47 protein-coding genes and 1 tRNA gene are annotated in these 57,671 nt (G+C 43.2%); 26 read left to right on the top strand and 22 right to left on the bottom strand.

All coding sequences use genetic code 11. From position 1 onward, the window contains the following. Window positions 1–262: 262 nt before the first annotated feature. Genes E5331_RS10690 through E5331_RS10680 form a run of 3 tightly spaced genes read right to left on the bottom strand, consistent with a single transcriptional unit; the run spans window position 263 to window position 3,686 of the window. Complete coding sequence (locus E5331_RS10690) at window positions 263–1,699, bottom strand: MATE family efflux transporter (RefSeq protein WP_275441170.1); 1,437 nt, start codon at window positions 1,697–1,699, stop codon at window positions 263–265. Further along, complete coding sequence (locus tag E5331_RS10685) at window positions 1,696–2,865, bottom strand: MalY/PatB family protein (protein WP_135984911.1); 1,170 nt, start codon at window positions 2,863–2,865, stop codon at window positions 1,696–1,698. Before E5331_RS10685 ends, E5331_RS10690 begins: the two co-directional genes overlap by 4 nt. Then, window positions 2,838–3,686, bottom strand: coding sequence for a DUF3737 family protein (locus tag E5331_RS10680; protein WP_135984913.1), 849 nt, complete (start codon window positions 3,684–3,686; stop codon window positions 2,838–2,840). Before E5331_RS10680 ends, E5331_RS10685 begins: the two co-directional genes overlap by 28 nt. Before the next feature lie 571 nt (window positions 3,687–4,257). Here E5331_RS10680 and E5331_RS10675 point away from each other — a divergent pair. From E5331_RS10675 to E5331_RS10630, 10 genes are all read left to right on the top strand, one after another. Next, window positions 4,258–5,106, top strand: coding sequence for an Rpn family recombination-promoting nuclease/putative transposase (locus E5331_RS10675; RefSeq protein ID WP_123481402.1), 849 nt, complete (start codon window positions 4,258–4,260; stop codon window positions 5,104–5,106). 1,190 nt (window positions 5,107–6,296) lie between these two features. After that, window positions 6,297–8,816 carry a phosphoadenosine phosphosulfate reductase domain-containing protein gene (locus E5331_RS10670; protein ID WP_123481401.1) on the top strand — a complete coding sequence of 840 codons (2,520 nt, stop codon included), beginning with the start codon at window positions 6,297–6,299 and terminating at the stop codon, window positions 8,814–8,816. Then, a complete protein-coding gene (locus E5331_RS10665; RefSeq protein ID WP_123481400.1) occupies window positions 8,816–9,271 on the top strand; it encodes a hypothetical protein in 456 nt (151 codons plus the stop codon). The genes E5331_RS10670 and E5331_RS10665 overlap by 1 nt, the downstream gene beginning before the upstream one ends. A gap of 1 nt (window position 9,272) precedes the next feature. Continuing rightward, window positions 9,273–12,755: a hypothetical protein gene (locus E5331_RS10660; RefSeq protein ID WP_123481399.1), complete on the top strand. Its 3,483-nt coding sequence runs from the start codon at window positions 9,273–9,275 to the stop codon at window positions 12,753–12,755. 10 nt (window positions 12,756–12,765) lie between these two features. After that, window positions 12,766–15,174, top strand: coding sequence for a BREX-4 system phosphatase PglZ (pglZ, locus tag E5331_RS10655; protein WP_168355208.1), 2,409 nt, complete (start codon window positions 12,766–12,768; stop codon window positions 15,172–15,174). Then, window positions 15,171–16,607 (top strand): BREX system Lon protease-like protein BrxL, encoded by a 1,437-nt coding sequence (brxL, locus tag E5331_RS10650; RefSeq protein ID WP_123481397.1) that lies wholly within the window; start codon window positions 15,171–15,173, stop codon window positions 16,605–16,607. Before pglZ ends, brxL begins: the two co-directional genes overlap by 4 nt. A 29-nt stretch (window positions 16,608–16,636) precedes the next feature. Further along, window positions 16,637–16,924 (top strand): hypothetical protein, encoded by a 288-nt coding sequence (locus E5331_RS10645; RefSeq protein WP_123481396.1) that lies wholly within the window; start codon window positions 16,637–16,639, stop codon window positions 16,922–16,924. Between the two features lie 8 nt (window positions 16,925–16,932). Then, window positions 16,933–19,158, top strand: a complete 2,226-nt coding sequence (locus tag E5331_RS10640) for an AAA family ATPase (RefSeq protein ID WP_123481395.1) — start codon at window positions 16,933–16,935, stop codon at window positions 19,156–19,158. A 6-nt stretch (window positions 19,159–19,164) separates the two neighbouring features. After that, window positions 19,165–19,704 carry a glycoside hydrolase family 15 gene (locus tag E5331_RS10635; protein WP_123481394.1) on the top strand — a complete coding sequence of 180 codons (540 nt, stop codon included), beginning with the start codon at window positions 19,165–19,167 and terminating at the stop codon, window positions 19,702–19,704. 461 nt (window positions 19,705–20,165) lie between these two features. Next, complete coding sequence (locus E5331_RS10630) at window positions 20,166–20,570, top strand: BamJ family beta-barrel-assembly machinery protein (RefSeq protein ID WP_123481393.1); 405 nt, start codon at window positions 20,166–20,168, stop codon at window positions 20,568–20,570. 128 nt (window positions 20,571–20,698) lie between these two features. Here E5331_RS10630 and E5331_RS10625 read toward each other — a convergent pair whose 3' ends face one another. The 5 genes from E5331_RS10625 to E5331_RS10605 all read right to left on the bottom strand — a co-directional run bounded on the left by E5331_RS10625 (window position 20,699) and on the right by E5331_RS10605 (window position 25,106). Then, window positions 20,699–21,223, bottom strand: a complete 525-nt coding sequence (locus E5331_RS10625) for a methylated-DNA--[protein]-cysteine S-methyltransferase (protein WP_420813773.1) — start codon at window positions 21,221–21,223, stop codon at window positions 20,699–20,701. Window positions 21,224–21,362: 139 nt separating this feature from the next. Next, window positions 21,363–22,643: an outer membrane beta-barrel protein gene (locus E5331_RS10620; protein WP_123481392.1), complete on the bottom strand. Its 1,281-nt coding sequence runs from the start codon at window positions 22,641–22,643 to the stop codon at window positions 21,363–21,365. After that, window positions 22,640–23,227 carry an RNA polymerase sigma factor gene (locus tag E5331_RS10615; protein WP_275441169.1) on the bottom strand — a complete coding sequence of 196 codons (588 nt, stop codon included), beginning with the start codon at window positions 23,225–23,227 and terminating at the stop codon, window positions 22,640–22,642. The genes E5331_RS10620 and E5331_RS10615 overlap by 4 nt, the downstream gene beginning before the upstream one ends. A 97-nt stretch (window positions 23,228–23,324) precedes the next feature. Then, window positions 23,325–24,056, bottom strand: a complete 732-nt coding sequence (locus E5331_RS10610) for a NigD1/NigD2 family lipoprotein (RefSeq protein WP_123481391.1) — start codon at window positions 24,054–24,056, stop codon at window positions 23,325–23,327. A gap of 297 nt (window positions 24,057–24,353) precedes the next feature. Beyond that, window positions 24,354–25,106, bottom strand: coding sequence for a 4Fe-4S binding protein (locus E5331_RS10605; protein WP_123481390.1), 753 nt, complete (start codon window positions 25,104–25,106; stop codon window positions 24,354–24,356). A gap of 359 nt (window positions 25,107–25,465) precedes the next feature. On the opposite strand from E5331_RS10605, the gene E5331_RS10600 reads away from it, so the two are divergent. Further along, entirely contained in the window at window positions 25,466–25,939 is a 474-nt protein-coding gene (locus tag E5331_RS10600) for an HTH domain-containing protein (RefSeq protein WP_123481389.1), read from the top strand. Between the two features lie 86 nt (window positions 25,940–26,025). After that, entirely contained in the window at window positions 26,026–27,504 is a 1,479-nt protein-coding gene (locus tag E5331_RS10595; RefSeq protein WP_123481388.1) for a cobyric acid synthase, read from the top strand. On the opposite strand, the gene E5331_RS20380 is transcribed toward E5331_RS10595, so the two are convergent. The 3 genes from E5331_RS20380 to E5331_RS10585 are packed head-to-tail and all read right to left on the bottom strand — an operon-like array spanning window position 27,491 to window position 30,111. Further along, a complete protein-coding gene (locus E5331_RS20380; RefSeq protein WP_168355207.1) occupies window positions 27,491–27,640 on the bottom strand; it encodes a hypothetical protein in 150 nt (49 codons plus the stop codon). The two genes, E5331_RS10595 and E5331_RS20380, sit on opposite strands and share 14 nt — an antisense overlap. Continuing rightward, window positions 27,609–29,681 (bottom strand): alpha-glucuronidase, encoded by a 2,073-nt coding sequence (locus E5331_RS10590; protein ID WP_123481387.1) that lies wholly within the window; start codon window positions 29,679–29,681, stop codon window positions 27,609–27,611. Before E5331_RS10590 ends, E5331_RS20380 begins: the two co-directional genes overlap by 32 nt. Window positions 29,682–29,721: 40 nt before the next feature. After that, on the bottom strand, window positions 29,722–30,111 hold the full coding sequence (locus E5331_RS10585) for a rhodanese-like domain-containing protein (protein ID WP_123481386.1): 390 nt from the start codon (window positions 30,109–30,111) through the stop codon (window positions 29,722–29,724). A gap of 169 nt (window positions 30,112–30,280) precedes the next feature. Between E5331_RS10585 and E5331_RS10580 the strand changes: the two genes are divergently transcribed. Further along, on the top strand, window positions 30,281–31,195 hold the full coding sequence (locus tag E5331_RS10580; RefSeq protein ID WP_123481385.1) for a cation diffusion facilitator family transporter: 915 nt from the start codon (window positions 30,281–30,283) through the stop codon (window positions 31,193–31,195). Here E5331_RS10580 and E5331_RS10575 read toward each other — a convergent pair. Next, the gene (locus tag E5331_RS10575; protein WP_123481384.1) at window positions 31,161–31,568 is read right to left on the bottom strand and encodes an HD domain-containing protein; all 408 of its coding nucleotides are present in this window, start codon (window positions 31,566–31,568) and stop codon (window positions 31,161–31,163) included. The two genes, E5331_RS10580 and E5331_RS10575, sit on opposite strands and share 35 nt — an antisense overlap. Window positions 31,569–31,958: 390 nt before the next feature. Between E5331_RS10575 and E5331_RS10570 the strand changes: the two genes are divergently transcribed. After that, entirely contained in the window at window positions 31,959–33,719 is a 1,761-nt protein-coding gene (locus tag E5331_RS10570) for a DEAD/DEAH box helicase (RefSeq protein ID WP_123481383.1), read from the top strand. A 105-nt stretch (window positions 33,720–33,824) separates the two neighbouring features. Here the strand turns inward: E5331_RS10570 and E5331_RS10565 are convergent, their stop codons facing one another. Both E5331_RS10565 and E5331_RS10560 read right to left on the bottom strand, forming a co-directional pair. Then, window positions 33,825–34,136 (bottom strand): helix-turn-helix domain-containing protein, encoded by a 312-nt coding sequence (locus tag E5331_RS10565; RefSeq protein ID WP_123481382.1) that lies wholly within the window; start codon window positions 34,134–34,136, stop codon window positions 33,825–33,827. Window positions 34,137–34,139: 3 nt separating this feature from the next. Next, window positions 34,140–34,481, bottom strand: a complete 342-nt coding sequence (locus E5331_RS10560) for a type II toxin-antitoxin system RelE/ParE family toxin (protein WP_123481381.1) — start codon at window positions 34,479–34,481, stop codon at window positions 34,140–34,142. 443 nt (window positions 34,482–34,924) lie between these two features. On the opposite strand from E5331_RS10560, the gene E5331_RS10555 reads away from it, so the two are divergent. Continuing rightward, window positions 34,925–36,517 (top strand): ABC-F family ATP-binding cassette domain-containing protein, encoded by a 1,593-nt coding sequence (locus tag E5331_RS10555; protein ID WP_123481380.1) that lies wholly within the window; start codon window positions 34,925–34,927, stop codon window positions 36,515–36,517. 174 nt (window positions 36,518–36,691) lie between these two features. Here the strand turns inward: E5331_RS10555 and E5331_RS10550 are convergent, their stop codons facing one another. The 3 genes from E5331_RS10550 to E5331_RS10540 are packed head-to-tail and all read right to left on the bottom strand — an operon-like array spanning window position 36,692 to window position 38,212. Next, complete coding sequence (locus E5331_RS10550; protein ID WP_123481379.1) at window positions 36,692–37,186, bottom strand: nuclear transport factor 2 family protein; 495 nt, start codon at window positions 37,184–37,186, stop codon at window positions 36,692–36,694. A gap of 7 nt (window positions 37,187–37,193) precedes the next feature. Beyond that, window positions 37,194–37,808 (bottom strand): flavodoxin family protein, encoded by a 615-nt coding sequence (locus E5331_RS10545; RefSeq protein WP_123481378.1) that lies wholly within the window; start codon window positions 37,806–37,808, stop codon window positions 37,194–37,196. 20 nt (window positions 37,809–37,828) lie between these two features. Next, window positions 37,829–38,212: a nuclear transport factor 2 family protein gene (locus E5331_RS10540; RefSeq protein ID WP_123481377.1), complete on the bottom strand. Its 384-nt coding sequence runs from the start codon at window positions 38,210–38,212 to the stop codon at window positions 37,829–37,831. Between the two features lie 200 nt (window positions 38,213–38,412). Between E5331_RS10540 and E5331_RS10535 the strand changes: the two genes are divergently transcribed. Further along, the gene (locus E5331_RS10535; protein ID WP_275441168.1) at window positions 38,413–38,769 is read left to right on the top strand and encodes a winged helix-turn-helix transcriptional regulator; all 357 of its coding nucleotides are present in this window, start codon (window positions 38,413–38,415) and stop codon (window positions 38,767–38,769) included. Between the two features lie 4 nt (window positions 38,770–38,773). Here E5331_RS10535 and E5331_RS10530 read toward each other — a convergent pair whose 3' ends face one another. The 5 genes from E5331_RS10530 to E5331_RS10510 form a co-directional block, all read right to left on the bottom strand. Then, entirely contained in the window at window positions 38,774–40,480 is a 1,707-nt protein-coding gene (locus tag E5331_RS10530) for a GH35 family beta-galactosidase (RefSeq protein WP_123481376.1), read from the bottom strand. A gap of 162 nt (window positions 40,481–40,642) precedes the next feature. After that, a complete protein-coding gene (locus E5331_RS10525; protein WP_123481375.1) occupies window positions 40,643–41,008 on the bottom strand; it encodes a DUF488 domain-containing protein in 366 nt (121 codons plus the stop codon). A gap of 67 nt (window positions 41,009–41,075) precedes the next feature. After that, a complete protein-coding gene (hcp, locus tag E5331_RS10520) occupies window positions 41,076–42,722 on the bottom strand; it encodes a hydroxylamine reductase (protein WP_135984916.1) in 1,647 nt (548 codons plus the stop codon). 130 nt (window positions 42,723–42,852) lie between these two features. Then, window positions 42,853–43,203 carry an MmcQ/YjbR family DNA-binding protein gene (locus E5331_RS10515; protein WP_123481373.1) on the bottom strand — a complete coding sequence of 117 codons (351 nt, stop codon included), beginning with the start codon at window positions 43,201–43,203 and terminating at the stop codon, window positions 42,853–42,855. Window positions 43,204–43,225: 22 nt separating this feature from the next. After that, window positions 43,226–44,161, bottom strand: a complete 936-nt coding sequence (locus tag E5331_RS10510) for a hypothetical protein (RefSeq protein ID WP_123481372.1) — start codon at window positions 44,159–44,161, stop codon at window positions 43,226–43,228. Window positions 44,162–44,439: 278 nt separating this feature from the next. On the opposite strand from E5331_RS10510, the gene E5331_RS10505 reads away from it, so the two are divergent. The 10 genes from E5331_RS10505 to E5331_RS10460 all read left to right on the top strand — a co-directional run bounded on the left by E5331_RS10505 (window position 44,440) and on the right by E5331_RS10460 (window position 57,619). Beyond that, window positions 44,440–45,162 (top strand): DUF5131 family protein, encoded by a 723-nt coding sequence (locus E5331_RS10505; RefSeq protein ID WP_123481371.1) that lies wholly within the window; start codon window positions 44,440–44,442, stop codon window positions 45,160–45,162. 82 nt (window positions 45,163–45,244) lie between these two features. Next, window positions 45,245–45,331 (top strand) — tRNA-Ser (locus E5331_RS10500). 358 nt (window positions 45,332–45,689) lie between these two features. Beyond that, window positions 45,690–46,925, top strand: a complete 1,236-nt coding sequence (locus E5331_RS10495; RefSeq protein ID WP_123481370.1) for a site-specific integrase — start codon at window positions 45,690–45,692, stop codon at window positions 46,923–46,925. A 286-nt stretch (window positions 46,926–47,211) separates the two neighbouring features. Next, window positions 47,212–47,568: a helix-turn-helix domain-containing protein gene (locus tag E5331_RS10490; protein WP_168355206.1), complete on the top strand. Its 357-nt coding sequence runs from the start codon at window positions 47,212–47,214 to the stop codon at window positions 47,566–47,568. Next, window positions 47,556–47,879: a helix-turn-helix domain-containing protein gene (locus E5331_RS10485; RefSeq protein WP_135984920.1), complete on the top strand. Its 324-nt coding sequence runs from the start codon at window positions 47,556–47,558 to the stop codon at window positions 47,877–47,879. Before E5331_RS10490 ends, E5331_RS10485 begins: the two co-directional genes overlap by 13 nt. A gap of 42 nt (window positions 47,880–47,921) precedes the next feature. Further along, window positions 47,922–49,340 carry a DUF4099 domain-containing protein gene (locus E5331_RS10480; RefSeq protein ID WP_135984922.1) on the top strand — a complete coding sequence of 473 codons (1,419 nt, stop codon included), beginning with the start codon at window positions 47,922–47,924 and terminating at the stop codon, window positions 49,338–49,340. Between the two features lie 297 nt (window positions 49,341–49,637). Continuing rightward, window positions 49,638–50,084 carry a DUF1896 family protein gene (locus E5331_RS10475; RefSeq protein WP_135984924.1) on the top strand — a complete coding sequence of 149 codons (447 nt, stop codon included), beginning with the start codon at window positions 49,638–49,640 and terminating at the stop codon, window positions 50,082–50,084. Next, window positions 50,074–56,118, top strand: a complete 6,045-nt coding sequence (locus E5331_RS10470; protein WP_135984926.1) for a MutS N-terminal domain-containing protein — start codon at window positions 50,074–50,076, stop codon at window positions 56,116–56,118. The genes E5331_RS10475 and E5331_RS10470 overlap by 11 nt, the downstream gene beginning before the upstream one ends. A 377-nt stretch (window positions 56,119–56,495) precedes the next feature. After that, the gene (locus E5331_RS10465) at window positions 56,496–56,723 is read left to right on the top strand and encodes a helix-turn-helix transcriptional regulator (RefSeq protein ID WP_135984928.1); all 228 of its coding nucleotides are present in this window, start codon (window positions 56,496–56,498) and stop codon (window positions 56,721–56,723) included. Continuing rightward, a complete protein-coding gene (locus E5331_RS10460) occupies window positions 56,711–57,619 on the top strand; it encodes a hypothetical protein (protein WP_135984930.1) in 909 nt (302 codons plus the stop codon). Before E5331_RS10465 ends, E5331_RS10460 begins: the two co-directional genes overlap by 13 nt. The last annotated feature ends 52 nt before the right edge of the window (window positions 57,620–57,671 follow it).

Genomic DNA, 57,671 nt, shown 5'->3' with positions numbered 1-57,671 from the left:
ACACATGATCAACCATATTCAATTTTAATACCATGTCGCCAATTTTTCACACCGATGATAACCTCTTGTCGGAATGTGTTCTTGACTCCTCCATTGCCGACAACGATAATCTTGTCAGTGATTACTTAAATGGTTTAAGGTTTAATGTTTATGGTTTATGATCATTAAATTTTGTATAATGAAAAGATTCGTGGATTTTCGTGAATCTTAAACCTTAAACTATAAACTTTAAACCACTGAAGTGCAGCTTGCGAAAATTCAGTTACTTACCGAATACGTCTTTATTGACGTGCATCCATGAGTCGGTGCGAAGACGCCAGAGGAAGATTATGCCACGGAAGCAAAGCTCGATCGCCATTGCTATCCACACGCCACGCAATCCCATTGTGGGGGCAAGAAATGCAGCGAGACTGATGCGCACAACCCAGATGCTGCCGAGGTTCATGCAGGCGGGTATAAGGGTGTCGCCTGCACCGATGAACACACCGTATGCCACGATGGAGGCGGCAAACATAGGTTCGGCATACGCCTCAATGCGCAGCACTTCCACGCCGGCATCGCAAATCTCTTTCACAGGCGTTATCACCCCCATCATCAGAGGTGCGGCAAAATACATCACAATACCCATCACAGTCATGACGACAATGCCGGATGTAACCGTAATCCTTGCAAAACTCACGGCAAGCTTCTTCCTGGCGGCACCCAGACTCTGACCCACAAGAGTGGTGGCAGCCTCACAAATGCCATATCCGGGCATATAGCAGAAACTTTCGGCAGTCACGGCGAAAGCGTTTGCCGCGATAGCCACAGTGCCCAAAGGCGCGACAATCGCAGTGATAAGCACCTGTGCGCCACAGAGTAGAAAATGCTCGCCACATAGGGGAGTGCTGATCTTGAATGCACGTTTAAGACACTCCTTTGAGGTGCGGAAACTTGCAGTGCATCCCTTCAGGTTCAGCTCCTTATTGCATCTCCAGAGATACACCATCATCACCGTGCCAGCCACGACTTCCGCAAGTGCCGTACCGAGGGCGGCACCTGCCACCCCCAGCCCAGCACCGGGGAGGGTCACGCTGCTGCCGCCGATGAAGATTTCTCGCGTGGGGAAAATCAGAAACGCGTTGAATATGACGTCAAGCACGCACATCACCACGTTGACAATGCCGGGAAAAAGGGTGTTGCCCGAACATCTCAGCATGGCTCCGGCAAGAAAACTTATCTGTAGCATCGGGAGTGATGCCACAAATATCATGAAATAGACCGATGCAGGTCTGGCAATCTCCTCTTCCGCTCCCAGCCAGAGGGGTAGATGATTGCAGATAGCTATTCCGATCAGACAGAGTATGACGCTGAATATGAGCGACGGCACTATCGATTGTTTCAAGACAGCCTGGGCACTCTTCTTGTCGTTCGCGCCGATTCTGTTTGCCACCTGCACGGAGAATCCGGTGGCGGCGGCAGAGCAGAGTCCCCAGAATAGCCAAGTGGAGGATGCCATAAGTCCGATTGATGCGGATGATTCGGCACCGAGCGAACCCACCATGGCTGCATCGATATATTGCATTACGATGGTGGATAACTGCGCCACGATAGCCGGGAAACTTAATACGGCTGTAAGGCGCAGCTGTTGACGTAGGCTCATCGGTTTCCCGTTGCGTATCATTGCGAGAAGACCGTCGCGGGTGTCATTCACTTTCATGGCACAAGCTGCGACAATACTTTCTCTATCCGCGAAAGACCCTCCTTAAGGATTTTCCTCGGACAAGCGAGATTTATACGTATGAAATGTTCTCCACCTTTGCCATATATGCTACCCGGCGACAGCATCACCTTCCCGTCCTCTTCAAGTCTGCGGCATATCTCATCGGAATCCATTCCGGTGGGCGAACAGTTCACCCACAGAAGGTATGTCCCTTCAAGCGGGGATACCGTGAAACGGGGTAGCTTCTCCCTGAAAAAATTCCGGGCATATAGATAGTTGGTATGCAGGTAGGCTTTCAGGTCGTCAAGCCATATCTCCCCGTCGTTGTATGCTGCAATCAGTCCGACCACACCGAACGGGTTGACGTCGCACACCTCATTGTCGTTGATTGCGCGGTCAATCCTTGATCTCATGGCGGCATCCGGAGTGATGATATTTGCAATCTGTAGTCCGGCGGTATTGAATGCCTTGCTTGGCGAGTTTGTCACGACATACGCTACCCCCACTTCCTCAGCCACGAAGGCAAAGGGGATGTAATCATGTCCGGGATATGTCAATTCGCAATGAATCTCGTCAGCCACCACAATCACGTTGTTGCGTCGGCATATCTCGGCGATTCGTGCCAATTCCGCATGCTTCCACACCCTTCCGCCAGGATTATGAGGATTGCAGAGTATCATGAGCGAGGCGTCATGAGAAAGCTGTTCCAGATTCTCAAAGTCAATGGTATATCTTCCGTCGCTGTGATACGTCAATTCGTTGGCAGCGAGCAGGCATCCGTTGTTTCTGATTGAGGAGAAGAAACAGTTGTAGGCTGGAGTCTGTACGATCACCTTGTCGCCGGGGCGAGTCAAACCTTTTATAATGGCAGACAATGCCGGCACCACTCCCGACGTGTAGATTATGTGTTCGGGATTTATTGCCCAGTCATGCCTTCGCATAAACCAGTCGACTATTGCCTTGTAATAATCGGCAGGCACCTTAGTATAGCCGAAAACGCCGTGTTCAACACGACGTCTCAGCGACTCAATTATGCATGGTGCAGTCTTGAAATCCATGTCTGCCACCCACATGGGGAGCGTTTCCTCATCTGTTGGGGTGTCCCATTTATAAGAATTTGATTTGCGACGGTCAATTATTTCGTCAAAACTGTAATTTTGCAATTTGCAGGGGATTTAATGTTGTCGTCAATGATAATTTCACCGATAGAGTCGGCTGTCAGTTCGCCGGAGGTAGGATTCTTCACGCTTGTGATGTGTCCTTTCACAGTGGCTTTCAGAGAGCTGTATTCAAAGAGAAGGTTTGCATCCTCACCAAATGTGCAGTCCTCAAGGATTAGCCCGTCGACGTAGCAGAGTAGCTGTTCGCCGGTGAGATGGCAGCGGACGAAACGAAGGTTCTTACCATACCAGCCGAGATATTCGCCATTGATTTCTGAATCATAGATGGTGACATTCTCAGCCTCCCAAAAGGCATCCTTGGAATTTATCAAGGCGTTGTGTATCTCCACGTTCTTGGCATACTGGAAACCATAGTTTCCGTCCTGACGGTAATTCTCTATCTTGATGTTCTCGGAGTGCATGAACACGTAGTCACACTTGTCGATGCTCACGTTTTTGAGCACGATATCCTTGCAGTCCCATAGGAATTGCTCCCCGTTGGGGAAGTCAGTGTTCTCCACGTATATGCCTGTCATCCTTCTGAAAAGTTTGGGAGCATCCACTTTGCAGTCGATCATGCGGCAATTGCGGGAATACCAGAGGCTTGAGCGTGCGCTCTCGGCGAAATAACAATTCTTGACAGAGAAATTATTCACTTCCCAAAACACATATTTCCCTTCAAACGTGCAATTCACCGCTTCAATATCGGAACCCTCCTTGATACTGGATTCGCCGACGTGGATAGTCACGTTCTCCAAACGCAGACCATGCTTGCAATAAAGTGGGCGTTCCCCTCCAAATTCTTTATTTCTGATTATCTCCATGATAGGTATTATTAAAGAAGCATCTATCGCTTCATGATCGGTATAATGAAGTTTAGATAACTTCAATAATCTGTTTGTTTTATTCCGAGTGCAAAATTACATCAAAAATTTGTAATCCTATTTGTCCTTCGGCTCAAAATTATTTGTTAATCGGCTCAATCCGACTTATACAAGCCATGGCAATAATGTAGCGTATTAGGGAGCGTCACGTCATGGGTGTGCTGGATATGAGCTTTTGTCATGGTGATGTTATCACAAAGAAAAGAAAGAATAAAAAGAAATTTATCGATTTTCAAAAAATAGAGAGAAAAAGAAAACATTACACTGCTGTAGTCAACCCGGTTCAGTTATAACGATCGAAAAGTCAACCGACATCCGGAAAACTCAAGCTGTTTCGCTTGTTTCACCTGTTTCACCTGAAACAAGTGAAACAAGCGAAACAGATGAAACAAGTGAAACGGATGAAACAAGAGAGAGAATAGAGAAGGTGATTAAGTGCTAAAAAACTATGGTAAAAGTTTGCGCAAATGGATTTTAATGTCTATTTTTGTGGAAACCAAAACAGAATGCCATGTCTACCTATATCAATCCGATGACCGATTTCGGTTTCAAGTATATCTTCGGACGAGAGGAGTCGAAGGACTTCCTTATAGATTTCCTCAACAACCTGTTGAAGGATGAGCCGGGATTTGACACGATTATCGACCTTCAGTATCTTGACAAGGAGAAGAGTCGGAGACGTAAGAGGGAGAGGGGTGTGATCTATGACATCCACTATCAGACAACAAACGGTAAACGCTTCACAGTCGAGATGCAGAACAGCAGCCAGAATTATTACATTGACCGAATGGTATATTATGCTTCAAAGGCGATAGTTGATCAGGGAGAGGTAGGGTCGGACTGGCTGTATGAGTTTGAGCCGATATACATCATCTCGTTCATGAATTTCTGTCTTGAACAATTTAAGGATGAGTTCAGGATAGATGCCGCGTTGTGTGACCTCCGGACACACCAGCCGATCAGCGACAAGCAACGTTACATATTCATACAGCTTCCGTTATTCGGTAAGAATAAACCGGAGGAATGTAGAGAGAAGATAGATCAGTGGTTTTACATATTTAACAACATGAGTACTATGGAGACAATGCCATTCACACAAAAGGATAGACTTTTCCACCGGTTGTCATCGGTGGCCTCCTATGCGAATCTGAGTGACGAAGATAAGATGGATTATGATGCAGATCTGAAGGCCTACCGAGATATAGTCGGTCAACTCTCTTACGCTAAGGCAGAAGGACGAGAGGAAGGAAAAGTTGAGATGATTGTCAATATGATGAAAGCCGGTTTACCGATAGAACAGATTGCCATGATTGCGAATATGGCGGTTGATAAGGTCAAGAAATTGCTCAGTAATATATGATTCGGATGAACGGCATCTGTCAAAATATAGCCGCGTAGAGGAACTTCTATCAAGGGGAGAAAGACTTGATATCAATGTGAGTTATTGGTTTGAGATCAAGATGTGCTATAGACTTGATATCAAGGTAATGATTGTGGGTGCAATTAGAATATAAAAGGTTACTTTTTATATACGACATCCCTCTTCACTCCTTCTGATAGGGATGAAGACCACCTGTCACTTGTTACCTGTTACCTGTCACATTGCGCGTAGCGCATCGTAGCGCACCATTTGATGCTGCAAAGTTAGACATAAGGGATCTTTCAGCAGTGTTATTTTGAAACTATCCCCACCCATTATCCGACCTTGATATTTTCCGACTACGCCCCGATTCACCTGAATCACTATGAATCACTATGAATCACCTGAATCAGATGAATCCATTCCACAAAGAAGCGTTATTAGCTATATCGTAAGGTAACACAAAGAAAAGAAAGAAAAAAAAGAAATTATTTTTGATTTAATTAATTTTAGGCAACTTCATTTGAGAATAAATGGATTTCTTTTAATTCTTTTATTTCTTTGTGCAGACATCATACTGCCGTAGTCAACCCGGTTCAGTGATGACGATCGAAAAGTCAACCGACGTCCGTAAAACTCAACCTGTTTCGTTTGTTTCACTTGTTTCACCTGTTTCACCTGAAACAAGCGAAACAAGCGAAACAAGTGAAACGGATGAAACAAGTGAGAGTAGAGAGAAGGTGATTAAGTGCTAAATTAGTGGTGATTAAACTACTGATTACGAATCATTGTATGCACAACTTCATCGTCCGATTAAATCGTCAGTTACGACTGACGATTTGGAGATTTTCCTGACCCTTGATTCTGTCGGTATTGTTTTATGTAAGTCAGCAAGGTCTCACAAAGGATATAATGACATCAATGCCTCAGATAACGTCATAGTCTGAGGCAATTTTTGTTTAGCAATTATCAAAATCTCTTCCGAAGAGATACTTTATCAAGTGTAAAGTTATAAAATTTTTCTTAAAAATCACACAATTAAATTCTATTTTTTATTCAATCTATATTTGTTAATTATTGGCTTGTTTAGCAAATAAAATATTTAGCATTTATATCTATCTAATAATAAGCGTGTTTCAATTCATTTAAATCTCTTCGGAAGAGTGTATTATTAACTAACTGCGAGTGAAATGTTTAAAATAGAATGGGATAAAAAAAGTGGTGGAGTTATTCTAAAGCGTCATATTACGAAAGAGACGTTAAGTGTATCTCCACGTCCTGTATTCTATGAGGAACTTGATCTGTTAAAATTGAAAGACTTAGGATGGTCATATCCTGAGTCAGAGGCACCGTTGCTATGGGCTTGTAATAAGCAATATTATTACCGTGGAGAAATGGTTTTTGAAGCGCAAGGGGCAAATATATATGATTCTCCAACAATTGTATTTAGTGACGGCTGTGATCAGATGAAGTTGAAGCCTGTTGACGTGGCAGCAATGTTGGAGCGTAATCGAGATTATATGTTTGTAATCGAGAGTGAGGCAATTGAGTTCATAAGAGATACGTATCTTATGTATTCATCTGCTAAGAAAATAGCAAAGGAATCGAAAGCTAATTCTCTTGATTTTGAGCGACTTGCGGAGGTTGCTGAGAGGAAGGCAAAGCAAAAGATGGCAATTGTAAAAGAGGATTGTAACAGTTTTGATGTGATGCCTTTGGAGCAAGCAAAGAAAGAAGGGAAGAAGGTATATCAAACCACAAGAATAGATAAGTTTCTGGCTTCATTTTCTGGAGGAAAGGATTCACAGGTGGTGCTTGACCTTTGTACGCGGGCGATTCCTCCTCAGGATTTTGAGGTAATATATAGTGATACGGGTTATGAGTTGCCACCATCGTTAAATCTGTATGAAGAAATTACGGAGTATTATCAGTCAATGTACCCCGAATTGAAATTTTCAATAGCAAGAAATCATGCCAGTGTATTAAGCTATTGGGATAAGATTGGTACTCCAAGTGATACGCATCGTTGGTGTTGTGCTGTCATGAAGACAGGACCATTATATAGGATGTTGAAGACTGAAAATAATAAGCAGGCAAGGGTCCTGACATTTGATGGCGTGCGTGCGGAAGAAAGTACGAGACGTTCCGGATATAACAGAATTGGAAAGGGGGTTAAACATGATACAGTAATTAATGTCCGACCAATTCTTTATTGGAGCACTTCTGAAATTTTCTTATATTTATTTAAATATAAATTGCCTATAAATCCAGCATATCGCCAAGGAATGACTCGTGTTGGGTGTTTGGTTTGTCCATTTGCAAATGAATGGAATGAGAGAATTGCAAATATTCATTATAGGGAAAATGTTAGGCCTTTTCTAAGTAGAATAGAAAGTTACGCTAAAAAAGGAGGAGTAAAGGATATTAAGGAATATATTAGCCAAGGAGGATGGAAACGCCGTGCAAGTGGAAATTTGGTTGATCAGGATTCGTTTATAGAATTTAAAAATTATGAATCAAATCTTATTGCGGTAATACAGAATCCTAAATATCCGATACTGACATTTTTTCAAACACTGGGAAACTATACAACAAGTATAGATGGAAGTAGTACAATAGGAGAAATAAGGATTAAAGATGAAACATATAAATTTTCTTTGATAGAGAATAAAGGAAAGTATACGCTTGAAATTAAAAATATCACAGATATTATTATCATGGGATTAATTAAACGTGTGCTTTTTAAAGCCGTTTATTGTATCCAATGTGAAACATGTGAGGTTGAATGTCCCACTGGTGCACTTCATATATATCCAAAAGTGTATGTGGATAAGGCTAAGTGTATTCAATGTCATAGATGTTTGAATTTTCATGAAAAAGGTTGCATCGCGGCTAATTCATTATACTTAACAACCGGAATTAAAATGAATAAAAAAACAAGTAACATAGATCGTTATAAAAATTTTGGATTAAGAGAGGAATGGCTTAATGATTATTTGAACAATCTTGATGCTTATTGGATGAGCAATCATGGATTAAATGAGAATTATCAGATACCATCTTTAAAAGCATGGCTTAGAGATGCTGAAATTATAGATGAAAACAATAATGCTACAGAACTAGCTAAATTGCTCTCTAATCAAGAGATAATGGTAAATTATCCGAATTTGATATGGGAAATAGTATGGATTAATCTTTCATATAATTCTTTTATTGTAAATTGGTATACAAAGAATATATCGATTGATACTAATTGTTCTCAAAAAGGACTTGAAGGAATGATTAAAGAACAATATGGGGCATATAAAGAAAAAACAGTTCATAATGCAGTATATCAATTAAGAAGAACTTTAAAAGAATCTCCAATCGGCTCTGTTTTGAGACAATATGAAGAAATCTCCAAAGATACGTTTAAAAGAGAGACATATAAAGATATCAGTTGTGAGGCATTGGCTTACTCTCTTTATAAATATGCGGTATCTCGTAAAATATTCTCTCTGCGTATATTTGACTTATATAAGCAGGATGCTGCAGGTGGTCCGCAAAAAGAGTTTAATTTATTAAGGAATGATTTTGAAAACACATTACGTTCTTTAAACTCTAAAGTAAATAGAGTTTTGGTTGCTGAATTAAATATGGGGCTCGATAATATTACACTCCGTGACGATCTTTCTCCAGTTATGGTATTGAAAACTCTCTTGCAAGTATAATGAATCAACTTAAAAGAAATTTCTATCTTGTTGAGATAACTAAAATAAAACGAGGTAATTCACACGGATGTATTAAGAATGCAAAGCCTTATTTTGTACTTGCAATAATTGATGCTATATCAAACGGAGTTTTGGAAGAGAATAAGATATGCTATCCCAATAAAGATCTTGAAGATATTTATATGCGGATTTGTATTATGAACGAACCTCATAATAAGCCAACGCCTATCTTATTGCCACTTTTACATCTTAGAAGTGAAACGTTTTATGATATAAAATGGAAAGGAATACCTTTTAAAAGTTCGCCGAAGGCTCATTCTCCATCAGGAAAATATCTAAGAGACAATTTTGATTATTCGTTTCTTGATGCAGATTTATGGGCTTTATTGCAAGATCCAGTTTTTAGAAGTGATATAAAAAAAACGATAATAGCTTTTTATTTAAAAAATAAATAAAATGGCAACGAAATACAACGATATAATCACACTTAGTAAGTCACGGACAGTATACAGTATTCGGGAAGAGAAGCCTGATGATTGGAAGACTTTTATTGCGAATGAACAGTTTAACGGATTGCTTGATAAGACAATAAAAGCGGTATTTAATAACGATTCTGACAATCATAAGCCTATATGGATTGCCGGTACTTATGGCTCCGGAAAATCTCATGCTGGAGCTGTGTTGCAGCATTTGCTTTGTGACACAGTGGAGAGCATACAGGATTATATTAAGGAAGAATATGGTGACCCAAAGTTTGATGTATTGCGTACCAATCTTTTATCCTTACGTCAACAAAAAAGATTGTTCCCGATAAAACTTTATGGTCAGCAAAGAATCTCGTATGAGACAGATCTTTCTTTGCAGCTTCAAAGTGAGATTAAGTCGGCTTTGAAAGAGGCAGGGATTGAAATCGTTGTGAAAACTGATTTTGACAGTTATGTGGAACACATAGACCAAGAACCGGAAATGTGGGAGTTACTGCTGAGCAAAAGTCCGAAACTTCAGTCGGTGGCACCAGATTTAAGAAAACTGCGTCTTGAATTGTCTAATTCATCGGTAGGTGTATTTGATTGTGTGAACGATGCTTTGCGGGAATCACGTCTGAATATACCGCTTGAAAATAAAAACTTGGCAAAATGGATAATAGAAGTTCAGAATAAATTACGAGAAGGTGGTGTGTATGACGGACTTCTTATAATTTGGGATGAATTTACAAATATATGTAAATCGGCTATTGGAGAAAGTTTGCTTGGTAAACTTCAGGAAGTGTCGGAAGCTATGATGAGCGACCGTAATGACAGTTATTTCTTGTTTATTTCTCATCCCTCGGCATTGAATCTGCTTAATGAAGAGAAGCGTTCACAGACAATCGGTCGTTATCATTACGTGACGTATAATATGGAGCCTGTCTCTGCTTTTAAAATTATGTCGCGTAAGTTTCAGATTGTAGATAGCGACCGGCATGCCAAATTGGTGAATGAATTTTTTCATTCTCATGCCGATTTGCTCGAAATATTCTCATCCACATCTAATCAGATAGAAGAGACTAAGAAGGACCTTCAGAAGTTATATCCCTTGCATCCCTCTGCTGCAAATCTTGCTACATATTATGCACGTGAAGCAGGAAGTTCGAGCCGAAGTGTTTTTGAGTTTTTGGCTTGCGATGCTGTAAGGAATTTTTTCCAAGATGAAAATGCATATCAGAATTATTCTACGATTACACCAGATTATTTGTGGGATTATGTGATGAGTGCATTTAATGAGGATCAAACGAAGTTCGGCGCAGTATTGGAACGTTATAACTCATGTCATAAGATAGTTGAGCATGAGGGTGATGAATATGCAGCCGTTTTTAAAGGTATACTTTTGCTGAATGCCCTCAATAATATTGCCGGGAGTGACACTGTTGTGCCTTCAGAAATCAATATAAAGAATTTATTTATCGGCACAAAGATAGAGCCACAGATTGATGAGATTCTTAATTTCTTTAATGTAAAGAATATTATTCAGCGTCTACCTGGTGGCATTTTTTCCATTCAGTTCTCTGCTCTTCCGGCTGATGAGATTGAGAGAATAAAAAGTGAGTTGACTACCGGTATCTTCAAATTTACAGATCAGGTGGCAAAGTTTGCAGACACTGCGATTTTAGAATTCAACAATAATTGGGCTAATATTTTCCGACCATTCAAATTAGATGTGTTTAGTCGTCAAAGTAATGAATACACACTCATTACTAAGATTGAGAATGGAAAGAGGCAATCCAAGGGGTATGAACTATATATTGCTGTTCTTGTGGCGAGAAATTTCGATGAATTGAATTTCCTTAAATCCATGGCTCATAGGGAATGTCGTAATGACCGATTTAAGAATGTTCTTTTTGTTGTGTTTGACAAGACATTGGAGCAGCCGAATTATGATCGGTTTATAGACTTTATGGCAAATTCCACGTGTGCACAACGTCATGGATTGGATAAGCAACAAGAAACTTATTCTAATAATGCCAAAAAGTTGGTCAAGAATTGGATTGCAGGGATAAGGGGCGGCAGTTTCACATATTATATAAATGGGGAAGAGGACACCGCTTCTGTCTTGAGATTGGTATCAACCGTCAACAATACGATTGCCCCACTCGTATTTACCTGCGGACCTGAATCCTTGCTCATGATTAAGGCAAAATCTACGAAAACCAATTGGCAAAAGTCGTCTGTGAAATCTACTGTCGATGCCATACTGCAGTTTAATACAAAAGATGAGGTATTGGCAAAGATACAAGGTCAGGGCAAGCATGTGGACATTCTTTTTCAAGACAGTGTGGATCAGAACATGGAACTGAAGGAGGATGTGGATTCTAAGCATCCTGTGAAATTGGTATGCGATTATATTGAAGGAGTATTTGGAAAAATTCGTAAGAATCAGGAATTTAATTTAGGGGAGCAACTTGAGGCGTTGTCGAAGTCTCCTTATGGACTTTATCAATCCTATGCCGGCATGGCAATGGTGGCGTATGCTATGCGCCGTTATGTCAAGCAGATATTTGATACAAGCGGAAAACCTCGTGAGAGTCGCCATATAGTAGATGATGTGGTGGAACTTTTTAAATCATGGGAAACAGGGAAGAGGAGTAATAAACTGAATCTAATGTTTGAATCGAAGGAGTCTGGTGATTTATGCAGGCGTTTTATCAATATATTCAAACTGAGGACTCTTCCCGGATATAAGGATGTGACCAGTCTTACTGATGCCCGTTGGGCGATACTTGAATATGCCAATCAGAAGGGGTATCCGCTTTGGTCTGTGAAATATAATCCGGCATGTGATGATAGTATCGCATCTTTGATTGATAATATTGTAAAGGTGTGTGATCCTAATGGTTTAGCCAATCAGGAGTTGATAAGTTCAACAGCAAAAGCTATAAAGCAACTTGAAATAGAATTCAGTGTGTTTCTTGTAGATGCTCCACGTATTTTTAAGGATGGATTTATTGCATATATAAAGCAAGATGATATCGTTAAGGTGCAGGATGAGGAGACGGATGAGGTGTATGCCTATCTGAAGAAACATCTTCAAAGTGAGATTGGGCGTTGGTCAGAGAAGGAAGTCAAAGATCAAGTGAAGAATTGGCGATTGGAGAAATCCATGAACTCCAGACAATCAAACGATTTTGAGGAAAGTTATGGCAATCAGGACAATAATAATTTTAGTTGTGCAGCCAGAAGCGTCAGAAGCATTGACAGTGAAATCAATAATGTAACTAGTAAGGAGATTTCAACTATAGTACAAAATGGATCATTGTCGGCTGATAATTGCTCCGAATTGAGAGAAGAGGCAAAGAGACGTATTGAAAATATTGATGCTGAGTCTTTAAGGGAAGCAATTAAGAAGTTATGTGAATTTGAAAGTGATCATATACTTAGTATATTATTGAAATATGTACACTGAGTTTAAAGATATGGCAACATTGCTTGATTTTGTCAGAAATGACAAGCAGGCAGATGGGATTAATTCGTCTACTCTTAGGCGTTATCCGATACGCTTTGTCCTTTTTGATAATTTCGTTGATTCCTATCGCTTTACTAAAAGTATGGTGCAGGAAAATGGAGTTAAGGTTAAATATATTCAAGATTGGTTTGATCCGGATTATCCTGACGTGATAATCCGGCATCAAGAACTGGCCCAAAAAATGGAGATGTTTATCAATTCTCTTAATGGCAAAGATATGATAATCACTCCATTTTCAGAATTAGCACGTTTCTATGATAATAATAGCCATAAGGAATTTGACACTTTTATAAATACCTTAAAGACTATCGAGACGACAGATGTCGGGTGGGAAAAACAGCAGCGGATATATTTGCCAATAGTTGGATTGGAGGGTAAGATGTCGGCGTTCTATAATGATTGCCAAATCATTATATGGTATATGCCATCAAATTCGGAAGATTCAGCTTATCATCTGATAGTAACTCCAGGCACTCTCTATGGCGTGAAAAATTTATCTGAGAAATACACTGTCAAAAGCAACATGCTTGATTGGCTTGATTATTGGAAGGACGTTGATTCCCAAAACAAACGTGAGATTATCTGTATGTCTAAGGCAATTTATCCAAATGCGGAATATGCTCAGCCGGATAATGCATTTACGTATTGTATTTGTGACAATGTTTACGATTTTCTTACGCGAGGTTTGAACCTAAAAATGTCAGGGTTGGAGTATCGACCGCAAGATGAAGCATATTGGCATCGTCTGGCGGAAGAGATAGATCTTAATACAAACTTTGATATTGATGATATGTTTGCCGGTTATTTTTCTGTAAATACAATAGGCAATTATAAGACATTCATTAAATTATGGTTTGAGTATGATGATGGGTTCAGTAGATGGCTGCTTACCAACATTATGAAAAAAAGTTTTGGTGAAAATGACTACATGAGACGTGTTGTGGCAAAGGCATCCGATTTCTCGAATAGGGAGCTATTTTCAGTGATTGCTCTTGAGTTCCCTTCTGATTCGTCAGAAATGTATGTTCGTAGCTATTGTCTGTCGGAGGCAGCCAAGCGTTCAGTGGTGTTGCCGGAGAATGTTCAGCATAAACTGATTTCCAAACTTGAGAATGTGGCACAGGAGTCTGGATATATATTTGCGTCATCGCTGTTTAGTCCGATTTCGGTGAAAGAAAAAGAATTGGCGATTATTTGGTTGGGTGAAGATAAAATAAGTAGGGATGATGTTAAGGCATTCTATCCGGAACTTTATTCATATATGGCTCCTTCAATTGGCACTATTGACGCATCGCAAATTTGGGCACTTGATTACATTGATCATTATAAGAAAGCAAAAATTGCAGATAAATATACTGATGTAGTAGATGCTGACATTAAGAAATATAATGCTAATGAAGCCAGCTTCCTGAGTTGGTATAATTGTTTTAAGACTACACGAAGTATCCTGTCAAGTAGGGAGGACATCGATATATTTTATTGGATTGATGGTCTTGGAATAGATTGGATACCATTTATCGCTCATCTCGTTGCTGAACGCGAGAAAGACCATGTATATCTTAATGATGTGAAGATAGCTCACGCTTTTCTTCCGACAATTACAGAAATCAATAAACGAGACCTTGAAAAACTTCAGGATGGTGGTGCAGAGTTTGTGAAGATTGGTGATATAGACGAATTGGCGCATAAGAATACCAATACTTATCCATCTAATATCGTGGCGGAACTTGAAATGATGAGGAAAGTGATAAATGAGATACTAAATCTGTATGCAGGTAAGAAAATTGCAATAGTATCAGATCATGGATTATCATACCTTCCTCAAAAACAGTCGGGACTTCATTTTGTCGGTTTTGATTATTGTCATGGCGGACGTTATGCAGTAAGAACCTCAGGAATCGCTACTAAGGATGATAATTATCATCTGTTGGATTCATTGGAAATAGCGTGTGCTCTAAATCATAAATCTTTAGGGAACAAGATATCATCCGGGTTAGGCTCACATGGCGGATGTACGCCAGAGGAAGTCCTGGTGCCGATATTGATAATTTCATCCTGTGCTAATTCTAAGACGTGGAAAGCTATATTCTTGCAGGATGAAATATCAGGAGTAGATCCAGTGGTTCATCTGAATATTACAGGTGTTTCACCATTAGATTGTATTAATATAGAATATGGAGGTAGACACTATAATGTTAGAAATATCAAAGGTAGTCTATTTGATAGTGAACCTATTGATTTGAAAGCCGGAGATTTCGATTTCACTCTTTGGGTGGGTAATATCGGAGAAACAAAAAAAATTCAGGTTAATACCGGCACTGAAGAAAATGATTTATTTGCAGATTTTGGGTTGTTATGAATGAAGAACTGTGCATAAAAATAAGAGAAAACTTCACGGCTATGTCGATATATAAGAATCCGGAGAAGACAAATTCGCTATTTACCGGACGCAATTTGCCTTCCTTTGTAAAGGATTTTTTATTGAAACGATATATTGACTCTAATGGAGATGTAAATGTAGTTGGTTTGACATCTTTTCTCGATCTGGTTATACCTAAAGATCCTTCTATGGTAAAGACCGCATTGAAATCAGGCAGGGATCTGACATTGCTTTGTCGTTTTATCATTAATATTGATTTGGTCAGAAACGTAAAACGCTTCTCTATTCCAGATATGGGGATAAAATTAACAGAGGGTCAGATTCCGGATCATGTTTGTGGTGCGCATGCAGCAGATCTATCGGATGGAGAAAAATGGGGTATTATCAAGATTTGTCTTTTGCCGGATGATGTTGGTAAGAAATTTCATGTGGAAATGGTCGATTATAAACCGTTTAAGCCATATAGCTCGGTAGATATCAATTATTTGGTTAATGCACGAAAGAGATTCAGTACGGAAGAATGGATTGATGTGCTAATCTCTGCAATGGAATATGATCCAGATGGATTTGATGGATTGACGCAGAAACTGGAATTCTTGACACGTCTGTTAATATTTGTAGAACCACGACTTAATGCTATTGAGTTGGCTCCTAAAGGAACTGGTAAATCGTATGTGTTTGGAAACCTATCCAAATATGGATGGTTGGTCAGTGGAGGAAAGGTGACTCGTGCTAAATTGTTTTGGGATAAGCAGAAACAACAGAATGGCATAATGAAAAATCATGATTTCCTTGCATTTGATGAGATTCAGACTATAGAATTTCAAGAACCCCTTGAAATTCAAGCAGCCTTGAAGTCATATTTGGAGAGCGGTAAGACAACAATTGATAATCAAGAATTTTCATCGGAATGTGGGCTTATGCTTATGGGCAATATACCATTATCTCAAGATCGACAGCCAATAACTAATAAATATTTTGATAATCTGCCTAAGGAATTCAGAGAATCAGCGCTCCTTGATCGATTTCACTGTTTTATTGAGGGTTGGAAATTACCACGAATCAATACAAGTATGATATTCAAAGGATGGACATTAAATGTGGAATATTTTTCTGAAATAATACATGAATTGAGAACTCAAAATAGTTATGCACAATTATATGATCAGTTGGTTGAAATCGCACCAAATACAGATATGCGCGATGCAAAGGCAGTTCAAAGAATAGCAACGGCTTACATCAAGTTGTTATTTCCACATTGGCGTACTCTGGAAGATGTCGATATCAATGAATTTGAGATTTATTGTCTGAATCCGGCACTTGACAGAAGGGGGATAATAAAGGAGCAATGTCATTATATTGATCCAGAGTTTAAGAGATATTTAAGTGGAATCAATATTAAGCAATTGTAAATAATGATTTTAGTGAATAGAGATTTTATATGAGTAAGATAGATAATATATTTGCTAGGGTTATCACTGATGAAGAAATTGTCAGGGAATACAACATAAGTAGACCTGAACAGTATACTAATATTGCCCAGGGGCTTCGTAGTGTCAATACCTATGTGGCGGCAATTGCTTCTGCCTTGAAACATCTTGATAGAATTATAGAACAGGAAAAGTCTGATATGCGAATCCGACATCAGACGGGATCCGTCAATCTAAAGGATGCTGATATGAAGAGTGTCTATAAAAAAATTATCACATTGCTTGAAAAATCCAGATAACAGTAGCTATGATTATATCTAAATTAGTGATAGGGAACTTCCGCAGTTATTACGGAGAGAAGATCTTTGAATTCAAACGAGGTTTAAATCTTATCTTAGGATCAAATGGAGATGGAAAGACCACGTTTTATGACGCATTGGAATTTGTTCTTGGTGAACAAAATATAGACTCAAATGTCTATTTGCGTTCATGCATATCTGCAAAGATGTTAGCGAATCTTGCCGCAGGGGAAAAAGGAGAAGTAAAGGTATCTTTAGAGATGCAGAATAATGCCAATCAGAAACGGTATGTGGAGAGATCTTTTGATGTGGTTAAAGGAGATGATGGTGCAATATCGATATCTAATGTTCAACATTTAGGTTATGTCAAATTGGCGATAGGCAGGAAGTCTGTACCGGTCAGTAGTTTACTTCAAGGAGAGGCACTTTTTCCTGCCGTAATAAAGAAATATTCCTTATTTAAAGGTGAACGTGCATTAAATATTTTTGAAGATAAGACAACTCTCCAGAATTTGATTAATCTCTTTTCAGATATTAAAGAGATGGATCCCTATATTGCATTTAGTCGTTTTGCGGAGAAGACTTCAGAAATAGCTGTATCAAATGCTCAGAAAAAGAATAAACAGACAGGAGTGAAAGCGGCAAATCTTATGGAGGAACGCAGCAAATTGGAGAAGAAATTGAAAGATGCCCAAGCGCGTCTTGAGACTTTGCAAAAAAACTATTTAGATACAAATCAGAAGATAGAATCAATAGAATCTGATTTTGATACGATAGAGTTGGTCCACAGTATGCAAGATGCATTAAAGCAAGTTGAAATTGATATTGAAACGGAAAAGTCTAAACTTAGGGAGAATTATTCAGTTAGTTTATTGGATGATTTATGGATTCTTGAGGGTTTCCAACCGATATTGGAGTCTTTTGCAGAAAAAATGACTGTATTATCAGAACAGAAACAGACTCTTATTAATCTTGATAAGGAAGCAAAAATACGCAGGCAAGCGAAGATTGAGGCAGAGCAGAAGACAATAGAAGAGTTTAAGGCTAAATTGGTGCAGTTGCCTTGGTATATTCCAGATGTCAAAACGATGCAAAGTATGCTTGAAAAGGAGGTGTGCTTGGTGTGTGGGTCTAAAGCTGTTAAGGGGTCGGATGCCTATAATCATATCGCTTCACGCTTGCAGGAAGCATTGGAGCATCTTGCACCTAAAAAAGAGATAATTGATAATTCAGAAGAAAGTAAAGAGGATACAATATTATTCATAGGTAAGAGTATTGATTATATTCATCAGCTCAGTATTCAGCTCTATAATTATGGAAAGAATATATCTGAGATTAAATATGAGATTGAGAACGTCAAATTAGGTAATGAGAAGATTCAGAATCATATTTCCAAAAAATATGAACAGGCAGATAGTATCCGTACTAAGATAGCTCAGATTCTGGCACAGTCAAAATCCGGTAATGATATCGGAGGTATGGTAGGGAATTGGAGTAATATAAAGCATTGGTTTTCGGATAAAGAATCTATAAGTGTTGAGATAGATCGGTTGACTACGAAGATTATTCCTCAAATTAAGGAAAGTATAAGGCAGAATATTGAGGAATATAAAAAGTGTGCGGTAAGTTCAGCAGCAAAGGAATTTCTGAAGATTAATAATTTCTTCCGTTTGTTTAGTAATGCTTTGGAGAATGCAGAGGAAAGAGGACTTGAGGAATTTATGGGTAGATTGGCAGAGTCTGCCAATAAATTTTTATCTATATTGAATGTGGATGACTTTACCGGTATTATTCGTATCTATCGAGATATTAGAGATAATGCAGTTAGGGTAAAACTTATTGATAAATCTGGAAAGATTATTGAAAATCCTAATACATCTTTATACACCACAATGCATCTTAGTGTCTTGTTTGCTATCTCTGAACTTACAAAAGATAATTTTGATAATGACTATCCACTGATTTTGGATGCACCGACTTCCTCTTTTGATGAAGGAAAAGATAAAACTTTTTATCAAGTGATGAATGAGCGTCTGAATAAACAATGTATCGTTGTGACTAAAAGTTTTTTGGTGAAAGATGAGGACACTGAGAGGTTTATTATTGACGAGAAGGGATTGCGAAAATTGTTAAGTGTGCGCCAGATCCCGGTTTATCGTATTGAGAAAATGATTGGTTTTGATAAGCAGGATTTATCATCAATTGAAACTATTGTGACACCAATATATTATTGATTAGAAATGAAAAATACCATTGACAATATATATGATATTTGGTTGGAATGTATGAATTCCAATTTTGAGGAACGTTTTCTTGAACCGATTATAAAAAGATATTCATACTGGCATGGTGGAACCAGTGATAGTGTGGAGTCAAAGGGACGTTCGTTTAATGCAGCTTATGAGGTGTATATTTATGCGTTCTTTTTAGGTCTGTATGCAAATGAGCGAAGACCATTGGATGGTAAGAAGCGTCATTTCAGTATGGAGATGAAACGTTGGGGTAATGTGAGTGAGGATAGGTTTAAAAATAGAAAAGCTTATCCGATTATTCAGAAGTATGTGTTTGCTGCATTGATAGCCAAGACAGAGATAGATCTTCTTGCTATTGATAGAGGTGATTTATCAATTGATAGTGGGGTAAATGAACTGATGAAAACTCTTTGTGAGTATGCTAATGGAGGATTCTATCTTATGGCAGATAAAATGGAGAATGTTCCTGATTATTTTGATGGAAATTCTGCTTTTATTGATTTTTTACATCAAAATATAAATATATAATTCTTTAGGAAATATTTGAAGTTGGTGAAACAAGGGAGGGTGGTATCAACTTGGTTCAGTGATAACGACCGAAATATCAACCGACATTCGGAAATTCACATTGATAATCTTCTTTTGTCTTTGAATCAAGGGATAGGGTGTTATTCGGATTGAATATTTATTTTATGGAGGTTTCTTGTTTGAGAATCTTTTTATTATATTTGTGGCGTGAATACAAGTCTAAGGGAAATAGGAGAGCTGCTCTTGGATTTCTGAGACTTCTTGGACATTTTGGACTGATAGGACTTCTTGGAGTTATAGGACTTCTTGGACTTCTTGGACTTCTGGTGGCTAAGACGTCTAATGAGTCAAAGAGGTCTTAGTGGTCTAAGTTGTCAAAGCGGTCTAATTGGTCAAGGAGGGGAGTAGGTGATATTGTGGGATATGGGTTGATTTTGCAGTTGTGAAATTTAAATGTGGTTATGGCAAAGTTTGATAAGAGGAGATATGCTGAGGAGAATGGCAGGTATCTGGAGGATTTGGCTGGTAAGGCTGGTGTGAACAGGCTTCCTAATGGGGTGCTGTATAAGGTGCTGGAGTCGGGGGAGGGTAAGATGCCTACTCTTTCGGATGTGGTGAGCGTATATTATTCAGGTAGCCTTATCTCCGGGAAGGTGTTTGATGACAATATGGGGCAACCTTATCCTGATTCATTCCGTCTTCGTGAGTTGATAGCGGGATGGCAGATTGCGTTGACAAGGATGAAGGAGGGGGATCGCTGGATGCTGTATATCCCTGCATCACAGGGATACGGGAGTAGGGGGGATTCGGATATACCGGGTAATTCCACTCTCATATTCGATATAAGATTGGTGAAAGTGAACTGAGTATGGTTTAATGTTTAATGTTTAATGTTTAGAGTTTAAAGTTTAAGGTTAGGGTCAGATTGTATAATGAAAAGATTCGTATATTTCATTGAATATTAAACCATAAACTATAAACTATAAACTATAAACTATAAACTATAAACTATAAACCTCGATTCCAGGTCAAGGAGTAATCTTTTGGCTTCCAGTCCGCCGGCGTAACCGGTGAGTTTGCCGTTGCTCCCTATCACGCGATGACATGGCACAAGTATGGATATTGCGTTGGAGGCATTGGCAGACGCCACAGCTCTCACTGCATCCGGATTACTGATTTTCTGTGCCAGTTCCTTGTAGGATGCGGTGTCTCCGTATGGGATATTCAGGAGTTCGTTCCACACCCGGCACTGAAATTCGGATCCGCAGAAGAGGAGGGGAATGTCAAACGTAGTGCGCTGTCGGGTGAAATATTCATCCAGTTGGATTATGGTGCGGTCAATCACGTCGGATCTCCCCTCCACGAAATCGGTATTGAGATAACGGCTTATCCTTCCATCTATGCCGGGGCGGCGTGTAGGGATATTCCAATCGCAGAGGCAGAGTTTTCCGTCATACGAGCCGAGAAGCATATCTCCGGCAGGGGAATGATATATGGATGTAATTATTCTGTTCATGATATGCAGCGGTTTAGTAATCTTCAAAAAATAACTTGTTAAAGTTATAAATGTAAATTTTTTCTTGTGGCAGCATCTTTCCGGTGCTTTCGGAGTAAGGAAATATGCGCCAAACTTTCACAACTTATTTTTTTACGATTACTTATTTGCCGACGTTGAAGCGTACACCGACGTTGAGGTTAAAGTTTATGGGTTTGTCGCTGTAGATTGTGCTGATGTCAGAGTTGTTGTCAAACCAATAACCGGCGCCCGGCTCCACGTATATTCCGAGGAAATCATTGATGCGGAATTGAACGCCGACAGCAGCATTAACCGACCATTGCAATGGCTTTATATTGATATCCTCTGTTTCGGAGGATTGTGTGACGTTTTCAATGACGTATCGTTTCTCGATCTTTCCGGAGACGCATTTTTGCAACTGGGTGCCGGCAGAGGCGTAAACGTCAATGAAATTCCATGTTAAGAATTTGTATTTTATGTTTAAGGGGACGCCGATATAGTTTAGTGTCTGATTCCCGACATAGTAATATTTTTCGCTGCCGTCTCTGGAATCGGATGACAGACGGGAGTAGGTGATGCCGCTTTCAATGTCAAGGTTATGTGTCAGTCCGTAGCTGACAGAAAGACCGAAAGTGACAGGCTGATGATGCTTAATCTTACGTGTGGTCCGGTTCCCTTTGTTGAAAAGGAGCATTCCGAGCACGGGACTGCCTTCCCATGCCGCACCATCATATCCGAGTGATGCATCGGTGGCATTTATCTGGGCAGTCCGGCTGTCGGAGGATGAACTTATGCCTGAAGCGAAAAGACCGATACGAATACCGTTCCCACCATGTTTGTTATCCGTCGGGCTGGATATTTGCCCGGAATATGCGTATGCCGGATAATTAGGGAGGTCATTCTTCAGTATGGATTCAGTTGCGATGGAATCGGTATTTTCGGATTGATTGCTGTCGCAGGGCGATATGATGTCAGATAATCCGGGTTCTGAGGATACGGCAGGGAGTATGGAGGCGGTAGTTTTATCTACAGTATTTGTGGAGATTCCGATATTTCCCTTCGTCATTGCAATTTCTTCTGTTAGGTAATTCTCCTCCGTCATGATATTCTTTGTAACGGAGTTTACAGTCACATTTTCAGATGAGATATTCCCGTTGCTTTTTCCGGTATTGTCTGCAATAACACTCTTTTTAGGGAGACTGATATCTTCGTTCAATAAGAAGAATCCGGTGGTGACGACAGTTGCCAATAGCACGGCAGCCACCGCCGCTCTCAATAATATGCGGCGATATATTGGAGTACGGGCATTATTCTCCACAGACGTCATCCTGCGACTCTCAATAGAGTGCCATAGACCGGAAGGTTCGTCGATTTCAAGATCCGACATCCGTTTTTTTATCTCATTAAGCCATGGATCGTTCATACTGATTTTTGGATTGAAAGTTGATATTTTCGTATATTTTCGGCAAGTTGAGCTTTTGCACGATGAAGCTGGGAGGCAGAAGTGCTCTCCTTGATATTGAGAAGTGATGAAATCTCCTTGTGGCTTTTCCCCTCTATCACGTATAGATTGAAAATCATCCTATATCCGTCAGGCAGTCTTCGGATCAGATTATAAATCACGTCGGTGGGTATCCCCTCGATATCCGGATCGTGATAGTCGGGGTCTTCCTTATCGAAGCTTTCCGATAGTGGCGAGAATTTGATTCGTGTGTTATTACGCAGAAATTTCAGAGACTCATTTACCACAATCTTTGATACCCATGCCTTGATTGAACCTTCACCACGGAATTGAAAATCTCCGATAGAGTCGAATATCTTTATGAAACTTTCCTGAAGCACATCCTTAACGTCATCCTCATCAAGAATATAGCGACAGCATATAGCAGAGAGATGTCTGACATATCTGCGATATATCAGTTTCTCTGCCATTGACTTGCCGGATCGTATGTTGTTGAGAAGATCCTCTTCGGTCATAGCCGATTCATCTAAGGATGTGGTAGACATAGTGTAGTGGAAAGTTTTATAGGTGGCACACGTTCTTGTGCGCCACCTATAAGAGTCGATTATGAGGGTGTATCCCTCAATCTGCCAAGAGATTATCTTATTTTATCATACTTGCAGGGAGAATATCCTTTATGTCGTCAATCGTGATATGACGAAGAGCGAGATCAAATTCATGAGATTTGTCGCCTTGGAACGATTTCCAATGGATCTTCAGTTTCACGTTGTCAGATCCGTTGCGTGGGAGTTCATTCAGATTGAAAGCAATCAAAATATCCCCGAGATTATTGCCGATATCGCCGTTGTTGTTGTGGCGTAGTTCAAGCTCGAACGGATCTTCCGGATTCTTTCCTGACACGAGGTGGAAAGAGTGAGGTTTGCTGTTGTTTCCCCAGAGGGCTCTCAGTCGCATGGTGAGATAGCCGTCTTCTGCTACAGTCACCCAGTCGTTGACAATCTCGACGGGATCATTTCCAAACTTATCGTTGCTGGTCTCGTCAATGTATATCTCCGGAAATTTTGTGCGAATGCTGTCAATCCAGTTTACATGCACATCCTTACGGTCGCTTTTCTCCAGGTTGTCTTCATCATAGTTCACCAAAGCCCTTACCTCTTTTGAGCCGTATGGGGATTTATCCATATTTGTAGGGTAGAGGGTGGTGTTGTTGTCGAGCTGCATTATGAAGCCGCCGTCAGAAGTGGGACATACTGTCACAAGAGCGGTGGGACGGTACATGTCCCAGGAATCGTTGTCATCGCTGCTGCATGATTGGAATGCTACGGATGATGCCATCAAGAGGATGGAAGAGATTAGAAGTTTTGCTTTTTTCATAAAAAGAATTATATGGTTTTCAGATCATGATGTAGAAGTTTTGATTAAGTAATCTTCAAAAAATAACTTGTTAAAGTTATAAATGTAAATTTTTTCTTGTGGCAGCATCTTTCCGGTGCTTTCGGAGCGCGGAATCAGTCGCATAGCCCGCTATGCTCCATCTTCCTTACTCCGAAATCCCTCGGAAATATGCGCCAAACTTTCACAACTTATTTTTTTACGATTACTAACTTCTGCCTTCTAAATCCGTATTAGTTGAAAACCTTGCACGAAAAAAGAAAAAATTTTCAAAAAACTTCACAGATATAGTCTCGGTTCTTTTCTCTCAATGCATAGTTTGGTGAGTTTGCGTTTTGCCATCCACATTATAAACCATGAAAGATGTTTTGAATGGGATGGACATATACTCACGCATCTCATGCAACCGATGCACAATTTCTTATCCACTTTCTTTGGAGAATCCATAGATATTGCCCCTACGGGACATTCTTTGGCGCATAGTCCGCATTTGTTGCATGAGCGGGAAGTCTTGGGTTTGAACCATGATCCGAGTTTGCGATAGGGACGGTTACCGGGAATCTTCGGTGACTTGAGATTCTCCTTGCTGATTTTCTCTTTCAGTTTCTTGGCAAACATTGCAAGGATAAGGCTGTCTTTTGTGTCGGGACGGTCGGTGGCTATTGAATTGACTATGGAGTGCTGCGCCACGGCAGCTACGGCAGCTATGATATTGAAATCCCGTTCTTTTGTCAAGTCTTCCAATTCCACTAAAGTATCCTCAAATTCGCGGTTGCCATATACTGTCATCAGTACAGCTATTGCACCGTTTCCGGTTAGAAGTTTCAATCGTTCGGCAGCAGTGGGCGGGACCCTTCCTCCGAAAGATGGAACGGCAATGATCACGAGATCATCCTCTCCGAAAGATGCTCCCGAAAATTCATGATTGGAAAGGTCAATGAAATTCGGAGTCTCTGTCAGGGCACATGCCATAATTTTTGCACATTTCAGAGTGCCCCCTGTGGGGCTGAAATGCAATACAGATACATTCATGATTTATAATTAGTGACTGAAGTTTCGCAAGCTGCACTTCAGTGGTTTAAAGTTTATAGTTTAAGGTTTAAGATTCACGAAAATCCACGAATCTTTTCATTATACAAAATTTAATGATCATAAACCATAAACATTAAACCTTAAACCATTTAAGTGAAATACTGAAGTTGTCTAAACTTCAATGCTTGTCTGGTTGAATAATTTCAATAATGCTTCATTTGAAACGTTTCAGACTGCAAAAATAATAAATTTGGGTAAATCCGACAATAACGGCAATGTGAAAGGATTTTTTAAGACAATCAATCAGACCTTCAAAAAATCATGCGAAATGTCAGATTAACTCTAATTTTAATATATCTTTGCAATATAATACGACTCCGAAGAGAATAACTCTCGCCAATCAACAAGCCTATTATGATGCCATAGCAGCATCGACTTCTGCCGGAGAGTCAACCCCATTCATTGAGTTTATGCTCGGCGAAGTCCTCGCTGCACTAACTCGTGGTGAAGCTGATAATGTTAATAATGCAGTAGAGTTTGTTCCTATTAAACTTCAAGGTAAATTTCCTAATAATATTCCTAATATATTTCCCAATAAAATCCGTTCACAATATCCACAAGTATCGGAGGTAGCCTGGCATATAGCATCTCTTCTTAACAATACTCCCGGAGCAAGTGCCGACCTCATAGGTGAAGCATTAGGAATAAGTGGGCGTATGGTTCGCAACCATATAGCCACTCTTCGCAAACTTGCTGTCATTGAACGTATCGGCAGTAACAAGTCCGGCTATTGGAAAGTAAATCGTATTGACGAGGAAGGAGACGAAGTATGAAAGTCAATAAATCCACATAAACTACGTTAAACTCATAAATCAAGTAATCACAGCATAATAATACGACTGAATTATATATTGTAACAATGGAAAAATTATCATCGGTCATGTTTGTCGGGACTGGTAGCGACGTTGGGAAAAGTATGATTGCGACAGGACTGTGCCGTATATTTCGTCAGGATGGTTATGCTCCGGCACCTTTTAAGGCACAGAATATGGCACTTAATTCTTATGCCACGCCTGACGGCAAGGAGATAGGACGGGCGCAGGCTGTTCAGGCGGAGGCAGCCGGATTGGAATGCACCACTGACATGAACCCGATTCTGTTGAAGCCGTCGGGTGAGTTGCGTTCGCAGGTGATTGTAAACGGTCGTCCGTATGGTAATACGGATGCTAAGACATATTTTTCGACAGACGGTAAGGATTTCTTGCGCGATGTGGCACATTTGGCATACGACCGCTTGTCGCAACAGTATAACCCGATTGTGATGGAGGGGGCGGGAAGTATCTCTGAACTTAACCTGCGGAAAAGGGATATTGTCAATATGTCGATGGCGGCTTATGCCGATGCGAAAGTGATACTCGTGGCGGATATTGACCGTGGTGGAGTCTTTGCGAGTGCCTACGGGTCAATAATGTTGCAGTCGGAGGAGGACAGAAGACGGATAAAAGGGATAATAATCAATAAATTCCGGGGAGATATGAGCCTATTTAAGTCCGGAAGGAGATTGATGGAGGAGATATGTGGAGTTCCGGTCATAGGAGTGGTGCCATATATGGATGATGTCTATATTGAGGAGGAGGATTCCGTGGCTCTTAAGATTAAGAATAAGACGGGAAACGGGGAAGGGAAAGTGAGGATTGCAGTTGTGCTTCTGAAGCATATTTCCAATTATACCGACTTTGATATGTTGGAACGTATGCCTGATGTGAGATTATACTATGCCGTCAATCCGGAGGATATCTCGGAAGCGGACATAGTGATTATTCCCGGCACGAAATCCACGATTGATGATTTATACCATATCCGTAAGTCGGGTATGGCACAGGCAGTGGTGAAAGCATACGAGGAAGGGAAGACAGTCATAGGGATATGTGGAGGTTATCAGATGATGGGTGTGGAGGTGAGCGATCCGCATAACGTAGAGGGAGATATTCGATTTTTACCCGGATTGGGTATTCTTCCGGTAAAAACAGAGATCACGTCAGATAAGACCACACGTCAGATCAATTTCCGGTTTATGAATGGGGATTGCATAAACAAAGGGTATGAAATACATGCCGGCACGACGCTCCCGGTGGGGGAATGTCATGCCGTCAATATATTGGAAGATGGATCTGCGGAGGGTTGCATGGTTGGAGAGAGATGTTTCGGCACCTACCTGCATGGCATCTTGGATAATAAGGAGGTGATCGATTATCTGCTTCGACCGTATATGAAGGATTCTGCCGAGTCGGAAGCAGAGGATTACCGAGAGTTTAAGGAGCGTCAATATGATCTACTCGCTGATAGGATAAGGGAATACGTGGATATTCCCCAGTTGTATGATATCATATCGCGATGAGCGCGGCAATCTTTTCAAGCCATTCGGCATCGGTAGCATCAAACGTGGATAGAAATTCGCTGTCAATGTCAAGCACGCCGACCACGGTGCCGTTGTTGAATACGTTAGGGCAACATGTCGCGTGTAGGGCAACCATGCAGTTTTAGGGGAAGATCCACCTTCTTTAATCTGTCAAGATCATATACCGGACGTTCCATATCGTCGGGGAATGGCAGATGGTTGATGCTCTGGAAATATAGCAGACAGGCATCTTTCCACCATTGCGCATCGTGAGTCTGAATCTTCAGTTTGTCGCCTACATGGGCAAACTTCTCGCTATCGACGTATGGGCGCATTTTGTCCCAAGCTATCTGGAATTGTCGGGCTTGTTGCAGACCTTTGTCATAATGGCGGCATATATCCTCCCATAGAGTCAGACCGTTTTGTGTCTTGTCGGTCCATGCCACATGATGAAACCATAGTAGATACTTATCCGGACAAGTCGCCTTATTTTCAAACATTAAGCGTATAGGCTCGGCATATTGAGATGTCGCGCCTGATCCTGTCGCCATAGTTCTGTCAAATCCTATGCCGTCGGCATCTGCCTGGTGATAGTAAGTGGCAGTCCAGTCGCGTCTCATGTCGGGCATCTCAAACCATGGAGCGGGTCCGTAGTGATGGTCGCGTGCGAAGATATGGTGTAGTCCCATGGGCATCATGTAGTTCACCACGGCTTCGCGGCTTTCCATCATGAGGTGGGTCATAGGGCTTACGAATGCCGGGTCGGCAGATAGCGTGAGCTTTAGCCATTCAGCGGCTATTTCATCAGCTTTCATGTCGGGATTCCAGGCAAGGCGTCCGAAGGCATACCAGTTTGATTGGGCAAACAGATGTCCGCACCAGTTGGGGTCATCTCCGATGTTTGCGACTCCGGCGATAGCCGACAGACGGTCGTTTGACGCAGTGATCTCCTTTATCGTTGACTTGGCAGGCATCCTGTGGGTGTCGGCATCAAGAGTCTCCTTGAATAGCGGAGCGAGATAGCAAAGATGGTTTGACGCACCAAGATATTCCTGAGTTATCTGGAACTCCACCATCAGATTTGTCTTGGGCATACTTCCGAACAGGGGGCTGAATGGCTCGCGTGGTTGGAAATCTATCGGACCGTTCTTCACCTGAATGATCACGTTGTCCTTAAACTTGCCGTCAAATGGCTTGAACTCATCGTATGCCTGCATCACGCGGTCGGGGCTGGAGGGGGCATATACGAATGCACGCCACATCACAATGCCTCCATGAGGGCGCAGGGCGTCGGCAAGCATGTTGGCGCCGTCAACGTGGGTGCGCCCGTAGTCGCAAGGTCCTGCCTCACCCTCACTGTTGGCTTTCACAAGGAATCCACCGAAATCAGGAATAAGGGAATAGATCTCTTTCGCTTTTGCCTTCCACCATGCTTTCACTTCCTTGTCGAAAGGGTCGGCGGTGGCTAATCCTCCCAATACTTTAGGCGATGCGAAATTCACAGAAAGGAATACTTTCACGCCGTAAGGACGGAACTGATCGGCTATTACCTTTATCTTGGAGAGATATTCATCAGAGAGGATTATCGGTTTTGCATTCACGTTGTTGAGAACGGAGGCATTTATACCTACGGAGGCACACGCACGTGCATATTCCTCATAACGGGGGGAGACTACATCCGGCAATTCGTCCCATTTCCATATAGAGAATCCGGCATAGCCGCGTTCGATTGTGCCGTCGGGATTATCCCAATGGTTGAGCACACGGTATCTGTAGGCAGGCGATTCCTTCACGTTGATATTTAGAATATCCTGCTGACAGCGCATCATGCGGTCAAGTTCATATACGGCGTAAAGCACGCCTATGGGTGAGGATGCGGATATTGTGGTGGCTCCTCCGCCGGTACGCATGATTGAGTATGCCCCTTCCGGCATATCACGTTTCCCGGTGTCGAACGTGGTCGCACCCTCCCAGCCGATGCGTTTCAATTCATTCTCAGCTATGCGTAGTGTGGGAGAGTCGTTTCTTTTTCCGGTAATCGAGACTTGCGGGGAGGTGTGTCGGTCAGAGTCATTTAGCCATAGGTTATGACCGTTGTCGGCAATTGCGGTCAGGGCATTAGGTAGGCATATCAATGCCACCAATAATGATTTGAGTTTATAAGGAAAGCGTTTCATATAAGGTATTATCGGTTGTGTGTTATGATTTGGAATAGGGCTATTCTGTAGGCATGCCTTCGGCGTTCCATTCCAGAATGCCACCTTTCAAGTCAACTACTCTATATCCGTTTCCGGCAAGCCATACGGCAGCCTCATTGCTTCTTCTTCCGCTACGGCAATATATGTAGATGGTTTTCGATTTGTCAAAATCTTCGAAACTTTGCTTGAAGGTATCCGTATCGAGCCAATTTATAAGATGTGCACCCTTCAGATGGCCAGCTGCATATTCATCCGGCTTGCGTGCATCTACAAGGTATGCATTGGGATCATTGTCAAGCATACTTTGATATTGCCGGGGGGGCACCACCTCCACATTGGAATCAGATTTCCCACCGCATCCGATCATTACGACAGCAGCGATGGCACAGATGGTTTTGAGAATCGCCATAATCAAATTATTTTTGTTAGAATACAGTTTGTTGTTCAAACGAAAAACAAAGATACTACAACTTTGTTAAATTGCCAAATGTTGAAGTTTATACAACTTCATTTCAAATAGGAGTCATTTAAGGCTCCGTCTCATAAAAAATTACTAACTTTGTCAAAAAAATATAAATATGTCGAAGGAACTTACTCCTGAAGAATGTGTAAAGGAGGCACGCCATGTCACATGGGTCGGATTCTGGTGGAATGCAGCCCTCGGATTAGCTAAAGTGGTAGGGGGTGCCATGTCAAGGAGCGGGGCACTCATCGCTGACGGAGTGCATTCATTCTCTGATTTTCTCAGTGACCTTATAGTATTGGTGATGGTAGGCATCGCCCGCAAGAAGCCAGACAGCAAGCATCTTTACGGTCATGGTAAATATGAGACGCTTGCCACCATCCTTCTGTCGATAGTGCTTCTTGTCGTTGCCATAAAGATAATAGTTGAATCAGTGCATAAAGTAATAGCCGTGATTGATGGCGAGGAGATAGCGCGTCCCGGATTATTGGCACTTGTCATTTGCGGCGCATCAATCGTAATAAAGGAGTGGCTTTACAGATATACCCGTCGGGTGGGGCAGAAGATACACTCTGACGTGGTTGTGGCTAATGCGTGGCACCACCGAAGCGATTCCTTCTCATCAATAGCTACGTTTGGCGGGGTAGCCGGAGCCATGTTTCTTGGGGATATGGGCAGGATATGCGATCCGCTGTCGGCAATAATAGTCGGAGTGCTGATAATGGTGGTTGCGATAAAGATCGGACGCCCGGCACTCAGCGAGATGCTTGAGATATCATTGCCGGAAGAGGATCTGAATCAGATTTCCGATGCCATAATGTCTACCCCCGGAGTCATCGCATTCCACCGGCTTCGCACCCGCCGAAGCGGGGCAAATGTCATAGTTGATCTTCATATCAAGGTAAATCCCCGGATAATGGTAGAAGAGGCTCATGACATTGCCACAATGGTGGAGAATGGTATTCACAATATATATGGGAATGACACGTCGATTGTCACAGTCCACATAGAACCCTATCATGGCAGTTGACCATGGGGTTTGCCTTTGCTATGATTTTTCCATAGATGTTTCTCGGCTCGTTGCCGGATGCCATGTAGTGGTCTTCCACAGCCTGAGCAATAGTCTCGATCTGCTGTTCCGTAAACCAATCGCGTAGCCACATGTCTTCGCGGACTATGTTGCCGGAAGTGATGTTGTGGTTCTTATTTTCTTTGACAAGTCCGGTGTCATGATATGCAGCTGTCGCATACACCATGTCCATGTTGACATTGAGGTTTTCAGCTATTGACAGGCTCAGCTTGATCACCATCTCAACGTGATCGCGTTGGTGAGCAACGTCAAGATCGTCATATAACGGGAAAATTGACGTCTCGATGTAATTTTTAAGTGATTCGTCTACCATTTTTTATTTGCGGATGAAGTTAGTTGCATATTTGAAGATGGTTCCGTATTGCGGAACTCCGCCACTCGTAACCGCTGCAAAGTTACAAAAGATTTTTGAATAAAAAATACTCCCACTCGCCTGTAAGAATAATCGGACAATTCGGATAAATTACTAATAATCAATGTATTATATATGAATAATACAAAATAAGATGTTGAGATACAATATATTGTAAAATCATATCCGCCGTATCATTATTTCTTAAAAAGCACAAAATATATTTCTTCGGGACAATACTTTTCCGGAGACTTGGGCATCTGCCGATATGGTCATATAGTAAAAAACGGTTGCGTATGATTGCAGTGTTGTCGGAAATCATTAATTTTGCGAAATCAAGGCGAAAAAGAGATGATAGGTAAGCAGGATATAGTACACTTCTTTGATCTTGAAGCGGAGGCTTCGGCTGAGAGATGGGAGGCGGTGATGAGATTGCCGCTTAATGACCGTATACGTAGGCGTAAGGCTATTGATTCAGTATTTCTTGACAGGGAGTTCTCCGGTATGTCGGAGGATAACTATCGGCTTTTTCGCGTATCCTTCAGCGTGAACCTCTCTGATTTCAAGGAGGGGGAATGTCTGGTGCTTCATAAGGAGGATACGATTGCTGGTATTAAATGCCGTCTTTATGGATTTGACGGCGACGACAGGATCGTGCTTGAGGTGTATCCATCGGAGGTGCCTTCCGATATCGAGTCATTCTATGATGAGCCGCTTGTGCTTGACAAGGATAAGGTTGATCTCAGAAGCAACGTTTACCGTCCGTTTGTCGCTACGCTGCCAGACTCGGAATATTTCTGGAATAATCTTATTCTCAACAGTGGGAAGTTACCTGAATTTGAAAATGCCGACGGATGTGAGCGGCAGCTTGATGAGACCATCGTGGATTTCGGGCTTTCGTTGCTCTCAAAACAGAGGGAGGCAATACTGAAGAGTATGTCGGCGAAGGATTATTACCTGATACAGGGACCTCCGGGCACCGGCAAATCGTTTGTGCTCGGTATGATTATGTTTGAGGAGATGTATTATCATCGCCACAACGTGATTGTCATCGGACCGAATCACTTGGCGATAAATAATGCCATGGAGCAATTGCTGAAGTTGCATCCCGCCTCATGTGGAAATATGCTGAAGGTTGGACAATCCTACAATGCCCCTACATTAAGTATGGACTCAGATGGAATGGAGGTGGGAATACGTAATTTCCTGCGCTATTCCCATCGTCTGAATAATCTTTTTGAGGATAATGGCGAGAATTGGCTTGTGGGTCTGACTCCGCACTCCCTCTACACAAGCAGGGCACGCGGATTGGAATGTGACACTCTGATAATTGATGAGGCGGGGCAGATGACTATCCCGTTGGCTTTGATGGGGATGATAAAGGCGAGGAAGGTGATATTTTCCGGCGACCATAAGCAGTTGCCGCCGATTGTCTCTGCCGAGGGGGTGAGTGATGACATGTGTAAGTCGGCATTCCAGATGCTAATTTCTGAAGGTAACTGCACCATGCTCGACACAAGTTTCCGTATGTGCGGACCGATATGTGATTTTGTGTCGGAACTGTTTTACGATGGCGAATTGAAGGCGATAAGGAGAGATGCGTCTGACCGGATTATATGCGGTGATCCTCTTTACAGTTTTGATGCGCCTATCGTATTGAAGGAGATAGATGATGAGGGTGAACAGGCATCGGAGAAGGAGGCGGCGTTTATAGCCGATACGATAGCCGGTTTTCTTGCCCACGGATTGCCTGCAAGTGATATTGCTGTGCTGTCGCCGTTCCGGGCACAGGCTGCTGCTGTCAGGCGTGCGATCCGTCATAATCCGGCTATATCGGAAGTGGATAGGGATCAGATCACTTCTGATACCATCGACAAGATGCAGGGGCAGGAGCGTGAGGTCATCATCTATTCTCTCACCAGCGGCAACATCGACTATATGAAAGAGATGGCTGATTTTCTATATAATCCCAACAAGATGAATGTTGCCTTTTCGCGGGCAAAATCAAAGCTGATAATTGTGGGAAGTCTGTCGAAACTCGCCCGCCTGGACCTTCCCGACTATCCCCACATCGCCAAAATGCTGACTTACTCCTTATGCAGAATACATTAATATGGAAATTCACATGAAAAATTGCACTATCTGCATTTCCATCATTTTTAGTTGAAGAAAATGCGGATAATGCAGAAAATGTAGGAAGTGTAATGGAGTTTTATCTCAGCAAAGAGAGAGCGACACACCACCGAATGAAAAAGCTGCTGGTACCCCCATAGCTTTAAATGCTCTGACAATTGTCCCGACTGTGAGGTTGTGTCCGTTCTCTATTCTTGACACCTGTGCACGTTGTACACCCATGAGCTTACCGAGTTGCTCTTGCGTGAGTTTCTTCTCTTTCCTCGCCTGTTTTATTGCCTCGCCTATTAAATAGGATTGTAATTCAGCTTCCAAGGCATCGCGTCGTGCTGTGCCTCTTTCTCCGACCACGCGGTCAAGCATCTCATCGTGGGTATATAGTTTCATTTTATCCATATTTTATTTCTTTTTGTTGTTATAATATTCTTTTCTTAGAGCTTCCGCTCTATCAATCTCTTTTTCGGGAGTCTTCTGCGTCTTTTTGACAAAACCGTGCGTTGCTATGACAAGATTGCCTGTATCTTTGTCCCAGAAAGCCAATAGACGATATGTGATACCTTGAAACTTGGTACGAAATTCCCAAATATCATCGTTCAATTTTTTGAACAGTTCCTTGTCCATGAAATAACGGCTCTTGGATATGTTGTATGCAATCTTGTCCTTGACTTTATCAGGCAAAGATTCCAAAAAGACGATAGCCGTTTCCATATACGTCACATCAAATTTTGGTTTTAGTTCCATTTGATTATTCTTTTGGGTTGCAAAGATATAAAGAATGTTACATATACGGAAACAAATGGCTAATTATTTTGTTTGTGAAGCCATAAAATAACAGAAGTTTTGTAAGTTATCGTCCTGGGTTTTATAGTTTAAGATTCACGGAATTATATTAATCTTGTCATTTTAAGTTTTGTTGTTTGACAAAATAGTATTACCTTTGTTGCCGTAAATTATATTTGCAATCATCATGTAAGAAAAATAAAAGACTATACATAATTTTATTAATTGTTAATCTTCAGGGGTTTAGGATGCTTCTGTAGATGCGTTGTTTGATGTATGGTCAGGTGTCGTAATTTTTTTTGAGAATTTAAATTAAGTTTTTTATTGGTCGTTTTTTTGAGTCGACCGATGGATGTTTCAATGAAGCAGTTTAAATAAATTCATTGTAAAGATTGCAAGTAATCATGAGTTTACAAGTTCATAATCTATCATATATGCATCCTGACAGGGATGTGTTGTTTCAGAATATAAGTTTTTCCGTTTCTTCTGGAGATAAATGTGCCATTGTTGGAAATAATGGTATCGGGAAATCCACCCTTTTGAAAATAATTGCAGGTACACTTACCCCTTCTTCGAGAAATATATCATGTGAGTCGCTTTATATGATTCCCCAGCATTTCGGGCAATATGATGGGATGTCGGTTGCGGAAATATTGGGAGTGTCGGAGAAACTGAGGGCGATGTCTGCGATTTTAGATGGAGTGGGCACTGAGGATGATTTCTTGGTTCTTAATGATGAATGGGATATTCAGGAACGCATAACGGATGCTTTTGCCCGATGGCATATAGATTATATTGAGCCGGATAGGATTATGTCAACTCTCAGTGGGGGAGAGAAGACGAGAGTATTTCTGGCTGGATTGGATATTCATACCCCATCAGTCGTATTGATGGATGAGCCGACAAATCATCTTGACATTGAGGGTAGGGGATTGCTGTATGATTTCATTCGCAATACCAATAAGACGATTGTGATTGTGAGCCATGACCGGATGTTGCTTAATATGCTGACGTCTACTTATGAGATGTCGCAGTCCGGAATGAGATTTTTCCCGATGAATTATGATGAGTATAAGACGACGATTGATGCTGAAACGGAATCAAGGGTAGCCCAGTTGGAGAATCGGCAGAAGGAATTGGCGAAAGCGGAGAAATCTGCAAGAAAAACAATGGAACGCCAGCAGAAGCATGCCACAAGGGGTGAGAAGCAAAATGCTAAAAAGGGTGTTGCAAGGATAGTTATGGGAAACCTACGCGATAAATCTGAAACCACCACATCTCGGCTGAATAAGGTGCAGCAGGAGAAATTGGGGGCAATGAATAGGGAAATGCATGAAATACGTGCGACTATAACGGAACATTCAGCCGTGAAGATAACCATTGGCTCGTCGGTACTGCCTGATAGAAAACTGCTGGTAGAGGCGAAAGATATAACATTCGCATATAAGGATGGGTTGGAGATATGGGGTCAGTCACCGTTGAATTTGTCAATTTTTAGTGGCGAGCGTATATGGCTGCAAGGTAATAATGGATGTGGGAAAAGCACGTTGCTAAAATTGATAACCGGAGATCTGGAGGTGACGGAGGGGGAGATGTGGCGTATGACGCCGCTTCATTGCTTATATCTTGATCAGGAGTATTCATGTATAGATAATGAGTTGACCGTGTATGAGCAATTGCAGTCGTGCAATCACCGTAAGCCGGAACATGAGATTAAGATGCTACTACATCGCTTTTTGTTTACAGCTACGACGTGGGATAAGAAGTGCCGGAATCTCAGTGGGGGAGAGAAGATGAAATTGGCATTATGTGGATTGCTCGCTATGGATAATGCCCCTGATATAATCATTGCCGATGAACCTACCAACAATATCGATATCCAGAGCATGGATGTATTGGCGGAGGCATTAGGAAGTTATCAAGGTACATTGATAGTGGTGAGTCATGACGAGCGTTTTGTAAGAGATGTAGGGATAGAGCGTGTAATCAAAATATGATTATGCCGGAGGAATGGTAGTCGCAAAAAAACGAATGTTCCCCCAAATATGGCTTATATATGTCAATCAGAAAAAACGCAGAACTATATGATAGTCTGCGTTTTTTTTCTTTATGCCGAATCCTCATTTTTTCGGTTGTGGAAAGACCGGGAATCAGAATGGTGATTCTTGTGATTATTTCACGTGGAATGCTTTTGCTACAATTTTCCAATCGCTGCCATCCTTTACAAGCGTAAACATATCGGAGTATTCAGCATCACCGAATTTCGACTCGATACGTACCATTGCTACATCTTCCGCCACGCTTATATCGGCTATCTCGTATGATGCCGGTTGTTTTCCTGTAACATCATAATAAGCAAACAGTTCTTTAATCGGAGCGCAAATCAGAGTGTCGTTCTCTGCATGGGAGATTGTCGCGCCTTTGGCAAAAGCCGGTTCAGCCACTTTACTGTCGCCCTGCATGGCTGCATTGACATACATATCAAGAGGGATACGTATGGCTGCTATTTCTTCCGGAGTTGCGCAACGGGCTGTCGGGTTGCACTCTGTGCTGTCACAAGTTTTAGTGCAAGAATCAGTACTGCCGTCGGTCTTGGTGCCGCAGCATGATGAAACTGCAATAGCCATCATGACTCCGGCGGATATAAGTGAAAATGTACGTTTCATTATGATTTCAATATTTATCTTGAATGAAATGAGTTCTTAAACGAGGTTCATACTCCGGATGCGGATGACCGGCGAGCGATTTAAGCATCCATGCCATGTTCTCTCCGAGCGAACGCATAGTCTGTAATCCTTCCTTATCCTTTCGCACATCGTCGGGAGTGAAGCCATGCACCGAGTTCCAGTATTGAGATGAAACGATAGGCATATTGGCAATCGTGAAGAACATGTTGAGCTGCTGGAAAGTGGATGATGCGCCTCCGCGTCGGCATGACACGACTGCCGCACCAAGTTTCCCTGCCATCTCGCCTTCTTTACAGAAGAACAGACGCTGACAAAATGAAACTATCTGACCTGTCGGTTGGGCGTAATATACCGGTGAACCGAGTATAATTGCATCAAATTCGTGAAGACGCATCTGGATATCCTTCACGGCATCGTCGCGAAAGCAATGCCCTGTCTCAAAGCACTTCATGCAGGCGATACATCCCGCTATAGGTTTCTTTCCGAGATACAGAAGTTCGGTCTCGATATCATGCGATTGTAAGGTTGTCATAACCTCCGACAGAGCCGTATAGGTGCACCCGTGTTCGTTAGGACTACCGTTGATGAGCAATACTTTCATTTGGAATGATAATGTGTCAGTTATTTCTTGATGGTGTTGGAGTTCTGGTTATACGCCTTTGCGACACATTTCCATTCGCCGTTGAGTTTCAATAGAAGCAGGAAGTCGGTGAAGTCAATGCGTCCTCCCCAGCCCTCTTCCAGCACGCGCACCACGGCAACGGTCTCCTCTACGGCAAGCACGTCAATGCGGGCTTTGAAATTGTCGCCGGCTCCTACAGTGTCGACATTATGATAGAACTGTTCGATTGAGCCATGCTCTAACACTCCATCAAGGATGCCAAACAGGACAGCATCATCAGTGAACAATGTCTTGGCATACTCACTATTGCCTTCGGCAACACTCTTTACGAATTTCTCCGCTGCTTCCTGTACGGCTGCATATTCCTTTATCTCGCTTCTCATATTCTGTATTTTTTAATGAAGATTAAACAATATGATTCAGACAACTCTGATAGAAGTTATTACAGTAGTTGTTTCTGACTGCAAAGTTAGTATGGTATATCTATTAAATCAAGTACCGAAAAATTATTCATATACCGAAAAATTTTTCGGTATGGTCAGTATCAGTAATATTCATTAACTTTGTAGAAAAAAAAAGACACATGGCATACGAAAAGAAAATACCTGTTGACCTTGATTGTCCGTTACGTCTGACAATGAGTCTTATAGAATCGAAATGGAAATCGTGCATCCTTGACGAGATACGGTCGGGAGAGGCAATGCGTCCGAGCGAGATACACAAGAGCCTTCCCGAAGCTGCACCACGGGTGCTTGACATTCAGCTAAAGGAAATGGTGGAGGATGGTTTGGTCTCTAAGACGATATATCCGGAATTGCCACCCCGCTCGGAATACAAGATAACAGAATTAGGGGTATCCCTGCTTCCCATAATAGACTCAATGCTAAGATGGGGAGAGGAGCATATCGAGATATTCGAACGTAAGTACGGAAAGAAATAATCCGTCAGCGATATTCGTAAAGACGCACGCGCTGCATGGCGAATTGTCCGGCAGGAATGCGCACGTGGCGTCCTTGATGCGTCTGATCGCCGTTGAGGTGCCTGACAATATTGAAATTTACGTCAATCATCTCTACCTCCTCACATTTTGCAATTCCGATACGGTCGTCACCTTTCTGCCAACCGCCTGCTCCTGATTTTGCCGGGGAGAACGTCACGACTACACCACTCCCCAATATCAGATATTCGTTACTGTCCAATCTCACTATCAGGCAGGCGGCTTCGGGCCATACCTCGGCTTTTGCCCCTGGTTCCCATCCGAGGGAATAACTATGTTTTATTGTGAAACGTATGCCATCGGAAGTGATAATCTCCCTTTCCCGATGCTCGTTGTCAATAAGCACTGCATCCATATCGTCGGTGCCCTGCTTATCGAGCAGAAGAGGTTCAGCTTGTCTCAAAAGATGATAGGATGCGGCTAATGGTGATAGCGATTGACCCACCGATGAGAACGCATTGAGCTGGTCATCCTGACTGAGATCCATATCTCGCCAGTCGTTGGCCGAGGCTGAGGATGTTAGTGGATAGTCCTCAATACTGAAAGGACAGAATCCCATGGCATCATGATGTCCGAAGGCGTAGATGGCATACATCGCATCTTTGTCTTCCAAACGAATTTCCGGCACAAACAGAGGATTGTTTGGCAAGTCATATTTTGCAAGCCAGTCGGTCAATCCCTTGTCGTAGATATCCACCCCAAGCACGTCTATGGCAGGCGCACCGCAATGCCAGATGTCGATGAGGTGAGCCAATGGTCCGCCGGAAGGGTATTCGCCGGGCTTTCTTCCGCGACTGTTGAGCGCGACATTTACGTACATGGGAATGTCGTAAATCTCGCGTCCTGCCCTGGCAATCTCCTGCACGTATGTGGCGTAAGTCCATGTCTGGAAAATCTCCTCACCATACATATCATCGCCAAACAGAGCTCGCCACGTCTCCTCTTTCTCATGCCCTTTGATCTTTTCTGCAATGTAGGGATGCAGACTTTTGGAGTTTTTTTGCAGATAATCGGTCAGTTGTGTCGGTACAATCCCGGCATACATCTTATTGGCATCATCAGAATAATCTCGCGGCACTTCAATCATACCTATCTCATTCTCCACCTGCACCATCACGACAGTCTGTTGACTGTCATGGTCGCGCAGATGCTCCATTATTTTGCAGAATGCTTTCTTGTCGGCTTCCATGACGTTGCTGCTCAATGCGCTTGCCTCTTCCAATGGCTTGCCTGAGTCGGTATGCGCACGGGGAAACCGCTTTATATCGCGCTTGAACCATTCCGGAGTATAGCAGCTCATGCTATTTTTCCAGGCTCCAAACCACAACAGCACCACTTTCAGGTCGTTGTCGCGGGCTTCAGTCAGTATATCGTCGAGTGTGGACATGTCGAATTCCCCCTCATGCGGCTCAATCAGTTCCCACGACACGGGAGCAAGCACGGTATTCAGACCGAGACGTTTAAGGTGAGGGAAAATCCGTTTCAAGTCACTGCGTGTTGATGCCGAGGAATTTCCAAGTTCCCCGCCAATCATTAGCATGGGACTGTCGTTTGTCACGATTCGTGTGGCGGTGCCGTGTCTTTCAAGACGAGGCTGGGCAATACCGGAGATTGCGATGATGCATATAAGCATTAAGAGGAATAAGCGTCTCATATCGGTGGTTAGAAATAAAGATTAGATGATTTCGATAGTTAGATCAGTTTCATTAATGCAAATGTACAAAAAATTAAGTATTGATGCGAGGTTTGAATGAATTTCAATTGAATTATTTAAGAAGAGCCCACGGCAAAACAAATTGCCGGTGGCTCTTCAATATTATTTTTGCGAGAGCATTTTATCAGCTACCTCTTTTATGATTGGAGCCTGATTATGCACTTCGTCGTGCGAACCGTAGAGCAATGTCACTTTCTGCTTATCTGCGATTTCAGAGATGAATTGTCTCATAGCCGGGGATTTCTCCAACTCGGCAGTATACTTTTGGGCGAATTCCGTCCAACGTCCTTCACGATCAGCATGAAACCAGTCGCGCAATTGCTGGCTTGGAGCCAGATCTTTTGCCCAAAGATCGTAGGGGAGACGCTCATGCGATAGTCCTCGGGGCCAAAGTTTATCTACAAGCACACGATAGCCGTCATCTTCCGCCGGCTTATCGTATGCTCTTTTTAATACAATATCTGTCATGACCAAATTCTTTAGGAATAAGCGCAGACGACTTCATTGTTAAGATCCCCATTTATGCAATGGAGTTTTAGCCGATCAGCAATTTGATGTCGTCATCCACGTTGGTGATGGTTGCTATGTGGAACTTCTCCTGAAGCACTTTCAGGATATCGGGAGTGAAGAATGCCGGTAATGTCGGACCGGTATGTATGTTCTGCACGCCGAGACTGAGTAATGCGAGAAGTACGATGACTGCTTTCTGTTCATACCATGCGATGTTGTAGGCGATTGGCAGATCATTGACGCTTTTCACTCCGAAGGCTTTGGCAAGCATCAGCGCGATGCGCACGAGTGAATAACTGTCGTTACACTGACCGGCATCGAGCACTCTCGGTATGCCGTTGATATCTCCAAGCGGAAGTTTGTTGTAGCGGTATTTTGCACATCCTGCTGTGAGAATGACGATATCCTTCGGAAGTTTCTCAGCAAACTCGGTATAATATTTCCTGGATGGGAACCGTCCGTCGCAACCTGCCATGACTACAAACTTGCGGATTGCACCGCTCTTCACTGCTTCCACTACCTTGTCGGCGAGCTCTGCCACTTGATGATGTGCAAAACCGCCTATAATTTCTCCTGATTCAATCTGCGTGGGGGCCTGACATTTCTTGGCGTGTTCAATCACGATTGAGAAATCTTTCGTACCGTCATCCTTTGTCGGGATATGTGGGAACCCGGGATAGCCTACCACTCCTGTGGTGTAGACCTTATCGGCGTAAACTGCATCTTTTGTCGGGGGTACAAGACAATTGGTAGTGAATAGTATAGGTCCGTTGAATGTGGCAAATTCCTCTTTCTGTTTCCACCACGCATTGCCATAGTTTCCGGCGAAGTGTGGATATTTCTTGAAGAATGGATAGTAATGGGCAGGAAGCATCTCACTGTGGGTGTAGACATCTACGCCCGTTCCCTTCGTCTGCTCCAGAAGCATTTCAAGGTCATGCAGGTCATGCCCGGTAATCAGGATACCTGGATTTTTGCGCACGCCTATCTCGACCTTCGTAATCTCAGGATTGCCATACGTTCCGGTATTTGCACGATCAAGAAGATCCATCACTTTCACGCCTCCATCGCCGACATTGAGGTCAAGCGACACCAGTTCGTCGGCAGATATGTCGGCACGGCTGATCTCAGCCAATGCATTCTCAATTATAGCATACACGTCCTCATCCTCATGTCCGAGGTTGCGGGCATGGTCGGCATACGCTGACATACCTTTACATCCGAATATGGCAAGTTGCTTCAACCCGCGCAGATCGGCATTAGGTTCGGCAAGTACTGAGGTGATGGGCTGATATTTCTCCCAATCTTCCGGCTTTGCCTTAAATTCAACTTCCGGCATTTCGGGGAGGGGGATTTCTCGTTTTTTTGCGGTTCCACAGACGAAGTCTTTCATATCAAAAGCCTTACGAATGAATTCACTAAGTGCGTCATTGTCGAAATTCGCATTTGTGATAGTGGCGAAAAGACTGTCGCATATCAGTCGGCTTGCCTCCCTGACGGGTGCGCCTGTGCGTCTCAGCTCACGATTTACGATAGCTATTCCGCGCAGCGCGTAAATAAGAAGATCCATCAATCCGCTTGTAGTGGGCTCTTTTCCGCATACTCCACGGATAGTACACCCTTTTCCACCGGCAGTTTCCTGACATTGATAACAGAACATTTTGTAATCCATAGTATTTTTAATTTTACGAATATTAAGTTGTAGACTAAGTTCCGACAACCTAATCTAATCAATTAAAATTATAACACCATGTAAAACTCAAAGGTTGAATAGCCGGTACGAGTCTACGTTATTTGAATCATCACTGTAGTTCTAACTTCACTTTGCGTGGTAGCTTGCTGTAGACGTGATTGTATGCACGGTCAATCAGGTCTGTTGCGACAGATTCCGGTATTGGTGCTTCATCAAAATCAAATTGGATCATGTGGCGTTTATGCCAATGCCACGCCTGATGCACAAATGAATGTGCGGCTAAGATTTCGTCAAATTCCGCAGGATCCCATTTCAACTGCACCACATTGCCTTTTGCTAAAGCAAGGCAACAGAATATCTTGCCTCCGACACGAAACGTCACATACTCCGGACCGAATGGCATATCTTCCGTCGCAAACGGTTTTGTCAGGCAATATTCCCTTACATCCTCTATATTCATTTTCTGCAATTGTTTTTTCGGATTATTTTTCTATGGTTTTGAGATCATAGCCCGTAAACTCTTTGACAGATGGGTCAAGATGGTACGTTTTTGATGATGTCGTGATGGTTACGAAGTCATGGTCTCTGAAAAGTTCGGCTAATGATTGTGAACCCAACCATCGGGAAACTGTCTTGCCCATTTCAGCTCCAAACAGTTTTATAGTGCCGACAGAGTGAGAGGCACGAGCTTTCAGCCCATTGGCATTATATGCGTGGTTGTCAACAGCCACGCATAAGGCTGCATAATCTTTGCAGTTTCCCATATTTTTATCGATATTTTCAGATTCTCCGAAAGAAAAGTCAAGTTTACGTACAGTGTATTTTACTGCATATTTTGCAATATCATCCTCATTCATTCCATTGGTATCTTTCTCTATCTGACGCGATTCCTTTGATGAGAGTGTGTATGTATTATCTGTTTGCTTATAGGTGGGTTCCAATTTGACTCCGAATTTCATCACGGAAAATTCAATCATCCATCCGACGATAATTATAGTTGCGATACCAATAACCCAAGGCTTCCAATTGCAGGCATTGGGGTTCATCCATATTAATATGCCTGACAATACAGCATATATGATGAGCGGGAGCCATACGCAGATATATACGGAGGCTACATAGTAGTTCCAACCTATATGCTTGAACCATAGGAGGAAGTCAACCGACTTCATAAATGCCCAGTCACACCACGTTTGGAAATGTCCGTAAGTGAGAACAAATATTCCTATCCAAAGTAAAGCATAGGCGATAGTGAGCCATGGAATACGAAAGCGAAGTATACTATCACCCATGAAGGTCCATGAAAGTGGAATCAAGAGGTAGTAGACTAAGATGTTGATTGTGTTGTAGGTTAACCCGGTCAATGAAGCTATACAATAAAGGAAAGCAGCGACAATGCCGAAAATAAGATAGGTCATAATAGATTTATTTTTGGAATGTTTTCAATTTTTGCACTGCAAATTTATTCATAATATTGTTAATAATCAATATAGAGGGTGATTTATCAGCACATGATAAAGTAAATTCCACTGAAGTTTAGACAACTTCAATTGTATTATATGGCAATTAGTATTAAATTTGTGATGTAAAGTATCTCTTAAAATTTGATTAATATGAAAGTACTTCTTATCAATGGCAGTCCTCACAAGGAGGGCAACAGAGGAACATGTATGGACCAATTTCATCAGATAGATTTATGCTGATGTGGAATCCGTGGCACGGTTGCCACAAAATAAGTGCCGGATGCAGGCATTGTTACGTTTATCGTGAAGATGCCGCATTCGGTACGTCTACACCTACCAATGAGGTCCGCAAGACATCATCTTTTAATCTGCCGATGAAACGAGACCGAAAGAAGAATTGGAAATACCCGGCAGGTACGGAGTTTGCATTGTGTTTCACCTCTGATTTGCTGATAGAGGAAGCTGATGAATGGCGGGAAGAAATATGGGATATGATCCGCCAACGCACTGATTGCAGGTTCTTTTTCTTCACGAAACGCATTGACAGGCTTGCGCAATGTCTGCCTTCGGATTGGGGTGACGGATATGATCATGTAGGTATCGGATGCACTGTGGAGAATCAGGATCGAGCTGACTACAGAATTCCGATATTCCTCTCTCTGCCAATCAAACATCGAATGGTCATAGTCGCACCCATGTTGGAGCAGGTTAATTTGAGGAAATACCTGAATCCTTCGCTTATAGAGGAAGTATCTGTAGGCGGAGAATCCGGCAAATATGCTCGTCCATTAGATTTCCGATGGGTGCTCGACATGCAGGCGCAGTGCCGGGAATCTGGCATCCCATTCAACTTTCATCAGACGGGTTCATATCTAATCAAAGATGGCAGACAATACCACATCCCACGAGAGCATCAACATTCACAAGCCAAGAAAGCCGGATTAAACACCAAATGAAAATTTAAATTAAAAAAATCACGAAAAAAAGACCAAATATAAAAAATAATTTGTAATTTTGCAGTAGCAATAAGAACCACAGGGAAAGATGCCGGAGTGGTCGATCGGGACGGTCTCGAAAACCGTTGTACTCTTACGGGTACCGAGGGTTCGAATCCCTCTCTCTCCGCTTGGAACAATCCCAATCCCCTGTAAATCCTTGATTTACAGGGGATTTTCTTTTGGATGCAATGCCAAGATTTGACACTGTTAGGCCATTGTTAGACAGAGTTGCCTAACAAAAACCTAACAGAAAAATCGGCAAACCTCAAATTGTTAGGTTTTTCAGTATAACAAACTGATTTGTCGTCATTTGGCAATGATTTGTCTACTCATACCTCAGAGTAATCAATTAACTTTGCGTTCGATTACCAATTGGATATGAGCCTACGGAGACAAATATCGGGATAGTTAAATATCCTTAACGCCTTTTTGCTCATTCCTGTTGGGGATCGCCACAAAAAATCCCAAACAAATCAAAAAGACGTATGAGTAAAAGCACCCTCAAAATCCGTTTCTTCCTGCGAAGAAACCATGTCTATGCAGACGGAACGTGCTGCATCATGACAAGAATCACCATCAACGGAGAGAACACTAATTTCAGTTCTAAACTGAATGTCAATCCCAAACTGTGGGACACCAAGCAAGGCAAGGTCAGCGGCAAATCAAAAGTTGCCACTGAATTGAATGGACTTATGTCTGATATGGAGTCATCAATTCGTCAGATGTACTTCGATATGTCAAGATATGAAACTGTCACAGCCGAGAAACTCCGTAATGCCTTTATGGGGATTGTTCCGGAAAACCAGACGCTCATAGGGTTATTTACGGAACACATAGAGGAATGTCGTGCCCTTATAGGAATAAGCAAGACCCCTGCAACCGTCCAGAAATATGACCGCGCATTACGCAGAGTAAAGGAATTCATCAAGTTCAAGTATCATCTTACGGATATGCCACTGCGCGATGTTAACCACAAATTCATTGTGGACTTGGAGACATATCTGCGTACAGTAAGCGGATGTAATGAGAATACCACAGCCAAGTTCATCCAAACATTCAAGGCGATTATCATAAAAGCCAAAAACAACGGTTGGATTATTGCTGATCCGTTTGCCAACTACAGAATCCGCATCAAGAGAGTAGATAGAGGCTATCTCACCGAAAAAGAGATTGCCACTATTGCTGAGAAAGAGTTTCCGACAAAGCGGCTGGAGCAGGTGCGCGACATATTCATCTTCTCATGCTACACCGGATTGGCGTATATAGACATAAAAGAGTTGAAGAAAGAACATATCCAAACTTCCTTTGACGGCAATCAATGGATAATGACTCACAGGCACAAGACGGGTACCCCGGTGAATGTGCCCTTACTCGCAATCCCACAGGAACTGATCAAGAAATACGAGGGGCAGGCTAAGGACAGTCTTCTGTTCCCCGTGTTGAGCAACCAGAAGATGAATGCCTATCTGAAGGAAATAGCCGTTGTATGCGGCATTGAGAAGAACATCACGTTCCACCTTGCCCGTCACACCTTCGCCACAACCGTTACACTCTCACATGGTGTACCCATCGAATCAGTATCGAAGATGCTGGGTCATACCAATATTCAGACTATGCAGATATACGCCCGAATTACCAATCAAAAAATAAGTAAGGATATGGCAGCACTCGCCGAGAAAATGGGAGGAAGCCTTGGGGTGTCAGCGTCAATTTCTAAATGAATGTTAACAAAATTCATAAATAAAGGTGATATAGGCCTCTGAAATGGGGTGTTTTTATCCCAAAAGCATCAAATCTTATGGGTATATAAGGAAAAAATATATTAAAAGGAGCCGTAGAACCTGTTTCTGCGGCTCTTTTTTTTGCCCATACATACCAATTTTGTTAAATGCTGTTAAGTATCGCCGTTAACTACCCCTACCTCATGGGTAGTATTAGGAAATGGTCATGGGATTATGAATTTACTTTGCGATGTCAATAATGACAAGCAACACTAAAAATCCCAATATGAGCTACGTACTGATTGATGAAAAAAGACTGGAGCGGATTTCGGAAGGGATAACCTTCATAGCCGACTTCATACGCTCGATCTTTGAGGAAAAGACAAAGCGTGACACCGACCGTCTTCTGACAAACACTGAGGCTGCCGAACTGCTCAATGTCAGCACCCGGACACTTGCCCGTATGAGGGCTAATGGAAGCATAGCATATTCCATCGTGGAAGGTTCCTGCCGATATTCCTATAATGACATCTGGGATGCGGTTGAAAGATGCAAAATCAAGTCCACTCCAAGAATACAGGCTGAGTTTGAGCATAACTACCATGCTGTAATCTCTAAAAGGAACACGACATGGAGACGATAACTATGGAGAAAGGCTCGTTCGAGCGTTGGATGCGGATGATTTTTGACCGCCTTGACCGTCAGGACAAGAAACTCGATGCGCTCGCCAGACGCAACCAGCCGTCGCTTCCCGAAGTGCAGGGCGAGAGAGTGTATGATGTGCCGGCACTCGCCGAAGTGTTCAATGTGACAGCCAACACCATTTACCGCTGGAAACGCCTCGGGAGCATACCTCTCCGTAAAATAGGCGGAAAGCTCCGTATGCTGGAGCATGAGGTGGCGGAAATAATCACCAGTCCTGACAAGATGCAGAAATTGAGAGATTCGGAATAGTTCCGGACCATAATAACCCACTAAAATCTTAATTATTTTCAAATGGATCAAAACCAAGAAAAAGAAAAGGTACTGATTGCCCGAAACAACGAGACAGGGCAAATCGGCGCGGTGACGGGGCAGAATCCCGACGGCACACCGCAGATGGCCGATGTCAAGTCGGCGAAACTCAGCGATCTCGTGAAGTTCACAAAGGGTCAGAATCCGGTAGAGGCCTTTGTGTCAAACTTTCTCCGTCAGGCGAAGAATCCGTCCGTATTCGGTTTCTTCAGCGTCAATGCCGACGACTTCGGCACGGTAGGACAAGGTCTCGGCGCTTTGCTTGAATCGCCTGAGAAAAACAAGGAGATGCTGGCACCCTTCAAGGTGGAAGCGTCGGAGGTATCACAGTCGCAATCGCAGTCACAGCACAAGTATCAGGCAATCGACGGAAACAGCATTGACTGGGCTGCCTTCAAGGAGAACTGGGGCGTTGACCGGGAGCAGCTTGAAAAGTCGGGAGATCTTGATAAGATGCTCAACTACGGCAAATCGGGGCTTGTGAAAATTCAGCCCACTCTTGCCGGAGAAAAGATGGAACTCGATGCCCGTCTGTCGTTACGCAAGGACACCAACGGCATGGTGAAACTCGTGCCCCACTTCATCCATCTGGAGCCGAATCTTGAAAAGGAATACCGTGGTCATCAGTTCACGGCAGAGGATAAGGCTCAGTTGCTCAACACCGGCAACCTCGGCAGGATTGTGGAGCTCAACGGCAAGGACGGTAAGAAGATACCTTCGTATGTCAGCCTCGACCGCCTGACCAACGAGATTGTGAGCCTTCCTGTGGACAAGTTGCACATTCGCGGCAATATCGGCAAGACAGTCCTCACAAAAGAGGAAATCGAGACGCTGAAAAGCGGTCTGCCACTCATCAACAAGGAAGTGAGTCTTCGCGAGGGCAAGACTTTCACAACCACTTTGCAGGTCAACGCCGACTCCAGATGCGTGGAGTTCGTTCCGAAAGCATGGCAGAAACACAACATGGTCGAGAAGCAACAGCAGCCGCAGGGCCAGCGTCAGCAGTCCTCCCAACAAAACAGCTGGACCGATGCCGAGGGCAATATCCGTCCTATCGGGAAATGGAAGGAAAACCGCTTCACCGAACAGCAGAAAGCAGATTATGTGGCAGGCAAGACGGTGGTGCTGGAAAATGCTGTTGACGCAAAGGGTCAGCCATGCACACTTTATTTGAAGTTCGACCCGGCTAAACAACGGCCTATCGCCTCAACCAAAAATCCGGATCTGGCACAGACCGTTGCACCGTCAAACGAGAGCGCTACGCAAATGGCGGTCAATAACGACGGCAGGACCAATGAAGCCACAAAGAATGTGAAGGAGCCGCTTCAACAGGGCCAGACAGCGCCAAAGAATGACAGCCAACAAAAACAGCAGCGAAAACCCAAAGGTCCGATAGTTTAGACTTTGCCCGTAACGGCGCCACTAATCCACGCAATCCCAATATTCATTAACCCCGGTTGCAGGGGTGAGAAAAGCCCCTGCAACCATAATATTATCTCCTATAAATGCAGGATATATGTAGAGAATAAAAATAAATCGAGCCGTTCCCCATTCCCGGACCGAAGATATTTATTATCTTTGCCACCGAATCCAATCATAAAATCTTTTTGATTCATCTGATTGGGATTTTAGTGGCGCCGTCTGGGAGGGATACCCGGACGGCTTTTCATTTACCCACCCACTAAAATCTCCAAAAAGATGAAAAATCCAACACGCGAGGAAGAACTGTCGTTCTACTACCTCTATCTGAAAAACTATCTGGCATCGTACCGCTTTGAGGGCGTTACCGAGACTATGATACGCGCTCGCGCTGAAAAAGCCGAGGAAACATACGAAAACGCACGCCGCAACGGTGCCGAGGTTGACGAGGCACACGAGATGTCAATGGCCGCACTACTTGAAGGCTACCGATATTCCGAATACGAGATAATTATGGATGTCCTTGAAGAAGAGTTCAAGGATGATGTGAGCGAGGAGATGCGTCCGTTCATGGCGACATTCCTCCTGTCTTTCGGAATGGTTGAAAATGTGTTTGACAGTTATGACATTCATGCAAACACGTTTGTAAACACCGCAACATATCACCTGCTTCGCTGCGAACTCACAGGCATAATCTCCATAATCCTCACTGAGAATGGCTTATAACCGTTTGCAGACGATGCGCTACAACATCGAGGCGATACGCACGGCGTTTCGTCTCGGTGTTGAGAAGCGCGGGCCCAGTGCCGAGGAAATGGAGGTGCTGGGCAGGTATGCCGGGTTCGGTGGACTGAAATGTATCCTCAATGATGCCGACAGCCTTATGGATGCCGCCAAATGGAGCAAATCGGACATCGAGCTGTTTGCCCCTACTGTGGAACTGCGCCAGCTTATCCGCGAGTATTCAAAGGATGACAGGGAATTTGCCCGGTATATGGACTCGCTGAAAACATCAGTGCTGACGGCGTTCTATACTCCGTCGCCGGTTGTCGATGCTATCTTTGATACGCTCAAAACCAATGGCGTAGAAGTCAAGAAGTATCTGGAGCCGAGTGCCGGACAGGGTGTTTTCGTTGACTCGTTCATGCGAGATTATCCCAATGCAGAGGCTATGGCGTTTGAGAAAGATTTGCTCACGGGCAAAATCCTTGTAGCATTGCATCCTGACTCGGAAGTCAGAGTTGAGGGCTTCGAAAAGATTGAGCCGGATTACAACGGCTACTTTGATGTGGCTTGTTCCAATATCCCTTTCGGAGACTTTGCCGTGGCGGATCCTATCTATGCCACGAGCAAGGAACTGGCTTACCGACAATCGACAAAGGCGATACACAATTATTTCTTCCTCAAAGCACTTGACTCCGTGCGCGAGGGTGGATTGGTAGCCTTTATCACATCGCAGGGTGTGATGAACTCCGCTTCGCCCTTTGTCCGTGCGGAGATGGTGAAGCGTGCCGATTTGGTGGCCGCATTGCGTCTGCCTAACAACACGTTCTCCGACAATGCCGGGACTGACACAGGCAGTGACCTGATTATCCTCCAGAAGCATAGCGGTAAAACCGCATTGTCGGCTGACGAGGAATTTTTCGTGCAGTCGGTTGTTGACCGTGACAGCAAGGCACCCACCAACAAGTATTTCGCGGCATTTCCGCAGAATGTGATATGCACCGACGCGAGTGTCAGCACAGACCCATACGGCAAGCCCGCGTTTATCTATAAGCACAGCAGCGGTGTAGATGGCATCGCAAGGGATATTCGTCTGGCTCTTGACGAGTCGCTGAAATTGCGTCTTGACAAGGAGTTGTATAATTCGCAGGGGATAAAGCCGCCCACGCCTGAACCTATTTATACAGCACCCAAACCAAAGTTAACAGCCACGCAATCCAAGAAAATATCGGAAACGCCAATAATGAGGCAATACACCGAGATGAAGAAGCGTCACCCCGATGCAATCCTTCTTTTTCGTGTCGGCGACTTCTACGAGTGCATGGGTGAGGATGCTGTGAAGTCTTCGGAGATATTGGGTATCACATTGACAAGGCGGATGAACGGCAAAGCCGGATCCATAGAATTGGCTGGATTTCCGCATCATGCCCTTGACACATATCTTCCGAAATTGGTGAGAGCCGGGCAACGTGTGGCAATATGTGAGCAGCTTGAAGATCCGAAGCAGAAACAGCGTGAGGAATTCAAGCCTACTGAGATTGTGACTCCGCAGAAGGCGGAAACAAAACCTGCGCCAGAGCCTGAACCTACACCTGCGCCTGTTCAATCTGCGCCGGAAACCACTTCCGCGCCAACGGAACCCGCCAAAGAAATTGATACCGACGGCAGTCCCGATTACAATGATAACCCGGACCCGCGATTGTTCGCCTACAATCTTTTCGGTGAGTTGGAGCCAATAGGTAAGCCCCAGCGTCAGCCACGCCAATCGGCACAGCCTAAAAATGAGGATAAGCCAAAGCCTTCTGAAAGACCGAAAGTTGAAATTTCGCCAAAGGTTCAATCCAAGTTCAGACAGCTTACAGATAAGGAGCTGGAATTATATGGTTCTCTCAACTGGGACGATAACCCACCCATCAACGGTTTCTATGAAACGATGATGAGTATCGCACACCGCCAACTCGCGGAACGAGAGGCGGCACGGCAAGCGGCTGAACAGAAAAAGCAAGATGCGGAAGTCGGTATCGAGATTACCCGTACCGAAGGTTTCGCTATACCTAAGCCCAAAGTGGCTGCATCGGAAGATAAGCTCGATATGTCGCCCCGTCCTTTCTCGGAGGATATTCAGTTCTTCCACAAAAATGGCTCTATGGTCGTGGATAACGGTCAGGTAGGTTTTCTCTCGGAGGTCAAGAAATACGGAGCATTGTTCACTCCGCTCCCTCTCAAAGCGGAGCAAGAGAAACGGGCAATGCTGTATATCACCTTATCCGAAACGTATCAGCAACTTTACAATTACGAGGCTGAGACACACGAAGAAAGCGAACATCTCCGCGAACATCTCAACCAATATTACGATGAGTTTGTAACCAAGTATGGCAACCTTAATGAGAAGCAGAACGCCAAGTTTATCCTTATGGATGCAAACGGTCGTGACGCATTGGCACTGGAGCGTGGTGAAAACGGTATGTTTGTCAAGGCTGACATATTCGACCACCCCGTAGCCTTTGCTGTCGATGAGGTGACTTCGGTTGACACTCCTATGGAAGCACTCTCCGCATCCCTCAATAAATACGGAGTGGTGAATTTAGAGTACATGGGTAGCCTTGTGGATATGGACGAGGATACTCTTGTCGATTCTCTCGAAGGTCATATCTATTACAATCCTCTGGTGGAGAACTACGAGATTGCTGACCGCTTCATCGCTGGCAATGTTGTCAAGAAAGCTGAGGACATTCAGGCATGGATTGACCGAGAGAATGACCGTATCAAGGGCTTCCCCGGATATGACGGTATTGAGCCATATATCGAAATGGCGCAGGACTCGCTCAAAGCGTTGCAGGACGCGACTCCCCGTAAAATCACCTTTGATGAGCTTGACTTCAATTTCGGTGAGCGTTGGATTCCGACCGGAATATACTCCGCATATATGAGCCATCTCTATGGTACAAACGTAACGATAGCCTATTCATCCTCAATGGACGAGTATTCGGCAAAGGTTGACCGTGGCAACATGAAGATATGGGAGGAGTTCTGCGTGCGTGGCTATTACCGAACTTACGACGGCATGAACCTGTTGAAACACGCTCTCCACAATACCGTGCCGGACATAAAGAAATCAATCGGTAAGGATGACAATGGCAACGACATCAAGGTGCCGGACAGTGAGGCTATACAACTCGCCAACACCAAGATTGATGAGATACGCAACGGTTTTTCTGAGTGGCTCGAAGCGCAGTCGCCGGAGTTCAAGGACAGGCTTGTTGACCTCTATAACCGCAAGTTCAACTGTTTCGTGCGCCCGAAGTACGACGGTAGCCATCAGACCTTCCCCGACCTCAATATGAAGATGTTGGGCGATAGGTATGGTGTAAACTCTATTTATCAATCTCAGAAAGATTGTGTATGGATGCTTTTGCAGAATGGCGGTGGTATTGCGGATCACGAGGTCGGCACCGGTAAGACGCTGATAATGTGTATGGCAGCACATGAGATGAAGCGTTTGGGATTGGCACACAAGCCGATGATTATTGGACTGAAAGCCAATGTCGCCGAGATTGCCATGACCTACCAAACCGCCTATCCTAATGCACGGATATTGTTCGCCGATGAAAAGAGTTTCAAGGCTGAGAATCGTGTAGCCTTCTTCAACAACATTAGAAATAATGACTATGACTGTGTGATAATGTCGCACGACCAGTTCGGCAAGATACCGCAGTCGCCGGAGATACAGCAGCAAATTCTTCAGGCGGAGCTTGATACCGTCGAGGAAAATCTGAAAGTGCTGAAAGACCAAGGCAAGGATATTTCTCGTGGTATGCTCAAAGGATTGATAAAGCGCAAGGAGAATCTTACGGCGAAAATCGCCACTATCCAGCACCAGATGGAAGAAAAGAAGGACGACATGGTGGACTTCAAGCAGATGGGTATAGACCATATCTTTGTGGACGAGTCGCATCAGTTCAAGAACCTGATGTTCAATACCCGGCATGACCGAGTGGCTGGATTGGGTAATTCGGAAGGCTCACAACGCGCCCTCAATCTTCTCTATGCCATTCGCACAATCCAAGAGCGCACAGGCAAGGATTTGGGTGCTACTTTTCTCAGCGGTACGACAATCTCCAACTCGCTCACGGAGTTGTATCTGTTGTTCAAGTATCTTCGTCCGAAAGAACTTGAAAGACAGGATATTCGATGCTTCGATGCGTGGGCGGCTATCTTCGCCAAGAAGACGACAGATTATGAGTTTAATGTTACGAATAGCATTGTCGCAAAGGAGCGTTTCAGGTACTTTATCAAGGTGCCGGAATTGGCGGCTTTCTATAATGAGATAACTGATTACCGCACAGCCGAAGATGTAGGCGTTGACCGTCCGATGAAGAATGAGATACTTCACAACATTCCTCCTACGCCTGACCAAGAGGCTTTTATCCAAAAGCTGATGGAGTTTGCCAAGAGTGGCGATGCCCGGATTTTGGGTCGTGCGCCATTGTCGGACACCGAGGAAAAGGCGAAGATGCTGATTGCCACGGACTACGCCCGAAAGATGGCTCTTGATATGCGCATGGTTGACCCCTCGTATGAGGATGATCCGAATAACAAGGCAAGCCACTGTGCTAAGATGATTGCAGAATATTACCGAAAGTATGACGCACAGAAAGGCACACAGTTTGTATTTAGTGATTTAGGCACATATCGCCCCGGAGAATGGAACGTGTATTCAGAAATCAAGCGCAAGCTGATTGAGGATTACGGTATTCCTGCCCACGAAATCCGCTTTATACAGGAGTGCAAGACGGAGCGTGCGAGAAAGGCTGTGATACAGGCGATGAATGACGGTGATGTGCGTGTGCTTTTCGGCTCTACCTCAATGTTGGGTACGGGCGTAAATGCCCAACGCAGAGCGGTTTGCATCCATCATCTTGATACGCCGTGGCGTCCCTCTGACCTCACTCAAAGGGACGGAAGAGCTATCCGCGCAGGTAATGAGATTGCCAAGTTATACGCTGACAATAAGGTGGATGTGATAATATATGCCGTGGAGAAGTCGCTGGACTCTTATAAGTTCAATCTTCTCCATTGCAAGGCGACATTCATCGGCCAGCTCAAAAGCGGCGCATTGGGAGCGCGAACCATTGACGAGGGAGGAATGGACGAGAAATCGGGCATGAACTTCTCGGAGTATATGGCTATTCTTTCCGGCAATACTGACCTCCTCGACAAGGCGAAACTTGAAAAGCGAATAGCGGCACTTGAAAGTGAGCGTAAATCGTTCAATAAAGGGCGCGGCGATGCGGAGTTCAGGTTGCAGACCATCACCCACGACATTGCCAACAATGAGGCGACAATCGGACTGATGAAAGCCGACTGGGAGCGATACTCAAAAGTGGTGCAGCGTGACAAGGAGGGCACCCCTCTCAATAATCTCACGATTGACACTTGCAAGTTGACCGATGAGAAGAACATGGGTGTGCATCTTCAGGGATTGGCACAACGTACCGACACACACGGCCAGTACCAACGTGTCGGCGAGGTTTATGGCTTCCCGATCGCCATTATCTCGGAACGAGTGTTGGACGAAGGCAGTGAGAAAGTCCAGAACCGCTTTGTGGTCGAAGGCAACTACAAATACAAGTTCAACAACGGCTACATAGCCATGTCGGACACCCATGCCGCCTGCATGAACTTCGTCAACGCTCTGGAGAAGATTCCCGGCATCATCGCCCAGTATGAGGAACGAACCGTCAAACTCAAAGCCGATGTTCCGACCCTCGAAGGAATCATGTCGAAGAAATGGGGCAAGGAGGACGAATTGAAGCAACTCAAATCCGACCTCGCCGCCCTCGACCGAAAGATCCAAGCCGAAATTGCCCCTAAACCCGAACAAGCCGACGGTGTTGAGAACAAGAAAGCCGAAGCTAATACCATTGATGCTCCCTCAACGGAAGCAAAGAAGTCAATGGTTGCAGAACCGATAATAGATTATACCTCTGTCAATGTAAATCTTTCGGTGTCCAAAGCGTATATTATGAGACATTAAAAATGAATGTTATCGCTTATGGCGTTGCTGACCGTATTGGTTGGCAACGCCACTAATTTTGTAAAAAAGTCGAACCTTATGGCTATCTATGCGTTTGGATAAGCCTGTGTGCTCATCACGTATTATGAAACGCTTCAAGCCTCGGCACATTCGCCCATCATCGGATATGGTCATGTGGTAAAGAAAGTGGAGAAAATTGGATACGGTAAAAAACATATACAATTGTATAGTCGTAAACTGATATAATTGTATATTTTCTTTTAAGAAATCGTATTTGAGCGCATTTTTATAATATAATGATGCTAATGGTTCAATTTTTCGGACTATTACAACCTATAACTGAAAAATTTTCATTACCTTTGCCAAAAAATTATGCCATGGCAAAAATCAATAGACTCAAAAGTATTCTTGCTGAAAAGAATCGAACCAATCTATGGCTGGCATCTCAGCTCGGGGTCAACTCCACTACAGTGTCCAAATGGTGTACCAATTCTTCTCAACCGGATATTTTGATGATATTGAGAATTGCGCAATTGCTTGACATCGGGATAAAGGAGTTCTACGATGAGAGGATTGTTGATAAATATGAAGTATGGCAACAGTAATTGAAAAAATGAGGAAACTGATATTATTCATATTTCTTATAATGACATTGCCGTTTATGGTAATGTTCATTGGTTGTGGTCATAAGTCCGAGGCTTGGGATACTATGGACACGGCAGAGGTACTTATGGACTCCATGCCAGATTCTGCTTTAACTGTATTATCCTCGATTGAAAAGACTTCACTTGGAGACGATAAGGAAAAGGCTCGGTATGCACTGCTGATGTCAATGGCACTTGATAAGAATTACATTGACACGACCTCTTTTGATGTCCTTCAGCCGGCAATCGACTATTATCTTGAGAAAGGTACCCCCGAGGAACGATTGCGTACCCTTTACTACCAAGGCTGTATATTTCTGAACAAGTCTGACTTTGATATGGCAATGCAATGCTATCTTAAAGCGGAGGATCTAAAAGATGAATGTAAAGACACTATTACATATGCCAATATGCTCGTCGCTCAGGGTAATATATATGCCAAGTCTTGTCAGATAGAAGGTTATGTAAGGAATAATCTATGTGCGTCAGAATTATATAATAAGATTGGAGAACAGCGTCGGGAATTGTCAAGTCTTATCCGAGCATTGGATGGCTGCATTAGTTTGGGAAACATAGAAAGGTCGGATAGTCTCATGTCGCGCACAGACTCTCTTGTTCAAATACATCCTGAACTAAATGAAGCATCAATAAGGGTAAAGATGACTTATGGTATTCGCTTTAATTCAGATAGTGTTATAAACAATATCTTGGGATCAATTTCTGATCTCACTCAGTATGATGATGAAACCAAACTTGACATCACTTTAGGATACCTGAATCTGAATGAACCTCTCAAAGCAAAAATGATCTTTGAATCAATTGCCCCAGATAATCCCAAGACGAATTCTTTTAGATAAGTACTTCAGAAAAATAAATGAACATATCAAGCTCTCATAGTAAAGTTGATGC

This window comes from Lepagella muris (assembly GCF_004793975.1).
Taxonomy (GTDB): Bacteria; Bacteroidota; Bacteroidia; order Bacteroidales; family Muribaculaceae; genus Lepagella; species Lepagella muris.
The sequence above is the reverse complement of the archived record's forward strand: the minus strand, read 5'-3'. Positions and strand labels throughout refer to the sequence as shown.

What these genes read in the sequence shown, in the direction of transcription:
- E5331_RS10595 (WP_123481388.1), top strand. Translation starts at nt 26,026, where the DNA reads ATGGAAAAATTATCATCGGTCATGTTTGTCGGGACTGGTAGCGACGTT.
- E5331_RS10605 (WP_123481390.1), bottom strand. Translation starts at nt 25,106, where the DNA reads ATGAATGTATCTGTATTGCATTTCAGCCCCACAGGGGGCACTCTGAAA.
- E5331_RS10490 (WP_168355206.1), top strand. Translation starts at nt 47,212, where the DNA reads ATGAGCTACGTACTGATTGATGAAAAAAGACTGGAGCGGATTTCGGAA.
- E5331_RS10555 (WP_123481380.1), top strand. Translation starts at nt 34,925, where the DNA reads ATGAGTTTACAAGTTCATAATCTATCATATATGCATCCTGACAGGGAT.
- E5331_RS10670 (WP_123481401.1), top strand. Translation starts at nt 6,297, where the DNA reads ATGTTTAAAATAGAATGGGATAAAAAAAGTGGTGGAGTTATTCTAAAG.
- E5331_RS10585 (WP_123481386.1), bottom strand. Translation starts at nt 30,111, where the DNA reads ATGGCGATTCTCAAAACCATCTGTGCCATCGCTGCTGTCGTAATGATC.
- E5331_RS10570 (WP_123481383.1), top strand. Translation starts at nt 31,959, where the DNA reads ATGATAGGTAAGCAGGATATAGTACACTTCTTTGATCTTGAAGCGGAG.
- E5331_RS10675 (WP_123481402.1), top strand. Translation starts at nt 4,258, where the DNA reads ATGTCTACCTATATCAATCCGATGACCGATTTCGGTTTCAAGTATATC.
- E5331_RS10610 (WP_123481391.1), bottom strand. Translation starts at nt 24,056, where the DNA reads ATGAAAAAAGCAAAACTTCTAATCTCTTCCATCCTCTTGATGGCATCA.
- E5331_RS10665 (WP_123481400.1), top strand. Translation starts at nt 8,816, where the DNA reads ATGAATCAACTTAAAAGAAATTTCTATCTTGTTGAGATAACTAAAATA.
- E5331_RS10565 (WP_123481382.1), bottom strand. Translation starts at nt 34,136, where the DNA reads ATGGATAAAATGAAACTATATACCCACGATGAGATGCTTGACCGCGTG.
- E5331_RS10540 (WP_123481377.1), bottom strand. Translation starts at nt 38,212, where the DNA reads ATGAGAAGCGAGATAAAGGAATATGCAGCCGTACAGGAAGCAGCGGAG.
- E5331_RS10525 (WP_123481375.1), bottom strand. Translation starts at nt 41,008, where the DNA reads ATGACAGATATTGTATTAAAAAGAGCATACGATAAGCCGGCGGAAGAT.
- E5331_RS10680 (WP_135984913.1), bottom strand. Translation starts at nt 3,686, where the DNA reads ATGGAGATAATCAGAAATAAAGAATTTGGAGGGGAACGCCCACTTTAT.
- E5331_RS10460 (WP_135984930.1), top strand. Translation starts at nt 56,711, where the DNA reads ATGGCAACAGTAATTGAAAAAATGAGGAAACTGATATTATTCATATTT.
- E5331_RS10620 (WP_123481392.1), bottom strand. Translation starts at nt 22,643, where the DNA reads ATGAACGATCCATGGCTTAATGAGATAAAAAAACGGATGTCGGATCTT.
- E5331_RS10465 (WP_135984928.1), top strand. Translation starts at nt 56,496, where the DNA reads ATGGCAAAAATCAATAGACTCAAAAGTATTCTTGCTGAAAAGAATCGA.
- E5331_RS10545 (WP_123481378.1), bottom strand. Translation starts at nt 37,808, where the DNA reads ATGAAAGTATTGCTCATCAACGGTAGTCCTAACGAACACGGGTGCACC.
- E5331_RS10660 (WP_123481399.1), top strand. Translation starts at nt 9,273, where the DNA reads ATGGCAACGAAATACAACGATATAATCACACTTAGTAAGTCACGGACA.
- E5331_RS10615 (WP_275441169.1), bottom strand. Translation starts at nt 23,227, where the DNA reads ATGTCTACCACATCCTTAGATGAATCGGCTATGACCGAAGAGGATCTT.
- E5331_RS10480 (WP_135984922.1), top strand. Translation starts at nt 47,922, where the DNA reads ATGGATCAAAACCAAGAAAAAGAAAAGGTACTGATTGCCCGAAACAAC.
- E5331_RS10515 (WP_123481373.1), bottom strand. Translation starts at nt 43,203, where the DNA reads ATGAATATAGAGGATGTAAGGGAATATTGCCTGACAAAACCGTTTGCG.
- E5331_RS10485 (WP_135984920.1), top strand. Translation starts at nt 47,556, where the DNA reads ATGGAGACGATAACTATGGAGAAAGGCTCGTTCGAGCGTTGGATGCGG.
- E5331_RS10590 (WP_123481387.1), bottom strand. Translation starts at nt 29,681, where the DNA reads ATGAAACGCTTTCCTTATAAACTCAAATCATTATTGGTGGCATTGATA.
- E5331_RS10530 (WP_123481376.1), bottom strand. Translation starts at nt 40,480, where the DNA reads ATGAGACGCTTATTCCTCTTAATGCTTATATGCATCATCGCAATCTCC.
- E5331_RS10580 (WP_123481385.1), top strand. Translation starts at nt 30,281, where the DNA reads ATGTCGAAGGAACTTACTCCTGAAGAATGTGTAAAGGAGGCACGCCAT.
- E5331_RS10535 (WP_275441168.1), top strand. Translation starts at nt 38,413, where the DNA reads ATGGCATACGAAAAGAAAATACCTGTTGACCTTGATTGTCCGTTACGT.
- E5331_RS10475 (WP_135984924.1), top strand. Translation starts at nt 49,638, where the DNA reads ATGAAAAATCCAACACGCGAGGAAGAACTGTCGTTCTACTACCTCTAT.
- hcp (WP_135984916.1), bottom strand. Translation starts at nt 42,722, where the DNA reads ATGGATTACAAAATGTTCTGTTATCAATGTCAGGAAACTGCCGGTGGA.
- E5331_RS10495 (WP_123481370.1), top strand. Translation starts at nt 45,690, where the DNA reads ATGAGTAAAAGCACCCTCAAAATCCGTTTCTTCCTGCGAAGAAACCAT.
- E5331_RS10575 (WP_123481384.1), bottom strand. Translation starts at nt 31,568, where the DNA reads ATGGTAGACGAATCACTTAAAAATTACATCGAGACGTCAATTTTCCCG.
- E5331_RS10505 (WP_123481371.1), top strand. Translation starts at nt 44,440, where the DNA reads ATGCTGATGTGGAATCCGTGGCACGGTTGCCACAAAATAAGTGCCGGA.
- E5331_RS10645 (WP_123481396.1), top strand. Translation starts at nt 16,637, where the DNA reads ATGAGTAAGATAGATAATATATTTGCTAGGGTTATCACTGATGAAGAA.
- E5331_RS10510 (WP_123481372.1), bottom strand. Translation starts at nt 44,161, where the DNA reads ATGACCTATCTTATTTTCGGCATTGTCGCTGCTTTCCTTTATTGTATA.
- brxL (WP_123481397.1), top strand. Translation starts at nt 15,171, where the DNA reads ATGAATGAAGAACTGTGCATAAAAATAAGAGAAAACTTCACGGCTATG.
- E5331_RS10640 (WP_123481395.1), top strand. Translation starts at nt 16,933, where the DNA reads ATGATTATATCTAAATTAGTGATAGGGAACTTCCGCAGTTATTACGGA.
- E5331_RS10550 (WP_123481379.1), bottom strand. Translation starts at nt 37,186, where the DNA reads ATGAAACGTACATTTTCACTTATATCCGCCGGAGTCATGATGGCTATT.
- E5331_RS10635 (WP_123481394.1), top strand. Translation starts at nt 19,165, where the DNA reads ATGAAAAATACCATTGACAATATATATGATATTTGGTTGGAATGTATG.
- E5331_RS10470 (WP_135984926.1), top strand. Translation starts at nt 50,074, where the DNA reads ATGGCTTATAACCGTTTGCAGACGATGCGCTACAACATCGAGGCGATA.
- pglZ (WP_168355208.1), top strand. Translation starts at nt 12,766, where the DNA reads ATGGCAACATTGCTTGATTTTGTCAGAAATGACAAGCAGGCAGATGGG.
- E5331_RS10630 (WP_123481393.1), top strand. Translation starts at nt 20,166, where the DNA reads ATGGCAAAGTTTGATAAGAGGAGATATGCTGAGGAGAATGGCAGGTAT.
- E5331_RS10560 (WP_123481381.1), bottom strand. Translation starts at nt 34,481, where the DNA reads ATGGAACTAAAACCAAAATTTGATGTGACGTATATGGAAACGGCTATC.
- E5331_RS10690 (WP_275441170.1), bottom strand. Translation starts at nt 1,699, where the DNA reads ATGAAAGTGAATGACACCCGCGACGGTCTTCTCGCAATGATACGCAAC.
- E5331_RS20380 (WP_168355207.1), bottom strand. Translation starts at nt 27,640, where the DNA reads ATGGTTGCCCTACACGCGACATGTTGCCCTAACGTATTCAACAACGGC.